The organism is Vibrio cortegadensis (genome assembly GCF_024347395.1).
GTDB lineage: Bacteria > Pseudomonadota > Gammaproteobacteria > Enterobacterales > Vibrionaceae > Vibrio > Vibrio cortegadensis.
Genome location: NZ_AP025472.1, coordinates 2587326 through 2644996, shown reverse-complemented (window position 1 = coordinate 2644996; position 57671 = coordinate 2587326). Strand labels below are relative to the sequence as shown.

Here is a 57671-nt window from a genome sequence, read left to right as displayed (position 1 = left end):
GTGATTTTGATGAATCGACTTTAGTTTGTCTATTCTTGAGCTGAGCCATATTGCTCATCGCCATATCACGTTAAAGTACCCCAAATTATTTGAGTAAATTCCGTATTATGACAGAACAATATAATGCTGGAGCCATTGAGGTTCTTAATGGTTTAGAGCCAGTACGTCGCCGACCAGGGATGTATACGGATACAGCGCGCCCGAACCACTTGGGCCAAGAAGTAATCGATAACAGTGTCGATGAAGCGCTTGCCGGACATGCCTCAAAAGTACAAGTTATCCTACACGCCGATCAATCTCTTGAAGTGATTGATGATGGCCGTGGTATGCCTGTTGATATCCACCCAGAAGAGAAAGTTTCTGGCGTAGAGCTGATCTTCTGCAAACTGCATGCAGGTGGTAAGTTCTCCAACAAAAATTACCAATTCTCAGGTGGTTTGCATGGGGTTGGCATCTCGGTAGTTAATGCACTATCGAAGCGAGTGGAAGTCAACGTTCGCCGTGATGGTCAAGTGTATGAAATGGCATTTGAGCATGGTAATAAGGTTGAAGAGCTGACGGTAACAGGTACTTGTGGTCGTCGTAACAAAGGCACCAGTGTCCATTTCTGGCCTGATACAAGCTACTTTGATTCGCCAAATTTCTCTGTTACTCGTTTGATTAATAATCTGCGAGCAAAAGCGGTACTTTGCCCGGGTTTAGAAATCACCTTCACCGATAAAGTTAACGGTAACGATCACCGTTGGTATTATGAAGATGGTCTAAAAGATTACCTAGCGGAAGGCGTAAAGGGGTACACCGTACTTCCTGAAGAACCGTTTACTGGCGAGTTTTCAGCTGAAACAGAAGCGGCGAATTGGGCGTTAATCTGGCAGCCTGAAGGTGGTGAGATGATCACCGAAAGCTACGTAAACCTGATCCCGACAGCGCAAGGAGGTACTCACGTTAACGGGTTACGCCAAGGTTTGCTTGATGCGATGCGTGAGTTTTGTGAATTCCGTAACCTGCTTCCTCGCGGTGTAAAACTCACTGGCGACGATGTCTTCGACCGTTGTTCTTATGTTCTGTCAATTAAGATGCAAGACCCTCAGTTTGCTGGCCAAACTAAAGAGCGCTTGTCATCACGTCAATGCGCGGCATTTGTCTCTGGCGTAGTAAAAGACTCATTTAGCTTATGGTTAAACGAAAAGCCGCAATTGGCCGAGCTATTAGCTGAAACTTGTATTGCCAATGCTCACCGCCGTATGCGTGCCAGCAAAAAAGTGGTTCGTAAGAAGATTGCTTCAGGCCCCGCATTACCAGGTAAATTAACCGATTGTTCGGTTCAAGATTTAAGTCGCACCGAAATTTTCTTCGTGGAAGGGGATTCGGCGGGCGGTTCTGCTAAACAAGCTCGTGATCGTGAATTCCAAGCGGTGATGCCACTGCGCGGTAAAATTTTGAATACGTGGGAAGTCTCGGCAGACCAAGTATTAGCGTCTCAAGAAGTGCACGATATTTCTGTCGCTCTAGGTATTGACCCTGATAACGACAACTTAGACAGTTTGCGTTACGGTAAAATTTGTATTCTTGCCGATGCGGACTCGGATGGACTGCACATCGCCACACTATTATGTGCGTTGTTTGTTCGTCACTTTAAAGCGTTAGTTCGAGAAGGGCACGTTTATGTTGCGATGCCTCCTTTATTTAGAATCGATTGCGGCAAGGAAGTTTTTTATGCCTTGGACGAATCTGAAAAAGATGGCGTACTTGAGCGTTTGAGTAAGAAAAAAGCCAAAATCAACGTACAACGATTCAAAGGTCTGGGTGAGATGAACCCATTACAACTGCGTGAAACGACAATGGATCCAAACACTCGTCGTCTTGTTCAGTTAACCATTGATGACGATGATGCGACCAATGAAATGATGGATATGCTGCTAGGTAAGAAACGTGCGGATGATCGCCGTACATGGTTGCAAAGTAACGGCGATATGGCTGAGGTATAATTGATGTCTACTGAAATAACGTTTGATGGCGTTGAACAAATGCCAATGCGCAAGTTCACCGAAGATGCCTATCTAAATTACTCGATGTACGTAATTATGGACCGTGCATTGCCTTATATTGGCGATGGTTTAAAACCGGTTCAACGACGTATCATCTATGCAATGTCGGAGCTTGGGCTTTCGGCTGCATCTAAATATAAGAAATCTGCACGTACCGTTGGTGACGTTCTGGGTAAGTACCATCCGCATGGTGACTCTGCTTGTTATGAAGCGATGGTGTTGATGGCTCAACCCTTCTCTTACCGCTACCCTCTGGTGGATGGTCAAGGTAACTGGGGTGCACCGGATGACCCGAAATCATTCGCGGCAATGCGTTATACCGAAGCTAAATTATCTAAATTCGCCGAAGTATTGCTTGGTGAATTAGGCCAAGGCACGGTGGAATGGCAACCTAACTTTGATGGCACAATGAAAGAGCCTCAAATGTTACCTGCTCGTCTGCCGCACATTTTGCTTAATGGCATTACTGGTATTGCAGTTGGTATGGCGACCGATATTCCGCCACACAATGTACGTGAAGTTGCTGATGCTGCGATTCATCTTTTGGATAACCCGAAAGCTGAGTTAAGTGATGTGATGGGCTTTGTTCAAGGGCCTGATTACCCGACAGAAGCGGAAATTATTTCACCAAAAAGCGATATCGAAAAGATATATCGTACAGGTCGTGGCAGCATCAAAATGCGTGCGGTTTGGCATAAAGAAGGCAATGACATTGTCGTGAGTGCTTTGCCACATCAAGTTTCGGGCGCAAAATTACTTGAGCAGATTGCTGCTCAGATGCGTGCGAAAAAGCTACCGATGGTGGATGATCTACGTGATGAGTCGGATCATGAGAATCCAACGCGTATCTTGATTGTTCCGAAATCCAATCGAATTGATTGTGATCTTCTGATGAATCACCTATTCGCATCAACGGATTTAGAGAAGAGCTTCCGTGTTAACTTGAATATGATTGGCCTAGACAGTCGACCTCAAGTGAAAGGGTTAGTCAAAATTCTATCGGAATGGATTGAATTCCGCCGCTCTACCGTTCGACGTCGTTTGCAATACCGTTTAGATAAAGTATTAGCACGGTTACACATATTAGAAGGTTTACTGGCTGCTTATCTCAATATTGATGAAGTGATTGAAATCATCCGTACTGAAGATGAACCAAAACCAGTATTGATGAGCCGCTTTAATATTTCAGATATCCAGGCCGATGCAATTCTGGATATTAAACTGCGTAACTTAGCGAAACTTGAAGAGTTTAAGATTCGAGCAGAGCAAGATGAACTGGCCGCAGAGCGTGATAAGTTAGAGAAGTTACTAGGTTCTGAGCGTCGTTTAAATACGCTGATTAAAAAAGAGATCCAAGCGGACGCCGATAAATATGGCGATGATCGTCGTTCTCCTATTGTCGAGCGTGCGGAAGCGAAAGCGTTAACAGAGCGTGATTTGGTTCCAAGTGAAGCGATTACGGTCGTGCTTTCTGATAAAGGTTGGATTCGTCATGCGAAAGGTCATGACGTCGATGCTGAAGGCTTGAACTATAAATCAGGTGATAAATACCTTGCTTGTGCACGAGGCAAGAGTAACCAACCTGCCGTATTCTTAGGCAGTGATGGTCGTAGCTATTCCCTTGAATCTCACTCATTACCTTCGGCTCGTAGCCAAGGTGAGCCAATTACTGGGCGTTTGAATGTGAGCGCGGGTACATCAATACGCCAAGTTATCATGGGTGAAGATAGCCAGTTGTGGCTTGTTGGCTCTGATGCGGGTTATGGGTTTGTGTGTAAAGGCAGTGATTTACTGTCGAAAAACCGTAGTGGTAAAGCTCTGGTTAATTTGCCTCAAGCTTCTGAAGTGATGTTACCAAGTACAATTGGCGATCTAGAGTCTGATGAGATTCTGGCGATCACCAATCAAGGTCGAATGCTATTGTTTCCAATAAAAGATTTACCTCAATTAGGTAAAGGTAAAGGGAATAAGATCATTAATATTCCAGCGGCAAAAGCGAAAGAGCGTGAAGAGTTTGTTTCACACTTAATGGCTCTGCCTCAAGGTGTGACGATTACCTTGTACGCAGGTAAACGCAAGTTAGGTTTGAAGCCTGCCGATCTAGATAACTTCCGTGGTGAGCGAGGACGTCGTGGGGGGTTATTACCAAGAGGCTTACAGCGTGTTACTCGAATCGAAGTTGAGCGACCAAACGGCACAGAAAAGAAGGATGTTGAAGAGTAAGCGACGCCTGATATAGAGCTTACCTACAACAGATAATAAAAATCCCAGCTAAGGCTGGGATTTTTATATTTACCGAATATTCAGTGGAAAAGGTGGCGGTCGTTTTAACGCCTAGTATCTTCCGATATGGTCACTTTCAGGGTAATTTCCTCACCTTTTCTTAATACCAATACATCTACAGTCGTTCCTGGTCTAAGATCGGTCACGATATCCATGACACTCTGACGGCCGTTAATTTTGTGATTATCGATGCTCAATATGATGTCTTGTTTTTCAAACCCAGCATCTGCCGCTGGGCCATTTGGGTCCATGCCTAGAACCACAATACCACCGACATTATCATTACCAAGAAGGCGAGAGGTCACTGCGGTAATATCTTGTCCATCAATACCAATGTAGCCACGAATCACTCGTCCATCTGCAATGATTTTTTCCATGATTTTATTGGCTAACTTGAAGGGAATGGCAAATGAAATACCATATGTTTCTAACTCTGTTGCCTGCTGGAATGAGGCGGTATTAATCCCGACGAGTTCGCCTTGCGTGTTGACTAATGCGCCACCAGAATTACCTTCATTGATGGCTGCATCCGTTTGAATAAATGCTTGTCGTCCGTCAGCACTGATCGATGAGCGGCCAGTAGCCGAAATAATACCAAAAGTCGTCGTTTGACCTAAGTTATATGGGTTACCAATGGCAAGAACAATATCACCGACTTTGGCATTGTAGTTTGGATTTTGTGGAATGACGGGAAGATTGGTGCCTTCCACTCGTAAAATAGCTATGTCAGTTCGTCTGTCTTTACCGACTAATTGGGCAGCAGCGACTCGTCCGTCTTGCAGTGCGACAATGATTTGATCCGCTTTTGCGACTACATGATAGTTGGTAATAATGTAGCCTTTTTCACTGACTATTACTCCAGAACCTAAGCCCTGAGTTGATAATTTACTGCGGTCATTCTCCACATACTGGCGGCTGTATATATTGACAACGGCAGGGCTTGCCTTGCGAACCGCTTGGTTGAAAGAGACTTGCAAAGTGCTGATGTCCGTTGCTGGTAGCACAATATCTTTAGGCACAATGTTTGAGCGTAATGATGGCACTGCAGCTAAAATAATGGCCGCGGCAATTAGGCCAAGAGCTATTGAACGTAAGAAAAAATTCAGCATAGACTTCTCAAGAGGTTGAATGCTTTACATTAGAAAGCGGCAAAATATCACAATTTAAAACATAAAATGGATATATATGTTTGAGAAGCATAGCACTTTAGCCAATCCCAAGAAACCTCAAGATAGTGAGCAAGTAGGAAAGGTTTTGAGTGAGCAAATAGAAAACGGAAGTGACATTTAAATCACCTCCGTTTGACTACTTATTACAACAGTTGAAAGCTATTTGAGGACTTAAATCATCTAACGACTAAGTAGATAGTTCGGTCCCCTCGCTGAATGTTTAAAGCTAACACACTCGGTTTCTGTTCCAAAATAGCTCTTAGTTGGGCTATGTTTTTGACTCGTTGGCGGTTAACTCCAATAATGATGTCATCTTTTTGCAATTGGTAACCTGCTGCTGGTGACCCCTCTACTACTTGAGAGACAAGCACGCCGGATATTGCGCTGCCTTCATTGGTATTGGTTAGCTCTGCACCTTTGAGGCCTTGATGCAATGTTTCAGCCTGAGTTTTGTTATTCGCGGCTTCACCTAGAGTGACATCAAAGCTACGTTGCTCTCCGTCTCGAATAATACCGAGTGAAATAGTTTTTCCTGCGCCAAGGGTGGCTACTTTTGCTCGCAATTCGCTGAAAGTATCTATTTTTTTGTCGTTTACCGATACGATAATATCACCAGCAACGAGTCCAGCCTTATCTGCAGCACTATCAGGTAGCACTTGGCTGACAAAAGCACCTTTGCTCGATTCATAACCGAGAGCTTGTGCAAGCTCAGATGTGATTTCTCCCCCTTGAACACCCAGCATGCCACGTTTCACCTCGCCAAACTCTAGGATTTGGTCTGTGAGGTTTTTCATCATATTAGAAGGGATGGCAAATCCAATCCCAATATTGCCACCATTCGGGCCTAAGATGGCGGTGTTAATGCCGATGAGTTCACCATTAAGGTTAATTAACGCGCCTCCCGAGTTTCCGCTATTGATCGCCGCATCGGTCTGAATGAAGTTTTCGAAATTTTCTAGATTCAAGCCGCTACGACCCAATGCGGACACAATTCCGGATGTGACCGTTTGACCTAAGCCAAATGGGTTACCAATCGCGACAGTAAAGTCACCGACTCGAAGTTTGTCTGAGTCAGAGATTTTTATCTGAGTAAGGTTTTTTGCGCTCTCTAATTTGAGTAACGCAACGTCGGACATTTCATCGCCACCAATCAGTTCTGCATCGTATTCGCGGCCATCAAACAGCTTAACTCGAATTTTCTCAGCACCGTTGATGACGTGATAGTTGGTGACAATATGGCCTTGTTTCGCGTCAATAATGACACCAGAGCCTAACCCTCGAAAAGGGCGCTCTTTTAACTGCTCTGTTGGGAATTCAGGGCCGAAAAAGAATTGGAATTGTTCAGGAATACGCTGGCGTGAGACTTGTTTACCCTCCACTGCAATACTAACAACCGCAGGGGTAACCGATTCCAGCATAGGAGCAAGGCTAGGGGTTTGCACACCATCTACAACTAGCGGTAGGGCAGCGGTAACGGGCAACGCTGTGATGATTGAACTGAGGCTTAAAGTCAGTGTTGATAATACAAGCAAAGGTTTTTTCATCATATAACTCCTCTTTATTCTCGTGAGAGTTATGACTCAAAAACCTTTGCAAAGTTCACCGTTGCGATGAATTAATCAACGCTCAAATGTTACGAGGCTTTAGCAGTAACCGCTTCGGGTGCTTCAATAATCTCTTTTTCAGCATCTTTAAATAACCCTGTCGCCCCTTGAGCATAATCTTTTGGTTGCTGCTCTTGTGAGTTCTCTTTTTCATCAGAGTGCTGAGCGATGGTTTTTACAAAGGGGTTCTCTTGCTCAGGAGTATTGGGAAGTAACTCAGAAGATGTTTTCGCCATATGTTGATATAGCTTAGTGTAATCTTTTCCGAGTGTATCAAGCATCTCTGCTGATTGCGCAAAGTGATCCGCAAGCTCCTGACGTTGTTGTTCTAAAGCAAATTTTGCAGAATCGAGTTCTTTCTGCATCACTTTCTGCTTCTTATATTGAGGGGTAGTTAGTCGAGAAATCACAATTCCTAAAATTGCACCAACTAGCAAGCCAACAATGGCGTAAATCCAAGGCATAGTCGCTCCTTATTGTTGTTTTTTAACATGTATTTTACCGTTTGGTTACACATGTCCCGTTCACATGGTACTATGAGTGCTCAAGCCAATAAAGAAAAATACATGTACGCTGTGATAGCTGTTTGACCTCGACCTTATTCTGGTAGTGCTCCTATGACCCCAATACAAAAATATGAACAAGACATTCTGCAATTAGGTTTCCTGCGGGATCCTGCTCAAGAGAAAGCCGTTGAAAGCTTAGATGTGTTGTTTCATGACTTTCAGACGTATTTAAATACACCAGTGATCCAACCTAGTCGGTTTAAAAAATTACTGGGGAAATCGGCGACTGAGCCAATGCCTCCGCAAGGATTATATTTTTGGGGTGGCGTTGGGCGTGGTAAAACGTACTTAATGGATACTTTTTTTGATGCTCTGCCTACTGAGCGGAAAATGAGAGTGCACTTTCATCGATTTATGTATCGAGTTCATGATGAGTTAAAAGCATTAAGTGAGGTAGAAAACCCTTTAGATAAGGTGGCTGATGCATTTAAAAAAGAGGCTGAAATCATCTGCTTTGATGAGTTCTTTGTGAAAGATATTACTGATGCAATGATTCTGGGCACTTTGTTAAAAGCACTGTTCGAGCGTAACGTTATATTGGTCGCAACCTCTAACATCCCACCTGAAGATCTTTATCGTAATGGTTTACAGCGTGCTCGTTTCCTCCCTGCGATTGAGTTGATTCAAACGCACTGCCAGACATTAAATGTGGATAGTGGCGTTGATTACCGTTTAAGAACATTAGAACAAGCTGAAATCTATCACTACCCTTTGGATGAAAAGGCGAATAGTAATTTGTTCCATTACTATCAGCAGTTTGTAGGAGAGGGTAAAGCGAAGTTACAGCAAGTAGAAATCAATCATAGAACCATTGATGTTATCGAAGCGAGCGATGGCGTATTGCACGCTACCTTTGAGCAATTATGCCAATCGGCGCGTAGCCAAAATGATTACATTGAGTTATCGAAAATCTATCATACTGTGCTTCTTGCGGATGTTCTTCAGATGAGTACAACGATTGATGATGCAGCAAGGCGATTTATTGCGTTAGTGGATGAATTCTATGAACGTAACGTGAAACTCATTATTTCAGCCGAAGTGTCGATGGAAGCGCTTTATACCCATGGGATTTTGGAGTTTGAATTTAAACGTTGTCAGTCGCGATTAATCGAAATGCAGAGTCATGATTACTTAGCAAAAGAGCATTTAGCGTAAGATAAAGAGAAGAACTCGATCACGCTTACCTTATAAGAAGAAAATAATTCGTGATTATGTTCAAAAAGAGATGATTTTTTCTTCGCTCTTCTCTATAATCCTGCGACCTACCGTTACTGCGGGCCTCTAGTTATGAGTCAAATCTGACTAAGCCAAGAGTCTCCAACACTCGAAGGGGTGATGACTGGGTACTCTTAGACAGTGGGGACAAATTTATTTTGTTCCTTTAAGTGTAAATTTTTTTAATAGGTAATTATTAGCATGAAAACTTTCGTTGCTAAACCAGAAACTGTAAAACGCGACTGGTATGTAGTAGACGCTGAAGGTAAAACTCTTGGCCGTCTAGCAAGTGAAATTGCATCTCGCCTTCGTGGCAAACATAAAGCTGAATACACTCCTCACGTAGACACTGGTGATTACATCATCGTTGTTAACGCTGAGAAAGTTGCTGTAACTGGTAACAAAGCTAAAGGTAAAGTGTATTACCGTCACTCTGAGTTCCCTGGTGGTCTTAAATCTATCACTTTTGAAAAGCTGATCGATAAGAAACCAGAGATGGTTCTTGAACTTGCAGTTAAAGGTATGTTACCACGTGGCCCTCTAGGCCGTGCTATGTACCGTAAGCTTAAAGTTTACGCTGGTACTGAGCATAACCATACTGCTCAACAACCAACAGTATTAGACATCTAATCGGGGATCTTGAAAATGGCAGAGAATCAATACTACGGCACTGGTCGTCGCAAAAGCTCAGCAGCTCGTGTTTTCATCAAACCGGGCAGCGGTGAGATCGTAATCAACAAGCGTAGCCTTGATGTTTACTTCGGTCGTCCAACTTCTCGTATGGTTGTTAAACAACCTCTTGAGCTAGTTGAACTAACTGAAAAACTTGACCTTTACATCACTGTTTCTGGTGGTGGTATTTCTGGTCAAGCTGGCGCAATCCGCCACGGTATCACTCGCGCTCTTATGGAGTACGATGAAACTCTACGTCCTGCTCTACGTGCAGCTGGCTATGTTACGCGTGACGCTCGTTGCGTTGAACGTAAGAAAGTTGGTCTACGTAAAGCACGTCGTAAACCTCAATTCTCTAAGCGTTAATTTTTCTTTTACAGAAAAGTTCACGCTCCAGTTTTATTACTGGAATTGTGGTTCGAAGCTCGGCTATATGCCGAGCTTTTTGTCGTTTAAGCATCTGCTAAATCCTTTTCCCCGTTCAACTTCATTTCTTATTCTTAGAATTTTGCCTCTTTTGTGACCTCATAGGCGATTTACCTTACGATTGTTACAAAAAGGTAGCTTTATCTTGTCAAAAAGTAGGGTTTTATTTATCATTTCGCATTAATAAATAGAACTAAATTTATACTTTTGTTAGCCATGCTCTGTAAGCGGAATAATAATAATCCAAAAGGAGCAAATGGGAGAATGTTTGGATGAGCAACGCGCCTTTAAATAACGGTCGTAGACGTTTCTTAACCGCAACAACAGCAGTTGTTGGTGGTTTGGGAGCAGCAGCGGTAGCCGTTCCTTTTATTAAATCATGGAACCCGAGTGCTAAAGCGAAAGCGGCAGGTGCTCCGGTGGAAGTTGATGTTAGTAAACTTGAAGCTGGTCAGATGGTTCGTGTTGAATGGCAAGGTAAGCCTGTCTGGGTGGTTCGCCGCGCAGAATCAGTGCTAAAAAACCTTGATTCAATTAATGAACAGTTACGAGACCCTTCATCAACGGAAGAACAACAGCCTGAATATGCTCAAAATGCTTACCGCTCAATTAAGCCAGAGTTTTTCATTGCCGTTGGCTTTTGTACACACCTAGGTTGTTCGCCTACTTATTTACCTGATTCTTTTGCGGAACAAGTTCAAGGTGTCAAATCTGGATTCTTCTGTCCATGCCATGGTTCTAAGTTTGATATGGCTGGCCGAGTTTTCCAAGGAGTACCAGCACCGTTGAACCTCGTTGTGCCTAAGCATATGTATTTAAGTGATACGACGATCATGATCGGTATTGATGAGGGAGATGCGTAATGCAAGGACTACTTGATTGGGTCGAAAAACGATTACCAATGATGGATGCTTATAAAAAGCATCTATCAGAATATCCAATGCCAAAAACGTTCAACTTTTGGTACTTTTTTGGTTCATTAGCAATGCTTGTTTTGGTTAACCAAATCTTAACTGGTGTATGGCTAACAATGAACTACGTACCATCTGGTGAAGGCGCGTTTGCATCGGTTGAATATATCATGCGTGATGTTGAGTATGGTTGGTTGTTGCGTTATATGCACTCCACCGGAGCCTCAGCATTCTTTGTTGTGATTTATCTACACATGTTCCGTGGTCTTATCTATGGTTCATACCAGAAGCCTCGTGAACTCTTGTGGCTATTTGGTATGTTGATCTTCTTAGTGCTGATGGCTGAAGCTTTCATGGGTTACCTATTGCCATGGGGACAAATGTCTTACTGGGGAGCTCAAGTTATTATCTCGCTATTTGGTGCAATTCCAGTGATTGGCGACGATTTAACGCTTTGGATCCGTGGTGACTACATTATCTCTGGTGCGACACTAAACCGTTTCTTCGCCTTGCATGTAATTGCGCTGCCAATCGTTCTGTTGCTACTTATTGTATTGCATATCCTTGCGCTGCATGAGGTGGGTTCAAACAACCCAGACGGAATTGAAACCAAACTTCCTAAAGGTAGTATGGGCGACGATTACAAAACGCAATTCAAGTTCCACGAAAACTACACTAAGAAGTACGACATTATCGACTCTATTCCATTCCATCCTTATGGAACGGTTAAAGATATGGTCGGCATTGCTGGGTTCTTGTTCTTCTTCTGTTACGTTCTGTTCTTCAACCCTGAAATGGGCGGTTACTTCCTAGAAGGACCAAACTTTGAAGCTGCAAACCCGCTGAAGACTCCTGAACACATTGCTCCTGTGTGGTACTTCACGCCGTTCTACGCAATTTTGCGTGCGGTTCCAGATAAACTCATTGGTGTTATTGCAATGGGCGCATCGATTGTTGTGCTATTCCTACTACCATGGCTTGATCGTTGTAAAGTACGTTCATACCGTTACCGTAGCAAACTGCATCTAATTAACATTATTCAATTCACCATCAGCTTTATTGCGCTGGGTATTTTAGGTGCACTGCCTGCAACGCCGACATATACACTACTGGCTCAAATATTTAGCTTAGGTTATTTCATGTTCTTCGTTCTGCTTTTCGTTTACAGCAAAAATGAAGCGACGAAACCATTACCAAAGAGGGTGAAATTCAAATGAAAAAATGGATTGTAATACTATTTGCAATGCTGCCATCTTTAGCATTAGCTGCTGGTGCAGGCGTTCACTTAGATAGTGCGAATAATGATATGAGTGATAAAGCATCACTACAAAATGGTGCGAAGCTTTTTGCTAACTACTGTCTTGGTTGTCACTCAACTCAATACCAACGCTATGAACGTGTTGCGACGGACTTGGGCATTCCTGCTGATTTAATGAAAGAGAATCTGATTTTTGACCCTGAGACAAAAATCGGTAGCTTGATGGTTAATTCAATGCCACCAAAACAGGCCGCTAACTGGTTCGGTGCTCCGCCACCAGACTTGACTCTGGTTGCTCGTGTTCGTGGTACGGATTGGCTATACACTTATCTACGCTCTTTTTATGCAGATCCTTCGCGTCCATTTGGCGTGAATAACACTGTATTCCCAAGCGTTGGTATGCCACACGTTCTTGAAGAGCTTCAAGGTATCCCAAGTGCCGTGTTTGAAACGCATATGGTTGATGGTGAAGAAGTTCAGGTTATTGTCGATATCGAGACAGACGGTACTGGTGAGCTAAGTTCAGGCGAGTATGACAATGCGGTTCGTGATTTAGTGAACTTCCTTGAGTACTCAGGTGACCCTGTTCAATTAGAGCGTCATGCGTTAGGTTGGTGGGTAATGGCTTTCTTAGTATTGTTCACTATCGTAGTGGTATTGCTGAAGAAAGAGTATTGGCGTGATGTGCACTAATTGTGCTATCATTTCGTGCTAATTATTAAATGTGCAATGGAGGCTTAGCCTCCATTGTTTTTTTATCTGTAACTGCCGGAGGCTCCATGGCTGTAGCTGCCAATAAACGTTCTGTGATGACTCTATTCTCAAGTGCATCTGATATGTATAGCCATCAGGTTCGTATTGTTCTAGCTGAAAAAGGCGTAAGTGTTGAAGTTGAACTTGTTGATGAAGCAAATTTACCAGCAGAGTTAATTGAACTTAACCCTTACAAATCAGTACCGACTCTGGTTGATCGCGAACTAGCGTTATACGATTCAAAGATCATCATGGAATATCTAGATGAGCGTTTCCCTCATCCACCATTGATGCCTGTATATCCAGTAGCTCGCGGCAATAGCCGTCTAATGATGTACCGAATTGAACGTAACTGGTACTCAGTTGCTGAAAAAATCGTAAAAGGCAATGCTGAAGAGTCTGAAGCGGCACGCGTTAAGCTTCGTAATGACCTTCTAACTCTTGGTCCTGTTTTCGCTGAATATGCGTACTTCATGAGTGAAGAATTTAGCTTGATCGATTGCTACCTAGCTCCTCTATTATGGCGTTTGCCTGAACTAGGTATTGAACTTATTGGTCCTGGTTCTAAAGAACTTAAGATTTACATGAACCGCGTATTTGAACGTGATTCATTCTTAGCATCTTTAACTGAAGCTGAACGTGAGATGCGTTTAACTCACTAACGGTCGAGTTCATGGATATCGCAAAAATGACACCACGTCGTCCTTATATGCTTCGAGCATTTTATGACTGGCTGGTTGATAATGAATTAACACCGCATGTTGTGGTTGAAGCCACTCTTCCTGGGGTTCGTGTTCCAGAAGAGTTTATTCAAGATGGTCAGATCATTTTGAATATTGCGCCTCGCGCGGTGGGGCAGTTAGAGCTAGGTGATGACGCTATCACCTTTAATGCTCGTTTTAGTGGTCGCCCACACGTAGTGATTGTACCTTTGTATGCTGTTCAAGCTATTTATGCTCGTGAAAATGGAGCAGGAACGATGTTTGAACCAGAAGAAGCGTACATGGAGGCATTGGAAGAAGGGATCGAAGAGTCACCTTTTGAAAATGATGAGGCTCCAACACTAAGTGTCGCAAGTTCTGAAATCGAAGAAGGTGAAGCACCTGAACCTGATTCAGAGCCACCAAGACCGAAAGGCAAGCCAAGCTTAAGAGTCATTAAGTAAATTCAGGTGAGAGTATTTACCTGGATATAAAAAAGCAGCGATAAGCTGCTTTTTTTGTGTCTGAAAAACACTGATGAATCATTATTCTGTCAGTATTATTCTATCAGCATTAGTCTGCGGTGGATGCCGTGTCTTCTGCGTACTGAAAAGCTCTAATAACTTGTTTGACGCCAGAAATGTTACGTGCGATTTTTGTCGCAATATCAGCTTGTTGGTGAGAGACGTAACCTAACAAGAATACCTCTTTATCTTCAGTAATGACTTTTATTTTGACCCCATTGAGTTCTGAATCGGTTAACAGAGCAGATTTAACTTTAGTGGTGATCCAGCTGTCCGTACTCATTTCGGTGACGCTTAATGGCGTTTTCACTCTGACTTGGTTATGGATAACGTTCACGCCATCGATAGCTCGAGCCTTATTTTCAAAGTTATTTAGGTACTCTGCAGTGCTTGCTTGTCCCATTAAAACAACAGTACCGTGATATGAACTTGCGGTGATACGAACTTGCCCTTTAAATGGCGCTTTATTGCCAATTGCTGCGATTTCAAATTCAAGATTATTATCTTGCCAAATCTCTTGGGTGCTTCGTGTATCGGTCACTAAATTTGCAGTTGTGGCGGCTCCTGCAATGAATAATCCCGCACAGCCTGTTAAGTTGAAGGCAATCAGGATGAGGCTAAATGTTTTTAGTAAGCGCATGATTTTTCTCTCTACTCTTCATGAGCGGGAAAAAGAACTTGATCGACAAGATCGCATAAGCAATGCAATGTGACCATATGAACTTCGTGAATTCGAGCGGTACGATGAGATGGTATTCTGATTTCAACATCGTGTTCGCCAAGTAGGCCAGCCATTTCTCCCCCATCTTTGCCTGTAAAAGCAATGATAGTCATATCTCTAGTTACAGCCGCTTCCATTGCTTTGATGATATTTTTGCTGTTACCGCTAGTTGAAATAGCGAGTAGCAAATCACCCGGTTGTCCAAAAGCTCTTACTTGCTTCGAGAAAATTTCTTCATAGTGGTAATCATTAGCGACAGCGGTAAGCGTGGTTGTGTCAGCTGTAAGCGCCATTGCAGGTAAGCTTGGACGCTCTGTTTCAAAGCGATTCAGTAGGCATGAAACGAACTGTTGTGCGTTTGAGGCTGAACCACCGTTACCACAGCAAAGCACTTTGTTACCATTGAGCAAACTTGCGACCATCGCTTGTGCTGCGTGAGTAATGGCATCGGGTAGCGCTTCTGCTGCTGCAATTTGAATTTGAATACTTTCTGTAAAGCTTTCTTTAATGCTGTCTAGCATCGATTATCCTTGGGTAATAGCGTTTTTTATCCAATCAATATTGTGGCTATTATTTTCAATAGCAACAACATCAAAACGAAAGTTAGTTGAATGAACTGAAAGGTTCTGTTGTAGCAACCATAAATGTGCTGTTTTTATCAGCTTGTGCATTTTTTTTGGTGTCACCATTTCAGCCGCATGACCATAGTGAGTGTTTTTGCGAAACTTTACTTCGACAAATATGATCGTTTGCTGATCTCGCATTATAAGATCGATTTCGCCACATTTCGCTGTGAAATTTTGTTCGACAAAAGTTAAGCCCTGGCTGCATAAATGCTTTTTTGCCAGAGCTTCATATTGGTTTCCTATCTGACGGCGGCTAAAGAGCCCCATGTTCTGCCCAGCTAATTTCGCTTTGCACAACACATTGCTCGTTAATACTCAGAACGCCTGTCTTACCTTGAATGCTGTAGTTATCGACCACTTTCATTTGTGGGAGTTCCCCCATCAATTGATACGCGTCCATTCCAAGGGCTTGAAGACGTTTTTCAGGGTTCAAGTGTTTAGGCCATAATGTGTCTAATTGAGCTTCAAGTTTACTGTCATCACTGATTAGCATTGGAATATCACTATAAATCACGCCTGTAAGATCTTCATACTGCTTTTTGCCACTGTGACTGCTTGAGTTAGAAAATAGCTTAGGTTGTTTTGTGTCAGGGTTAACCGCAACTTCAATGAAAGGCTTAATCAAGGTTAGCTCAGAACCCTTTGCCACAATATAGACAGAGTCGATATCACGACGACTGCGGGCTTGAGTCTCCATATCTAAATTCAACAAAGCGTCCATTTGAGCGATGCGCTGCTGGCTCTCTTGTAGACCGAAAACCGAATTGATATTTCGTTGCAGTTGGCGCTTATCACCGAAAAAGCTCACTGCGACCTTGTTTTTGCTGTATTTTTTCCACTCAGTCTCGAATGCGTTGAGCACTCGACTTCCTAGCTTACCTTTAGGCGCTAAGATTAATGGATACTGATAGCCTTGAGTAAACAGGTGTTTTGCCGCTTGGGCAACCTCTTGTTCCGGTGACAAGGTTAGGTAGCAAATGTCAGTTCCATTCTCAATTTGTGAAGGAATATTTAACGCTAAAGCAGGGATCGGTTTGTCGACGTGTGATTGCGCTTCCTGCAATCGTTCGATATTACTTTTAATCAGCGGACCAACGATAAAGTCGACGTTGTTATTGACGAGAGTCGCTTTGATCTCTTGAGCTGTTTGAGTATTGGTATCAAGAACGGTCAGTGTCGCATTAGGATCTCGATTCGAATCTTCCATCATCGCCATGATAAATCCATCACGAACCAGTTGAGCTTGTTTCGCGTATTTACCTGACAATGGCAATAGCAGTGCGGTGCTAACGGGTTGTACGATCTCTAACTCTAAAATTTCTTGAATGGCTTGCGGAGTGTAGATCGCTGAAGGGTGATCGCTATTTTCGGCTAACCAGTGTTCCAGAGTGTTTTTAAGCTGAGGAACATTTTCATTGAGTGTTTTCATATAGATAGCAAGTTGTAGCCAGCCATCTAACACGAACTCATTTGGCTCAGCAATTAGCGAAGTGATCTCATACTGTGAGTACTGGTTGAGATTACGCCAAACTTGATCTGCAATCACCGCTTGCTGCTCTTGTGGCATAAGTTCAGAAGCCAACACTAATTCACGGCTTGCTTCAAAGTATTGAGCCATCTCTTCTAATAGCTCTGCTCTTAATTGGTGATAGTCTTTCCACTGCTCATCAGGCAGTTGCCACCACTCTTGAAAATTCAGTAGCGCATAAGCTTGAGTTGGCTGAGCATTGTTCCGCAGAAGAGTTGAACGAGAAAGTTGCCATTCCGCTTGCTGTACTTGAGAAAGATTCTGTTTGGCAAGGCGTTTTACTAAGTGCGATGCCTGTTCACTGTTTTGAGCTCGAATAGCGGCCTTTAAACCCATGATGAGCCAATCATTTTGCAAGCTGCCTTGAGTGCTATCTGCTTGCATAATGTAAGATTGTGCCGATTGCGTCGGATCTAAGGTAATATCCACGTAAGTCGGAGCAGCAGGCTTAGAAGAACAAGCTGCTAATGTAATTGCTAATGCAATTGGCGTCAGTAAGCGTGGTACACTAATTCTCTTATGGTTCATCATTGCCATGAGTTCTTTATAATTCCGTGTAAAATTGTCTCTATATTAATCGTTGAAGTGATGGTAAACAAATGACAGATAACAAAACCTTGCCAGCTGAGATCCCAACTCTCTATATTGTACCCACCCCAATTGGTAACTTGGGTGATATAACCCAACGCGCCATCGAGGTGCTATCGAGTGTTGATATCATTGCTGCGGAAGATACTCGCCACACAGGTAAGCTACTTGCACACTTCAATATTCCAACTCGAACGTTTGCTTTACATGATCACAATGAGCAGCAAAAAGCTCAATTACTCGTCAATAAGTTGCTTGAAGGACAGTCTATCGCATTAGTTTCCGATGCGGGAACCCCTTTAATCAGTGATCCAGGTTATCACTTGGTAACAAAATGTCGTCAAGCGGGTGTTAAAGTTGTGCCCTTACCCGGCGCTTGTGCAGTGATCACCGCGTTGAGTGCTTCTGGTCTACCTTCTGATCGCTTCAGCTTCGAAGGTTTTTTACCTGCGAAGAGTAAAGGGCGTCGCGATAAATTTTTAGAAATTGCAGAAGCTGAGCGCACTTGTATTTTCTACGAATCCCCACATCGTATCACGGATTCACTGCAGGATATGCTTGCGGTTTTAGGCCCAGAGCGTGAAGTCGTTCTCGCAAGAGAAATTACTAAGACCTTTGAAACCATTCATGGCGCACCATTGGGTGAATTAATTGATTGGATTGCAGAGGATGATAATCGAAAACGTGGAGAAATGGTGCTACTTATCCATGGTTTCCGCAGTACATCAGATGACACCATTCCGACAGAAGTCACTCGCACATTAACAATTTTGACCAAAGAGCTACCATTGAAAAAGGCCGCAGCGATGACAGCTGAGATATATAGCCTGAAAAAAAATGCGCTGTATAAATGGGGATTGGAGAATATAACCGATTGATCTGAGTGCCACGCTAAGTAAGGGTGGTTATGAATTGAGCGTTTGAGTTCTCCTGAGCGTCTTAGATCACATTTGTACTGGTAACTGTTACCTGAACCCGTTACAATCCGCCGCGGAGTTGACTGGATAGTCGCTGCTTCATTGATGTCCTTCGGGAGACTGATGGAGGGGAGGAAAGTCCGGGCTCCATAGAGCAGGGTGCCAGGTAACGCCTGGGGGGCGCGAGCCCACGACAAGTGCAGCAGAGAGAAAACCGCCGATGGCTTAATCTTCTTTTATTCTTCGGAGTAGGGAAGTAAGCACAGGTAAGGGTGAAAGGGTGCGGTAAGAGCGCACCGGACGTCTGGTAACAGTGCGTTGCAAGGTAAACTCCACCCGGAGCAAGACCAAATAGGCTTCCACATTGCGCTGCTCGCGTAAGGAAGCGGGTAGGTTGCTTGAGCCAGTGAGCGATTGCTGGCCTAGACGAATGGCTATCACCGTGCAAGCGGTACAGAACCCGGCTTATGATGTCAACTCCACCTATTCCGAGACCCATCATTACTTCATTAGTAATGATGGGTTTTTTGCGTTTTATTGACGTAAGAAATTTTTATTGCCTTAAACTGGCGTAATGTCACCACATATCAGGCACTAGTAGTAGCGCTTAAGCGTGAAATCAGTACACTAAAGCTTTTTCTGATAAGAAATCTGCGCCTGAAAAGTGGCTTAATCCGTTCAATGAGAAGACTATGACTGAATCATTCCAACATATTTCTGTACTACTAAACGAGTCAATTGATGGTTTGGCGATTAAGCCAGATGGGACTTACATCGATGGAACTTTCGGACGTGGTGGTCACAGTCGTACAATCTTATCTAAGCTGGGTGAGAATGGTCGATTATTCAGTATCGACCGCGATCCACAAGCGATCGCAGAAGCGCAGAAAATTGATGATCCTCGCTTTACCATTATTCACGGCCCATTCTCTGGAATGGCAGAATATGCAGAACGTTACGACTTAGTTGGAAAAGTGGATGGCGTTTTGCTTGACCTTGGTGTCTCTTCTCCACAGTTAGATGATGCCGAGCGCGGATTTAGCTTTATGAAAGATGGTCCACTCGATATGCGTATGGATCCAACGTCTGGAATGCCAGTATCAGAATGGATTGCACAGGCTGATCTTGATGATATTACTTGGGTGATCCGTGAGTTTGGTGAAGACAAACATGCTCGCCGTATTGCTAAGGCGATTGTTGCGCACCGTGATGATGAAGAGAAAGAGCCACTGACTCGCACAGGTCAACTTGCTAAATTGATTTCAGATGCAGCACCGAAAAACTTTAAAGAGAAAAAACACCCGGCAACTCGTAGTTTCCAAGCGTTTCGAATCTATATTAACAGTGAATTAGAAGAGATTGATACTGCACTAAAAGGCGCAGCGAGCATTCTTGCTCCTGAAGGCCGTCTATCAGTAATCAGTTTCCACTCTCTTGAAGATCGTATGGTGAAACGCTTTATTCGTAAAGAGAGTAAAGGGCCACAAGTACCTCATGGCATTCCAATGACAGAAGCACAAATCAAAGCCCTTGGAAGCCCAGATTTAAAACCGGTAGGCAAAGCGATCAAACCATCAGCGGATGAAGTGGATGGGAATACTCGTTCACGTAGTTCAGTACTTCGTCTTGCTGAAAAGCTGTAACCTGATTCCGATATCACAGTGTTATGAAGCAAACATCTCCTAACTTGGCCAAAATTATCGTTCTTGACCTATTTACCGTAGGTCGAGTCCCTTTGCTGTTGTTGATGCTAATTTTTGCCAGTGCGATGGGCGTGGTGTTTGCGACTCATACTTCACGCCAAGCTATTTCAGCCAAAGATCAAGCGCTTGTTGAACGTGAGCATTTAGACAATGAATGGCGAAACCTCATGCTTGAAGAAAATGCCCTTGCTGAGCATAGCCGAGTTCAAAGAATGGCTAAGTCTGAGTTGCTGATGAAGCGGCCAGATGCAGATAAGGAAGTGGTCATTTCTCTCCAATGATATCTCCTAAAAAACCATCAGCACTTACCAAGTCAAAATCAAGCGCAAAAACCAAGCCTGAGGACTCGCCGATCCTTATTCGTTGGCGTTTTAATATTGTTCTCGCGTTTATATTCCTTATCTTTTCTGCATTGATAGGTCGTCTTGCTTTCATCCAAGTGGTTGAACCTGACAATCTTATTCGCCAAGGCGATCTTCGTTCTGTACGAGTGAAAGCCTTGCCTTCCGCTCGTGGGATTATTTCTGATCGCAACGGTGAACCTTTAGCGGTAAGTGTACCTGTTGAAGCGGTATGGGCTGATCCTGTTACTATTTATAAAGAAGACGGGTTAGCGAATAAAGATCGTTGGTTTGCTCTTGCTGATGTGCTCGGCTTAGACCGCCAAGGTTTACTCAATAAAGTTGCCTCTAATAAATCACGCCGTTTCATTTACCTGCAACGCCAAGTTAGTCCTGCGATGGCGAAGTATATTCGTGAGCTAAAGATTCCTGGTATTGGGCTGAAAGCGGAATCCCGCCGTTATTACCCGGCTGGTGAAGTGAGTGCTCACCTAATTGGTGTAACCGGAATTGATGGGCATGGACTCGAAGGTGTCGAGCGCAGTTATGATAAATGGTTAACTGGAGAAGCGGGTAAGAGAACAATCCGGAAAGATCGCTATGGTCGAGTGGTTGAGAATATCGCACTTGAAGAGCGAGAAGAGGGTAAACCACTGCAACTGACCATTGATCAGCGCCTTCAAGCTATTGCTTACCGAGCGGTCAAGCAGGGAGTTGCGGATTACCGTGCCACTTCTGCTTCGGCCATTTTATTAGATGTTAAAACCGGTGCGGTACTGGCGATGGTGAATGCGCCGTCATACAACCCGAATAATCGCTCTAATTTACAAAGCTACAAAATGCGTAACCGAGTGATCACCGATGCTTTTGAGCCCGGCTCCACGGTCAAGCCTTTTGTTGTGCTAGCGGCATTAGAAAATGGCACTGCAGACATGAATACCGTTATTGATACGGGTGAAGGGATCATGCGCATTGGTGGTAGCCGAGTCAGAGATACGTCCAAAGTGGGCAAAGCCGATCTTGCTACGATACTGAAAAAATCCAGTAACATTGGTGTGACGAAGCTGGCTCTGGATATGCCTCTTGAAGCTTTGTTAGGCATGTATGCTTCTGTCGGTTTAGGAGAAGAGTCGGGTTTAAACCTTGTGGGTGAAACGTCGGGTATTTTTCCAAGCCGTCGTCGTTGGTCTAAGTTTGAAATCGCCACCCTTGCGTTCGGTTACGGTTTGTCTATTACTCCGATTCAGTTAGCGCATGCTTACGCTACGCTAGGAAATTACGGTGAGTACCAACCGATCCACATTATTGATAGTAACCAGCAAGATTTAGTACACCAAGTCGCGGATCGTGAAAACGCAAAACGGGTTTTAGAGATGCTCGAAGGGGTGACCCAGCCCGGAGGCACAGCGACCAAAGCAGCAGTACCGGGTTATCGAGTAGCTGCAAAAACAGGGACATCACGTAAAGCAATTTCAGGCGGTTATGGTGATGAATACTTTGCTTACACTGCAGGCGTGGCTCCTGTCAGTAATCCAAGAGTTTCGCTGGTGGTTATGGTGAATGAACCCCAGGGTGATCAATATTATGGTGGTTCCGTCGCTGCTCCGATATTTTCAGAAATAATGAAAAGCGCGCTACAGATTTTAAATGTAGCTCCGGATGAGAATCAATTTCAAAACTAGTCATAGTGTGACTGGTTTTACACAACATCGATATATGGAAATGGTTATGAGCTATAGCATGAGTTTGACTTCACTGATTTCACCTTGGGTTGATGTCAGCAAAACCACCGCTAATGAGGTTATCGTAACGCACTTAGAGTTAGACAGCCGTAAAGTGCAATCGGGAGATACGTTTGTTGCGATCATCGGTCACGCCGTTGATGGGCGTCAATATATAGAAAAAGCGATCGCTCAAGGTGCTAATCTTGTGCTTGCCCAAGCCGATGAACAACATCCTCACGCTAGCATTGAGACTCAATCAGAGGTGATGGTTGTCTATATTGATTCACTTAATGCTCATCTCTCTCAGTTGGCTGGCCGCTTATATAGCGCCTCAACATCATCATTGATTGGTGTGACGGGGACGAATGGTAAAACGACCATTACTCAGTTAATTTCCCAGTGGCTTGAGCTTTTAAGTGTTAAATCTGCGGTGATGGGAACAACGGGGAATGGCTTCCTTGATGATTTGCAACCTGCCGCGAATACCACCGGAAATGCCATTGAGATCCAGCATACCTTAAGTCAACTTGCTGCGCAGGGGGCGAAATATACGTCTCTAGAAATATCCTCTCATGGGTTAGTTCAAGGTCGAGTGAAAGCATTAGGTTTTTCGGCTGGGGTCTTTACTAATCTCAGCCGTGATCATCTGGATTACCATGGCACCATGCAAGAGTACGCGAAGGCTAAGTTAAGCCTCTTTACTCATCATCAGTGTCAGAACGCCATTATCAATGTCGATGACAGTGTAGGTGCTGAATGGATCGAATCGGTGCCAAATGCGATTGCTGTGTCATTAAAATCACCTTGTTCATCGCGCCCTTCTATTTGGGCGACGCACATTGAATACGCGGAGTCAGGCATTACGATCGACTTCAATGGGCATTGGGGGGAAGGGCGTTTGCATGCGCCATTGATTGGAGAATTCAATGCTTGCAACGTGATGCTAGCGCTGGCGACATTACTGTCATTGGGCTTTGATAAGCAGCACCTATTACAAACTGCTGCGGACCTGAAACCTGTACTTGGTCGTATGGAGTTATTTCAAACTCAAAACCGCGCTAAGTTAGTTGTGGATTATGCTCATACTCCTGATGCTTTAGAGAAAGCGTTATCGGCACTACGTGTACATTGTAATGGTCAGTTGTGGGCTATTTTTGGTTGCGGAGGCGATCGTGATACAGGTAAGCGCCCAATGATGGCTGCTATTGCTGAGAAGCTCGCAGATAAAGCGATATTAACCGATGATAATCCACGCAGTGAAGACCCCGGGTTAATAGTACAAGATATGTTGGGCGGATTAGAAAAACCGGATCTGGCGATAGTGGAACATGATCGATTCAAAGCCGCTGAGTATGCCTTTACTCACGCAGGAGAGAACGACATCATTCTGCTCGCGGGTAAAGGCCACGAGGATTACCAAGTGCTAGTCCATGATACGGTTCATTATTCAGATCGTGAGACCGCTCAGTCTCTTTTAGGATTAGCGTTATGATTTCATTCTCTTTAAGCCAGCTTGTTGCCGAGTTCAACGATCAATCGCTAGCCGCAACTCTAGTCGGAAGTGATATCACCATCTCTTCAGTATCGACGGATACACGAAACATTGAACAAAATGCTCTGTTTGTCGCATTAGTTGGTGAACGATTTGATGCGCACGATTTTTGTCAGTCAGCGGTTAAATCAGGGGCTAAGGCCCTTTTAGTAGAGCGTGAAATCATTATTGATGATCCCGCAGTTGCCGCTCCCGCTCAAATTGTAGTGAAAGATACAAAATTGGCGCTGGGTCTGCTTGGGGCTTGGATCCATCAACAAAGCAAAACGCCTACAGTTGCTATTACAGGCAGTTGCGGAAAAACCACCGTGAAAGAGATGGTTGCGAGCATTTTAATGCCTAAGGGCAATGTTCTTTTCACGGCGGGAAACTTCAATAATGATATTGGTGTTCCTCTCACCTTGCTACGCGCACAAAAAACCGATGATTACGCTGTGATTGAACTGGGTGCTAACCACATTGGTGAAATTGAATATACCACCGCTTTAGTTAACCCTGATGTCGCATTGGTGAACAATGTGGCTGAGGCGCATCTCGAAGGATTTGGTTCACTTGATGGTGTTAAGCAGGCCAAAGGTGAAATTTATCAAGGCCTAAATGCTTCGCAAACCGCGATTGTAAATTTAGACAGCAATGGTGGCGAAATCTGGGATGAGGTACTCGCAAATAAACAGGTCGTGACTTTCTCAGTAAACAATGACCAAGCGGATTTTTACGCAACGGATATCAACTTAAATGATAATGGAGAAGCGAGTTTTACTCTTCACTCTCCGTTAGGACATGCTGCCATTCAGCTCGGAATTATTGGATCTCACAATGTTTCTAATGCATTGGCTGCGGCTTGTTTGAGCGTAGAGCTTGGCGCTAACCTTGAAGAGATCCAATCAGGACTCGCCAATTTATTGAAAGTAAAAGGCCGTGTTGAGGCCGAATCACTATCGAAGAGTATTCGTCTGATTGATGATAGCTACAATGCGAGTGTGCCTGCGATGAAAGCCGCGGTTGAATTACTGGCAAGTTTCAGTGGTGAACGCTGGCTCGTTTTGGGCAATATGGCGGAATTAGGCGATGAAAGCCTTGCACTTCACCACCAAGTCGGTGAATATGCTGCCCCATTTGAATTCGAACATGTACTCACTTATGGTGAGGATACAAAGGTTATCAGTCAGGTGTGTCATGGCCTTCATTTTGATAATCATGTCAGCATGATCACATATATTAAGCAGTATCTCAGCGAACATCAGGATTCAACTCATACTCTCTTAGTTAAAGGTGCGAATAGCGCGGGTATGAGCCAAGTTGTTGCTGGACTTAAGGAGAACTTTTCATGATCATTTGGCTTGCTGAGTTACTACAGCCATATTTTTCATTTTTTCGCTTGTTTGAATATCTCTCATTTCGAGCGATTGTCAGTGTTATCACCGCCCTTAGTTTATCTTTGTGGATGGGGCCAAGACTGATCAAACGTCTACAAATGATGCAAATTGGTCAAGTGGTTCGTCACGATGGTCCAGAATCTCATTTTAGTAAACGCGGAACCCCAACAATGGGGGGCGTGATGATCTTAGCTGCGATTGTGATTACGGTTCTTCTTTGGGCTGATCTTTCTAACCCATATGTGTGGGCCGTCTTGGCGGTGTTACTGGGTTATGGCGCCGTTGGGTTTGTCGATGATTACCGTAAAGTCGTACGCAAAAATACCGATGGCTTAGTGGCTCGTTGGAAGTATTTTTGGCAGTCAGCGATAGCACTCGTCGTGGCGTTTGCGCTTTATGCTCACGGTCACGATACGGCAGCGACACAATTGGTTGTCCCATTCTTTAAAGATGTGATGCCGCAACTTGGCCTGCTGTATATCGTACTGACTTACTTTGTGATTGTCGGAACCAGTAATGCGGTGAACCTGACTGATGGGCTAGATGGCCTAGCGATCATGCCTACGGTTTTAGTTGCAGCGGGTTTTGCCTTTATTGCGTGGGCGACAGGCAATGTTAACTTCGCCGAGTATCTGCATATCCCATATATTCCATATACATCAGAGCTTGTTATCGTATGTACGGCAATGGTTGGCGCTGGTTTAGGCTTCTTATGGTTTAACACTTATCCAGCTCAAGTATTCATGGGTGATGTGGGCTCGCTTGCTTTGGGTGGTGCGTTAGGCACAATTGCGGTATTGGTTCGCCAAGAGTTAGTTCTCGTGATCATGGGCGGCGTCTTTGTAATGGAAACGCTGTCGGTGATCCTTCAAGTCGGTTCTTATAAATTGCGTGGTCAGCGTATTTTCCGCATGGCTCCAATTCACCATCATTACGAGCTTAAAGGTTGGCCAGAGCCACGCGTTATTGTGCGTTTCTGGATCATTTCAATGGTGCTGGTGCTTATTGGTTTAGCGACATTAAAAGTACGTTAATTATATGAGAAGCAATCACGTCGATTGCTTCTCGTTTTCTTATTGGTAGAAGTGGTATCGACATGGCTCATTGGCAAGGTATTCATAATGTGGTGGTTGTAGGGCTCGGGATTACAGGGCTTTCAGTGGTTCAACATCTGAAGAAAACGCAGCCGCAATTGTCACTTCGAGTGATTGACACTCGTATGAGTCCGCCAAGTAAAGAGCAACTCCCTCAAGACGTTGAACTTCACTCTGGCAGTTGGAATACCGCTTGGTTAGCAGAAGCCGACCTCGTTGTTGCAAACCCAGGTATTGCACTCGCAACACCAGAAATTCAATCTGTATTACAGCAAGGTATACCTGTTATTGGTGATATTGAGCTGTTTGCATGGGCGGTGAAAAAGCCGGTTATTGCGATCACAGGCTCAAATGGTAAAAGCACAGTAACGGATTTGACGGGTGTTATGGCAAGTGCTTCAGGCCTAAACGTGGGTGTTGGCGGGAATATTGGTGTGCCTGCTCTAGACTTGTTAAATCAAGATGCCGACTTGTATGTCTTAGAGTTATCGAGCTTTCAATTAGAGACAACCAGTAGTCTAAAACTTACCGCGGCAGCCTTCCTCAATTTATCTGAAGATCATATGGATCGCTATGATGGCATGGGGTCGTATCGTCAAGCCAAATTGCGCATTTTCAATAACGCTGAAACCGCGATTATTAATCGTGAAGACGTTCAAACCACCGCCGATCATTTTACTGGGAACATCAAATCATTTGGTTTTGATGATCAAGATTTCGGCTTGATGGTTAAAGATGGAAAAGAGTATTTGGCAGACAACGGACAAGCACTGCTTGCGGTTGATGAGCTTACTCTTGTTGGGCGACATAATGTTGCCAATGCTTTGGTGGCTTTAGCCTTATTGAAACAGGTTGGCATCGACTTATTCAGCACGTTACCAGCATTGAAGGAATACAACGGTCTCACTCATCGTTGCCAAGTGGTGGCCAATCATCGTGGAATTAAGTGGGTCAACGACTCTAAAGCGACCAATGTTGCGAGTACATTAGCTGCGCTTTCTGGTTTGGATTGCCAAGGGACGCTGTATTTGTTGGTGGGCGGTGTGGGTAAAGGCGCTGATTTCTCTGAGTTGTCTCCAGTGTTGAAAACATTACCGATTCAATTATGTTGTTTTGGTGAAGATGCCGATGAGTTTATGCCCCTTCACACATCCGCAAAAAAATATGATTCAATGCACGATATCATTAGATCGATTGAAGATCTGTTGGTTGAAGGCGACATGGTGATGTTATCGCCTGCTTGTGCTAGCTTCGATCAGTTTAAAAACTTCATGGCGAGAGGTGATGCCTTCACTGCTCTTGCTCAACAATACGCTTAATCAGTAGTAAGGCGATGAACTTGATCAGTGTGAAGCAGTGTAAAGATAAGTGGCAAGATTGGTTCATGACGCCAACCCCCGATGCGCTGTTTGATCGTCAATTGGTTTGGATTGCTCTTGGTCTAATGCTTACGGGGTTAGTGATGGTGACATCGGCTTCATTCCCTATTAGCTCACGACTGACGGATCAACCCTTTCACTTCATGTTTCGTCATGCTGTTTTCCTCGGTTTAGCGCTCATAACATCAAGTGTGATACTGCAGATTCCATTGAAACGTTGGATGCAGTACAGCTCCTATTTGTTAGCACTCTCGTTCTTTTTACTGGTCGTGGTATTAGTGGCGGGAAAATCCGTGAACGGAGCCTCACGCTGGATCCCTCTCGGTCTGTTCAATTTACAGCCTGCAGAGGTCGCGAAACTCTCGCTGTTTATTTTTATGGCGGGATATTTGGTTCGTAAACAGGCAGAAGTAAGGGAAACCTTTTTTGGCGGATTTATGAAGCCGATTCTTGTTTTCGGATTATTAGCCGCGCTTCTACTTGGGCAGCCAGACTTGGGTACCGTAGTCGTTATGCTGGTCACCCTATTTGGAATGCTGTTCATTGCCGGCGCTAAGCTCACTCAATTTATTGGACTCGTGGTGGTAGGGATCATCGCGGTCATTGGACTGATAGCCTTAGAGCCTTATCGAATTCGACGAGTGACATCATTTTTGGACCCGTGGGAAGACCCATTTGGTAGCGGTTATCAGTTGACTCAGTCATTGATGGCTTTTGGTCGAGGAGAGTGGTTTGGTCAAGGGTTAGGTAATTCCATCCAAAAATTGGAGTACTTACCAGAGGCTCATACCGACTTTGTATTTGCCGTGTTGGCGGAAGAGTTAGGCTTTATTGGCGTAACTTTAGTGTTGATCCTTATCTTTAGCCTGGTGTTAAAAGCGGTCTTTATTGGTAAGCGAGCGTTCGAAAGCAAACAACAATTTGGTGGCTATCTCGCATTTGGTATTGGGATCTGGTTTGCCTTCCAAACATTAGTTAATGTAGGGGCCGCAGCGGGTATTGTTCCGACCAAAGGCTTAACCTTGCCACTGATCAGTTATGGTGGGTCGAGCTTGATTGTTATGTCGACGGCGGTATCCATACTCTTGAGAATAGATCACGAATGTAGGGTGCAGAAAAAAAGCACGCCTTTAGCAGATTCAGCAGAACAAGACTTTAGCAGAACAGAAAACGATGAAAAAAAATAAACGTTTATTAGTTATGGCTGGTGGCACAGGTGGTCATGTTTTCCCTGGCCTTGCTGTTGCCAAAAAGCTTCAGCAACAAGGCTGGGAAATCCGCTGGTTAGGCACGGCGGATCGTATGGAAGCTGAGTTAGTTCCTAAACATGGCATAGACATTGATTTTATTAAGGTAAAAGGTCTACGTGGACAGGGCTTGGCTAAATTAGTTAAAGCACCATTCCAGATCATTAATGCCGTTATCCAAGCGCGACGTCATATGAAGAACTGGCAACCTGATGTCGTACTTGGGATGGGTGGATACGTAAGCGGACCGGGTGGCATTGCGGCATGGTTGCTGGGTATTCCCGTTGTCTTGCATGAGCAGAATGCTGTCGCAGGGTTAACCAACCAATGGCTCTCTAAAATTGCCAAAAAAGTATTCCAAGCATTTCCTGGCGCATTTCCACACGCAGAAGTGGTCGGCAACCCAGTTCGTCAAGATGTCGCTGAGTTACCTGACCCTGAAATTCGAATGACGTCACGCGAAGGTGACATTCGTATTTTAGTGATGGGAGGCAGCCAAGGCGCTCAAATTTTAAATAGAACAATGCCTGATGCACTGAAAGCGTTAGGTAATGGCTACACGGTTATCCACCAAGCTGGAAGAAATAACCGCGAGGAAGTCCTTAAGGCATACCCTCAAGAGATGACCGACAATGTTGAGGTGGTAGAATTTATCGATGATGTTGCTCAAGCTTATGCGTGGGCCGATTTATTGGTTTGTCGCTCGGGTGCATTGACGGTTTCTGAGGTCTCTGCGGCAGGTATTGGGGCGGTATTTATCCCATTTATGCATAAAGACCGCCAACAGGCACTTAATGCAGACCATTTAGTTGAGTGTGGTGCGGCTGAAATGATAGAGCAACCTGATCTGAGCGTTGCTAAGTTAACCAGCAATATCCAAGCTTTAACTCGAACAGAATTACTTGCAATGGCAAAACAAGCGCGTAAAGCTGCCAAGCTTGATGCTGACATGACTGTTGCCAAGGCTATTATTGCCTTAACTGAATAATGAGAATTGAAAATGACGATTGAACATACTCAAAACCTTGCTCAAATTCGTGCCATGGTGCCAGAAATGCGTCGTGTTAAGTCTATCCACTTTGTAGGGATTGGCGGGGCTGGAATGAGTGGTATTGCGGAAGTACTGTTAAATGAAGGTTATCAAATTACAGGTTCTGATCTTTCAGAAAACCCAGTCACAGAGCGATTGACTAGCAAAGGTGCAACCGTATTTTTTGGTCATCAAGCCAGTAACGTAGAAAGTGCGAGCGTGGTTGTTGTTTCAACTGCGATTAATGAAGAAAACCCTGAACTCGTTGCCGCACGTGAGTTGAGAATTCCAGTTGTTCGCCGTGCAGAAATGTTGGCTGAATTGATGCGTTTTCGACATGGTATCGCAGTTGCCGGAACTCATGGTAAAACGACAACAACAGCCTTAGTGACTCAGATCTATTCTGAAGCAGGCTTAGATCCAACATTTGTAAATGGCGGTTTAGTAAAAAGTGCAGGCACTAATGCTCGGCTAGGTTCAAGCCGCATTTTAATTGCTGAAGCGGATGAGAGCGACGCTTCGTTCTTACATTTACAGCCTATGGTCAGTATTGTCACCAACATCGAAGCGGATCATATGGAAACGTATGGCGGCGATTTTGAAGTATTGAAACAGACATTTGTCGATTTCTTGCATAACTTACCCTTTTATGGACAAGCGATTGTTTGCGTTGACGATGATGTTGTGCGTGAGTTAATTCCTCGTATTAGCCGTCAAGTGATCACTTATGGTTTCTCTAACGATGCTGATGTTCGAATTGAAAATTATCATCAAGATGGACAACAAGGTAAGTTCACTGTTGTACGCGAAGGCAAAGCTAACTTAGATATCACCTTGAATATCCCAGGCCGTCATAACGCACTCAACGCATCTGCGGCAATTGCGGTAGCAACGGAAGATGACATCTCTGATGAGGCTATTTTAGCGGCAATGGCAGGAACCCAAGGAACAGGACGTCGCTTTGACCACTTAGGTGAATTCGATACTGGTAATGGTGTTGCTATGCTTGTCGATGATTACGGACATCACCCAACAGAAGTTGATGTTACGATTCAAGCTGCGCGTTCTGGCTGGAAAGAGAATCGATTGGTGATGATTTTCCAACCTCATCGTTACAGTCGTACACGTGATTTATACGATGATTTTGCTAATGTACTTGAGCAAGTGGACGTATTAATCATGCTAGATGTTTATGCTGCGGGTGAAAAACCGATTGCAGGCGCAGATGGTCGAGCTTTGTGTCGGACCATTCGTAGCCGCGGAAAGATCGATCCTATTTTCGTTCCAGACGCTCAAACTCTGCCTTCCGTGCTGGCTAATGTGCTCCAAGATGGTGATCTAGTGTTGACTCAAGGTGCGGGTGATGTTGGTAAAGTAGCAAAACAGCTGGCGGCTATTGAGTTAAATATTAATAGAATGCAGCAAGTGTCGTGAGATCCTGCACAATGCGTGTTTGAGTCCCCAGATTGAGAAATTGATTAGATTGAGCTTGAAATTCTTACTATCAATGTTTGATAGTTTGAATAAGCTCAGTATAATCCCAAGGTTAAAGTAAGTGCTTTTACCTCTATTACGAAACGATAGGGAATAGAATTGCAAGCTAAGAAAAGGGATCGCGGACTTTGGTAGAAAGTGCTTTAAGTGAAGGCCGTTCAGTATCCAATTACCCACTAGTAAAAGAGCACGCTTTTGGCGCGACCTTTTTGCTGGCGGTTTTACTATTAATTGGCTCTCTTCTTTATTCAACATTAAGTTGGATGTGGGATGATCAACGACTCCCACTCTCAAAAATAGTATTGCAAGGTGATTTGAGTTACGTAACGGCACACGATGTACAGCGTGCTTTTGCTCAGTTGGAGCATATTGGCACCTTTATGTCCCAAGATATTGATGCATTGCAATCGAGTGTTCAGGCTATTCCATGGGTGTCACAGGTATCCATTCGTAAGCAATGGCCTGACACAGTGAAAGTATTTTTAACGGAATATCACGCTTCTGCTATCTGGAATGGCAATGAGCTGTTAAATGAATCTGGTGATGTATTTAATGGTGATGTGGGCCAGCTGAAAGGTGAGCGAGTTAAGCTTTATGGACCTGACGGTACAAGCCAGCAAGTATTGAATATTTGGCAAGAGAATAACCCTCGCTTTCAAAATTTAGGGTTAGCAATTACCTCTCTTGTGTTGAATGAGCGTAGAGCGTGGCAAATTATTTTAGATAATGGCATTCGTCTTGAATTAGGCAAAGAGTCGTTATCAGAACGTATTGAGCGATTTATCTCACTTTATAATGAATTAGGCGCAAAAGCTGAACAAGTGAGCTATATCGATCTTAGGTATGATACGGGAGCTGCCGTTGGTTGGTTTCCTAAGCAAGACTTAGAACAAGAGAGTACAGATGACTAAGACCACAGATGACAACATTATTGTTGGTCTTGATATAGGCACTGCAAGTGTTTCGGCTCTAGTTGGTGAAGTCCTACCTGATGGTCAAATAAACATCATTGGTGCAGGAAGTAGTCCTTCTCGAGGGATGGATAAAGGCGGCGTTAACGATCTTGAATCCGTTGTTAAATCGGTACAAAGAGCGGTCGACCAAGCAGAGTTAATGGCAGAATGCCAAATTAGTAATGTATTTATCTCCTTGTCGGGTAAGCATATTGCAAGCCGTATCGAGAAAGGGATGGGGACCATATCTGATGAGGAAGTTTCTCAGGATGATATGGATCGCGCCATACATACTGCCAAGTCAATCAAAATTGGGGAAGAACTGCGTATCCTGCACGTTATTCCCCAAGAATTTACGATTGACTACCAAGAGGGAATTAAAAACCCGCTTGGTTTGTCTGGTGTCCGTATGGAAGTGAGTGTTCATCTTATTTCCTGCCATAATGATATGGCGCGGAACATTATTAAAGCAGTGGAACGTTGTGGACTAAAAGTTGAACAGCTAGTGTTCTCCGGTTTGGCCTCAAGTAATGCCGTTATTACCGAAGATGAGCGAGAGCTGGGTGTCTGTGTTGTCGATATTGGCGCTGGTACAATGGATGTGTCTATTTGGACTGGTGGTGCATTAAGGCATACTGAAGTTTTTTCTTACGCTGGTAATGCGGTCACAAGTGACATTGCATTTGCGTTTGGCACCCCTGTCAGTGATGCTGAAGAGATTAAAGTTAAATACGGCTGCGCATTAAGCGAATTAGTGAGTAAAGATGACACCGTTAACGTCCCAAGCGTTGGTGGACGTCCTTCTCGTAGCTTGCAAAGACAGACATTATCAGAAGTTATTGAGCCTCGTTACACTGAGTTAATGGGCTTGGTTAATCAGACGATTGATACTGTTCAAGTTAAATTGCGCGAAGATGGTATTAAGCACCATTTAGCTGCTGGTGTCGTCTTAACGGGTGGCGCAGCACAAATTGAAGGATTGGTGGAGTGTGCAGAACGCGTATTCCGCAATCAAGTTAGAGTAGGTAAACCTCTAGAAGTTAGTGGTTTAACCGATTACGTTAAAGAGCCGTATCATTCTACGGCTGTTGGCTTACTTCATTATGCAAAAGATAGTCAGATCAATGATGATGGTGAATATAGTGAGCCTAAGCGCTCTTCTGTATCGTCAGTGTCAGGAATATTCGGCAAGTTGCGTAACTGGATACAAAATGAGTTTTAACCTGAGTTGCAGGGAAAACGGAGACAACACATGTTTGAACCGATGATGGAAATGTCAGACGATGCAGTAATCAAAGTCGTTGGAGTTGGTGGTGGCGGCGGTAATGCTGTAGAACACATGGTGCGAGAGTCTATTGAAGGCGTTGAGTTCATCAGTGTAAACACAGATGCGCAAGCACTGCGTAAAACAAGCGTAAATAGCGTTATCCAAATTGGTGGCGACATCACTAAAGGCTTAGGTGCTGGTGCAAACCCGCAAGTTGGACGTGATGCAGCTCTTGAAGACCGAGATAGAATTAAAGAAATTCTGACTGGGGCCGATATGGTATTTATAGCCGCTGGTATGGGTGGTGGTACTGGTACTGGTGCTGCTCCTGTTATTGCTGAAGTGGCAAAAGAGCTAAATATCTTAACGGTTGCCGTTGTGACTAAACCTTTCAGCTTTGAAGGCAAGAAACGTTTAGCCTTTGCAGAGCAAGGTATTGAAGAACTGTCTAAGCATGTTGACTCTTTGATTACTATTCCAAATGAGAAGTTGCTTAAAGTTCTTGGTCGTGGCGTGACGCTACTTGAAGCATTTGCAAGTGCCAATGATGTACTTAAAAATGCGGTTCAAGGTATTGCGGAGCTTATTACGCGTCCTGGTATGATCAACGTCGATTTCGCGGATGTTCGTACAGTGATGTCGGAAATGGGCCACGCAATGATGGGTAGTGGTATTTCTCGTGGTGAAGATCGCGCAGAAGAAGCCGCAGAAACTGCAATCTCAAGCCCATTACTAGAAGATATTGATTTAGCTGGTGCTCGTGGCGTACTAGTTAACATTACCGCTGGTTTAGACATGCGTTTAGATGAATTTGAAACTGTGGGTAACACAGTGAAAGCATTTGCATCGGATAACGCAACGGTGGTTATCGGTACTTCTCTAGACCCAGATATGACAGATGAAATTCGCGTTACTGTTGTTGCAACGGGTATCGGTACAGAAAAAAAACCTGATATCACATTAGTTGCGGGTGGAAAAGCGAAAGTGGCAGCAGTGTCACAACCGCAAGCGCCAGTACAACAAGCTGCGAAAGTAGAAGAAAAACCGGCACAACCTTTGCAAGAAAAAGTAGAGGTAAAACCACAGCCGACATCGCCAAATATGAGTCAACCTTCAGTGAGTGCGGGTCAAAGCGCAGCACCAAAGGCTGAAAAAGAGAGTGGATACTTAGATATCCCAGCATTTTTACGTCGTCAGGCTGACTAATTAGTAACCATTAATTTGACACTGTTCAAAATTATGGTAGCATTCGCGGTCGGTTAGCTAACCGATCGTGATTGTAGCACTGACAAAGAGGCAAGCAGATGATCAGACAACGTACTCTGAAAGAAATAGTGACAACAATCGGTGTGGGTCTCCATTCCGGTCGTAAAGTGACACTTACTCTTCGCCCTGCTGCTGCAAATACGGGTATCATTTATCGTCGTACTGACCTAAATCCGCCTGTTGATTTTCCAGCAGATCCGGCGTCAGTTCGTGACACTATGCTATGTACAGCATTAGTTAATGATGAAGGCGTACGCATTTCCACGGTAGAGCACCTTAGTGCTGCACTTGCTGGTATGGGTATCGATAACATCATTATTGAGGTTGATGCACCTGAAATTCCAATCATGGATGGCAGTGCAAGTCCGTTTGTTTACTTGTTACAACAAGCTGGAGTTCAAACGCTCAATACTCCAAAGCGATTCATTCGAATTAAAAAGCCGGTACGTTTTGAAGACGGTGACAAATGGGCTGAATTTGTTCCATTTAATGGCTTCCGAATGGATTTTGAAATCGACTTTAATCACCCTGCGATTGAATCAGACGAACAACGCATGTTGTTTGACTTCTCTTCTCAAGGTTTTGTTAAAGAGATTTCTCGTGCTCGTACATTTGGTTTTATGCGTGATATTGAGTACTTACAATCACAGAACCTATGTTTAGGTGGCAGCTTTGATTGTGCGATTGTTCTAGATGAATATCGAATTTTGAATGAAGAAGGTCTTCGTTACGAAAATGAATTCGTTACTCATAAAGTTCTAGATGCTATCGGTGATTTATACATGTGTGGACACGCTATTATTGGTGAGTTCCGAGCTTATAAATCAGGGCATGGTTTGAATAACCAATTATTAAGAGCTGTGCTTGCTGACCAAGAAGCTTGGGAATGGGCTACTTTTGAAGAAGAAGCTGGTTCTCCAGTTGCATTTGCAGACCCTAATATGGTTTTAGCGTAAGTAGCACAAATTGAATTTAAAAAAGCCAGGTGTTGAAGCCTGGCTTTTTTGTATCTGAATCTTTATAGCGAAAATCGTTCCATGGCTATTTGTTTTTTTCTGCCATTTGAGCAATTTTCTCAAGGCGAGCTTTTATTTTCGGTGGTGCCATTTCTGCGATCATTAACAGAGAACCTGCTGCCGCATCAGAAATAGGTGGGCGAGACGGTTCCTTGTTTTCATGCTTCTCCTGCATCGTTCTATAAAGTGCTGGGTTTATTTTCACTTCAAGTCCAATTAGTCTGGCAAACCCCATATTTCTCAGTTGACTTAAAATCATCAGCCGATCGTAGTTTATCTTCATCTTTATCGATGCACTCGCAACTTCGATAACAAGATTACCGCCACGTAAGTTTGCGGCCCTACATTGGTTTGCAGTTCCTTTAGGTAAAATATCACGCAAGGCATTATTGATGGTCATTATCTCGGCGGCATGCTCTTGTAATTGGCTGAATCGAGATTCTGAAATGAGCGTTTGAGTAAGGGTTGGCCGATGATCACGCATGAAATTACTCATAAATAGAAGAGATATACGTGCAGTTTAGACGAGGAAGGCTTGTTGGTACACTGTTGTTGCAATCAAAGTTTGTCTATTCATTCGTCAATCGAGCATAAAAGTACAAAGTGCTTCAAACTATTGGGTTTAGCGATGGTTGTTCAACTCAAAATTACTTACACTACTGAGTACAAAATTCAGAATGAGCCTTGAAAATCAAAGTCTGTATCACAATATCAGTGAGAGATGATTTATCTCAGTATCCTTAGTTTAAAACTGGTAGAGACTGAAGGCATTAATACTAGATCGAAGACGATCTAAGAACGAGAGATCCACAGCAAATGATTACTAAGTTACTGACAAAGGTAATTGGCAGTCGCAATGACAGAACACTGCGCCGCCTTAGAAAAATCGTAAAAGAAATTAATAACTATGAGCCAACGTTTGAAGCATTATCTGACGAAGAGCTTAAAGCGAAAACGATAGAATTCCGTGCTCGCCTAGAAAAAGGTGAGAGCTTAGATAACCTGCTTCCTGAAGCTTTCGCAACGGTGCGTGAAGCATCAAAACGTGTTTATGGCATGCGCCATTTCGACGTTCAGCTTATTGGTGGCATGGTACTAAACAATGGCCAGATTGCAGAAATGCGTACTGGTGAAGGTAAAACACTTACCGCAACATTACCTGCATATCTAAATGCATTGCCTGGGAAAGGTGTGCATATCGTTACAGTGAATGATTACCTAGCGAAGCGTGATGCGGAAACGAACCGCCCACTATTTGAATTCTTAGGCATGACCGTTGGTGTTAACGTTCCAAATATGGCACCACCAGAAAAGAAAGAAGCGTACCTTGCTGATATTCTTTATGGAACAAACAACGAATTCGGTTTTGATTATTTGCGTGACAATATGGCTTTCCGCAATGAAGATCGAGTTCAACGTGCGCGTTTCTTCGCGGTTGTCGATGAAGTTGACTCGATTTTAATCGATGAAGCTCGTACACCATTGATCATCTCTGGTCCTGCTGAAGATAGCTCTGAGCTATACACTAAGATTAATACCCTGATCCCTCATCTTGAATTACAAGAAAAAGAGGATTCAGAAGAGTACCGTGGTGATGGTCACTACACCATGGATGAGAAATCTAAACAGGTGTACTTAACTGAAACAGGCCAAGAGTTTGTTGAAGAGTTGATGGTTAAAAATGGTTTGATGGAAGAGGGTGATACTCTATATTCACCAACCAATATCAGCCTATTGCATCATGTTAATGCTGCGCTACGTGCTCACGTACTGTTTGAGAAAGATGTTGATTACATCATCTCTGAAGAGGGCGAAATTGTAATTGTTGATGAGCACACAGGTCGTACTATGCCTGGTCGTCGCTGGTCTGAAGGTTTACACCAAGCTGTTGAAGCAAAAGAAGGTGTGAAGATTCAGAATGAAAACCAAACATTAGCATCAATTACGTTCCAAAACTTCTTCCGTCTGTATGAAAAACTGTCGGGCATGACGGGTACTGCGGATACAGAAGCCTTTGAATTCCAATCTATCTATGGGTTAGAAACCGTTGTTATTCCAACGAACAAACCTATGGTTCGCGATGATATGCCGGATGTGGTGTATCGTACTGAAGAGGATAAATTCAACGCAATCATTGAAGATATTAAAGATCGCGTTGAAAAAGGCCAACCAAGCTTAGTGGGTACGGTTTCGATTGAAAAATCAGAACTGCTTTCTAATGCACTGAAAAAAGCGAAAGTGAAACATAACGTACTTAACGCTAAATTCCACGAAATGGAAGCTGAGATCGTTGCACAAGCGGGTACGCCAAGCGCGGTTACTATCGCAACTAACATGGCTGGTCGTGGTACGGATATTGTACTAGGTGGTAGCTGGCAAGCTCAGGTTGAGAAGTTAGACAACCCAAGCAAAGAGCAAATCGCTGAAATTAAAACCGCATGGAAAATTGTTCACGATAAAGTTTTAGAATCTGGTGGTTTACACATCATTGGTACTGAACGTCATGAATCTCGTCGTATTGATAACCAGCTTCGTGGTCGTTCTGGTCGTCAAGGTGATGCTGGTTCTTCACGTTTCTATCTATCAATGGAAGATTCTCTGCTGCGTATTTTCACATCAGAGCGCATGGCTGGTTTGATTCAAAGTGGTATGGATGAAGGTGAAGCGATTGAAAGCCGCATGTTGTCTCGCTCTATTGAAAAAGCGCAACGTAAAGTTGAAGGCCGTAACTTTGATATTCGTAAACAGTTACTTGAGTACGATGATGTTGCCAATGACCAACGTAAAGTGGTTTATGAGCTACGTGATGAACTAATGAGTGCTGATGACATCAGCGAAATGATTGAACACAATCGCGAAGATGTCTTCACTACCGTAATCAACGAGTACATTGCCCCTCAATCTCTAGATGATATGTGGGATATTGCAGGTCTTGAAGAGCGCATGAAGAATGACTTCGATCTTGAGATGCCAATTCAGGCATGGCTAGATGAAGATGATAAACTTTATGAAGAAGCATTACGTGAGAAGATCTTAAACACGGCAGTTGAGACTTACCATGCTAAAGAAGAGACTGTTGGCGCAACTGTTTTACGTAACTTTGAAAAATCAGTGATGCTACAAACCCTTGATACGTTGTGGAAAGAACACCTAGCGGCAATGGATCATTTACGTCAAGGTATTCACCTACGTGGTTATGCTCAGAAGAACCCAAAACAAGAGTACAAGCGTGAATCGTTTGAGTTGTTTGAGGATCTTCTTGAAGCACTAAAACTTGATGTGATCACTATCTTGAGCAAAGTTCGAGTTCAACAACAAGAAGAAGTTGAACGTATGGAAGAGCAACGTCGAGCGCAAGCAGAAGAAGCGGCACGTCGTCAGCAATTCCAACATAAAAATGCGGATAACCAGTTATCTGATGAAGAGCATACGGAAGAAGGTCACCAACCTATGGTACGTGAAGAGCGTAAAGTAGGTCGTAATGAACCATGTCCATGTGGCTCTGGTAAGAAATACAAACAGTGTCATGGTCAAATTGCATAATCCATGATCTGTTTTTAATAAATAAAAGAGTCGCTTAGGCGGCTCTTTTTGTAGGTAAAACATAGGAATGTACATGAAACGCGTCCATATCGTTGCAGCGATCATCTTTAACTCAGATAAAAGCCAAGTATTTATCACAAAGCGCCCGGATCACGTTCATAAAGGAGGCTTTTGGGAGTTCCCTGGTGGCAAAGTAGAAGAGGGGGAATCCATCGAGGATGCGATGAACCGTGAATTAAACGAAGAAATTGGTATTGAGATTGTTGAACAATCCTTATTCGAACATTTGGAGTTTGATTACCCGGATAAATCTCTAAAATTTGACTTCATCGTAGTGAGCCAATTTAAACATGAACCGTATGGCAAAGAGGGGCAACAAGGGGAGTGGGTGGCCGTCGAAAACCTAGCTAAGTATGCATTTCCTGAAGCGAATGTTCCAATTTTAGAGCGAGTTATAAAAGAATTTAGGCGGTAGTCATAGGGTTTAAAACTCTAGCACGGAGTAACGCTTTACGTTACATTGTGTTCATCATCACAAAAGGAGAACAACGCAATGGTTCGAATTGCGATTGCAGGAGCAGCAGGCCGAATGGGCCGAAACCTCGTAAAAGCAACACATCATCACTCAGGCGCTGCTGTTGGAGCTGGCTCTGAGCGTCCTGAATCTTCCCTCATTGGCGTCGATATTGGTGAACTCTGCGGTGAGGGGCATTTTAATGTTTCTCTGGTTGATAACTTAGAAAAATCAATTGAGCAGTTTGACGTCATTGTCGATTTCACCGCACCAGTAAGTACTCTAGTTAACATCGAATTATGCCGTCAGCATGGTAAAAAACTGGTGATTGGCACAACGGGTTTTTCTGAAGAAGAGAAACAAGTGATCGCTCATGCTGCGAAAGAAATTCCGATCATTATGGCACCTAACTATAGCGTGGGTGTTAACTTAGTCTTTAAGTTGCTGGAAAAAGCCGCGAAAGTGATGGGTGATTATTGTGACGTGGAAATTGTAGAGGCACACCATCGTCATAAAGTTGATGCGCCATCAGGTACTGCGATTGGCATGGGAGAAGCTATTGCAGATGCAATGGGAAATGATCTCAATGATGTGGCAGTTTGGTCTCGCGAAGGGATAACTGGCGAACGTACAAAAGATGAAATTGGTTTTGCAACGATTCGCGCAGGTGACATTATTGGAGAGCACACGGCAATGTTTGCCGATATTGGTGAACGTGTTGAGATCACTCATAAAGCGACCGATCGTATGACCTTTGCTAATGGTGCCATTAAAGCTGCGGTTTGGCTAAATGAAAAGCCTGCTGGCTTCTATACAATGACTGATGTTTTAGGCTTAAATGACCTTTAAGTAGATAATTATGCGCTGAGATCTCTCGGCGCATAGAAATTCCCTACCTTTTTCTCACCACTCTTCTTCATATTTATTCACTAAAATCTCATTATATCCAAGGTGTTTACTTGTTGTTTTGGGTGTTTGGTGTCTATTTTTCGTTATTGTTCTTATAATTTGTATCAAATTATTTAAAGTAACGATTGCGTATTGTCTATTTGTTCTTATGATCGATTGTTAGTGTGTATTTTTATCCCAAATAATAGTTTTACTGGTTTTGAGCTGTTTATTACATCTAAATGTTCTGTTTTGGGGCTTTTAGGGTGAAAGTTCGAATTTCGCGTTAAAAAACCATATTTATTTTCGAGTGAATGTTGACACAAATCACGCTAATCAATAGAATACCGCCAATTTGTCTAATTTCCATAAAAACGCTGGTTAATCGCGTAAAGGAAGGTAGAATTGCAAATTAAATCAACTTTAATGCATTTTTATTCTGGAGGTTGCCTTGAGTAAGTCAGCACTGCTAGTCCTAGAAGATGGGACGGTATTCCACGGTGAGTCCATAGGCGCAGATGGTTCCGCTGTTGGAGAAGTCGTTTTTAACACCTCGATGACGGGGTACCAAGAAATCCTCACTGATCCTTCCTATTCCCAACAAATTGTTACCCTCACTTATCCCCATATAGGCAATACCGGAACCAATTCCGAAGATGAAGAATCCTCTTCTATCCATGCCCAAGGCCTTGTAATTCGCGATCTCCCCCTCATCGCTTCTAATTTCCGTAATGAACAATCCCTTTCTGATTATCTTAAATCACAAAATATCGTTGGTATTGCTGATATCGATACGCGCAAGTTAACTCGAATCTTGCGTGAGAAAGGCGCTCAAAACGGTTGCATCGTTGCTTGTGCATCTTTGAAAGGTAGCCATATCGATGAAGCTTTGGCTCTTGCTAAGGCAAAAGAATTTCCTGGCTTGAAAGGTATGGATCTTGCGAAAGAAGTTACAACAAAAGAAGCGTATCAATGGAAGCAGGGTTCGTGGACGCTTACGGGTGGCCTTCCTGAAGCGAAAGATGATAGCGAATTGCCATACCACGTTGTCGCTTATGACTTCGGAGCAAAGCGTAACATCTTGCGTATGCTTGTTGACCGCGGCTGCCGCCTAACGGTTGTTCCAGCGGAAACATCAGCAGAAGAAGTATTAGCACTGAATCCAGACGGCGTTTTCCTATCAAACGGCCCAGGCGACCCAGAGCCATGTACTTACGCGATTGAAGCAACCAAAGTGTTCCTAGAAAAAGGTATACCGATTTTCGGTATCTGTTTAGGTCACCAAATTCTAGCTCTAGCGTCTGGCGCTAAAACAGTGAAGATGAAGTTTGGTCACCACGGTGCAAACCATCCGGTGAAAGATTTGGAGCGTGATGTTGTGATGATTACTTCACAAAACCACGGCTTTGCGGCTGATGAAGCGACACTTCCTGAAAACTTGCGAGCAACGCATAAGTCTTTATTTGATGGCTCTTTGCAGGGAATTCATCGTACAGACAAACCAGCCTTTAGCTTCCAAGGTCACCCAGAAGCTAGCCCTGGACCAGAAGATGCAGCACCGCTGTTCGACCACTTTATTGAATTAATTAAATTGCATACAGCGTAAATCGGAGTAGTAGACAATGCCAAAACGTACTGACATTAAAAGCGTTCTTATTCTAGGTGCTGGCCCGATTGTTATCGGTCAGGCTTGTGAATTCGATTACTCTGGTGCTCAAGCCTGTAAAGCCCTGCGCGAAGAAGGCTACCGAGTTATTCTTGTAAACTCGAACCCAGCAACCATCATGACTGATCCAGATATGGCGGATGCGACTTACATTGAACCTATTCATTGGGAAGTGGTTCGCAATATCATCGCGAAAGAGAAGCCAGATGCAGTGCTTCCTACAATGGGTGGGCAAACTGCGCTTAACTGTGCGCTAGATTTAGAAAAGTACGGAGTGCTTGAAGAGTTTGGTGTTGAGATGATTGGTGCAACGGCTGACGCGATTGATAAAGCGGAAGACCGTTCTCGTTTTGATAAAGCAATGAAGTCGATTGGTCTTGAGTGTCCAACGGCTGATACCGCTAAAACAATGGAAGAAGCTTACAAAGTTTTAGATATGGTTGGCTTCCCTTGTATTATTCGCCCTTCATTCACTATGGGTGGTACAGGCGGTGGTATCGCATACAACAAAGAAGAGTTTGAAGAGATTTGTCGCCGAGGTTTAGACCTTTCGCCAACGAATGAGCTGCTTATTGATGAATCTCTTATCGGTTGGAAAGAGTACGAGATGGAAGTGGTTCGTGATAAAAACGACAACTGCATCATCGTTTGTGCGATTGAAAACTTCGACCCGATGGGTATTCATACCGGTGACTCAATCACGGTTGCTCCGGCTCAAACACTTACGGACAAAGAATACCAACTAATGCGTAATGCTTCTCTTGCAGTATTGCGCGAGATTGGTGTTGAAACGGGTGGTTCAAACGTACAGTTTGGTATCAACCCGAAAGATGGCCGTATGGTTATCATTGAGATGAACCCACGTGTATCACGTTCATCTGCTCTTGCCTCTAAAGCGACTGGCTTCCCTATCGCGAAAATTGCCGCAAAACTGGCTATTGGCTTCACGCTAGATGAGTTAATGAATGACATCACTGGTGGGGCAACTCCAGCATCTTTCGAACCAACAATCGACTATGTTGTGACTAAGATTCCACGCTTTAACTTCGAGAAATTTGCAGGTGCAAATGACCGCTTAACGACACAAATGAAGTCAGTTGGCGAAGTGATGGCCATTGGTCGTAACCAACAAGAATCTCTGCAAAAAGCATTGCGTGGTCTAGAAGTTGGTGCGACGGGCTTCGATGAGATGGTTGATCTAGATGCACCAGACGCACTAACCACGATTCGCCATGAGCTAAAAGAAGCAGGTTCGGATCGCATTTGGTATATCGCAGATGCCTTCCGTGCCGGTATGTCGGTGGACGGCGTATTTAACCTTACCAATATTGACCGCTGGTTCTTGGTTCAAATCGAAGACATTGTCAAGCTTGAGCAAGACGTGAAAGCGAGTGGCTTTGCTGGCTTAAATAAAGAGATGTTGAATAAGCTGAAGCGCAAAGGTTTTGCCGATGCTCGCCTGTCTAAGATTCTAGGTGTTGCTGAAAGTGAAATTCGTCGTCTACGTGACCAATATGACATTCACCCAGTATATAAGCGCGTAGATACGTGTGCGGCTGAATTCTCTTCAGATACCGCGTACATGTACTCATCTTACGATGAAGAGTGTGAAGCGAATCCGACAGATAAAGAGAAAATCATGATCTTGGGTGGCGGTCCAAACCGTATCGGCCAAGGTATTGAATTTGATTACTGTTGTGTACACGCTTCTTTAGCACTACGTGAAGATGGCTACGAAACCATCATGGTCAACTGTAACCCTGAAACTGTTTCTACCGATTATGATACCTCTGACCGTTTATACTTCGAGCCTGTTACCTTGGAAGATGTATTAGCGATTGTTCGTGTTGAAAAACCAAAAGGTGTGATTGTTCAGTACGGTGGTCAAACACCACTTAAACTGGCGCGTGAACTTGAAGCGGCTGGTGTGCCAATTATTGGTACAAGCCCTGATGCCATCGACCGAGCTGAAGACCGTGAGCGTTTCCAAGTGGCTGTAGATCGTTTAGGTCTTTTACAACCAGAAAACGCTACCGTAACGACGATGGAGCAGGCTGTTGAAAAGTCACGTGAAATCGGTTTCCCGCTTGTCGTTCGCCCTTCGTATGTATTGGGTGGCCGAGCAATGGAAATTGTCTACGATGAGCAAGATTTACGTCGCTACTTTAATGAAGCAGTGAGTGTTTCAAATGAATCACCAGTACTACTTGATAGCTTCTTAGATGACGCGGTTGAAGTGGATGTGGATGCCATTTGTGATGGCGAACGTGTTGTTATTGCGGGTATTATGGAACACATCGAGCAAGCGGGGGTTCACTCTGGTGACTCTGCATGTTCTCTTCCTGCTTATACTCTCAGCCAAGAAATTCAAGACGTGATGCGCGAACAAGTTGAAAAGCTTGCTTTCGAATTGGGCGTTCGTGGTCTTATGAATACTCAGTTTGCGGTTAAGAATAATCAAGTCTACCTTATTGAAGTTAACCCTCGAGCTGCGCGTACGGTTCCGTTTGTTTCTAAGGCAACCAGTGCACCTGTTGCGAAGATTGCTGCTCGTGTAATGGCAGGTCAGTCTCTAGAGTCTCAAGGCTTTACTAAAGAGATTATTCCGCCTTACTACTCTGTAAAAGAGGTGGTATTACCGTTCAACAAGTTCCCTGGTGTTGACCCACTATTAGGGCCAGAAATGCGCTCTACGGGTGAAGTGATGGGGGTTGGTGCAACATTCGCTGAAGCTTATGCGAAAGCGGAACTTGGATGTGGCAATGTTTACCCAGAAGGCGGGCGTGCGCTTCTATCTGTTCGTGAAGAAGACAAAGAGCGCGTAGTCGATTTAGCTTCTAAGCTAATTAAACTGGGTTATCAGTTGGATGCGACTCACGGCACTGCGGTTATTCTCGGCGAAGCGGGCATCAACCCTCGCTTAGTGAATAAAGTCCATGAAGGTCGTCCTCATATTCTTGACCGTATTAAGAATAATGAGTACACCTACATTGTGAATACCGCCGCTGGTCGTCAAGCGATTGAAGATTCGAAAGTACTTCGTCGCGGAGCGTTAGCTGAGAAAGTGAACTACACGACAACGCTAAATGCAGCATTTGCGGTGTGTATGGCGCACCAAGAAGATGACCGAAATACAGTCACTTCCGTTCAGGAGTTACACGCAAAAATTTAAGCAAACGGATAGAGTTTCACTTTTGCTTATTCACTAATAGACAAAGCCCGCTGACATAGCGGGCTTTTTGTTTCTTTGGTCTTACTATCGCTATTTGTTCAACGCAAACGTCGGAAGAGATAAGTGCCAGCGAATTGCGCCAAGTCGAATGAATAAGGTAACAAACACGCCTGCTAAAAATGCACTAGAGTTATCGAGGTTCATGGCAAGAGCGATAGTATGTACTGCGCCACCAGCAATACAAGCGGTCGCGTACACTTCACTACGTAAAACCATAGGGACTTCACGTGCTAAGATATCTCGGATAATACCGCCACCACAGCCAGTGATTACGCCCATGATGACGGCAACAAGTGATGAATCTTGATATATTAAAGACTTCTCTACACCAATACCAACGAACGCAGCGAGACCAATCGCATCACAAACGGGCAGTACCCACCAAGGTAGACGTTTAGGACGACGAACTAAAATCATCGTGAGTAAACAGGTGATTAAAATTACCCACAAATACGTATTATCGGTGATCCAAAATACAGGGGTAGCACCAAGGGCCATGTCGCGGATAGTACCTCCGCCAATCGCAGTTACACTTCCAAGTACAATTACGCCAAAAGGGTCCATTTTTAGGCGTCCGGCGAGAATAACACCAGATATGGCAAAGATAGCAGTGCCAAATAAATCAATGAAGTAAAGCAGCATGGAGTCCATGTTACTGATCGCTCTTGTTAAGTTTACGGGACAGGATAGGACGCGAATTGTACGAGATATTTTCTTAAAAAGTTAGCGGTTTTGACGAGTGTATTCGAAGCGAGCGCACACTTCTTTAATTGCGTTTAATGTTCTTGGGGTTGGTCTGTTGATCCAGTCTGAATTTAATGACCACATATGCTGGTTTTTCACTGCAGGGATTTCAGCTTTCCAATTTGCCCATTGGCTTTGATCTTGTATTGCATGTTCAGAAGTGAAGATAACATCGGGTTGCTTTATCACCACTTGCTCAATACTGACTTGGGGGTAAGGCGCAGAACTATTAGCAAAGATATTCTCTCCACCGCAGAAACGAAAAATTTCACTCGGCCAATTACCTTGTGCAACCGTGATGATTGGCTTTTCACTGAGTTGATAGAAGTAGCGAACTGGCTGTGATACTTCATACTGTTGCTTGAGTTTCGCTAACCCTTTTCGGTATAGCTTCGCCGCTTGTAATCCAATATTGGGGTCATCTGAAAATTGACTCATCTGCTCGATGTTTTTTGCGATATCTTCCAATGTTTTCGTTTCAGAATCGTAAATAGTAAATCCAAATTGACGAAGTTTATCTAGCTCTCTCGGCGGGTTTCCAGCAGGCCAAGCAAGGATCAAATCAGGTTGCAGAGCAATAATTCGCTCGAGTTTTATGCCTTGATAATTCGCTACTTTTTCTAACGATTTTGCCGCGTCTGGGTAATCACTATGCGCACTCACCGCGATCAGCTTATCGCCTAAACCTGCTGCATAGGCAATTTCAGTGGCATGAGGTGCTAGGCTAATGACTCGCTTGATTTTATTACCGTCAGTGGTTGAAGTCGCGGACATTGCAAAACTAGACCACAGTGCATTCGTACCTATGACAAAACAAGTTAATAGAGATGGTCGAGATAAAAGAGAAAACACGCTAGATACCTTGATAGAAAAGCAGCAATAGAGCACTTTGCACGAGGATCCAAATAAGAATTCTCCCCGCGAGTAATTTTTGCAATTGAGATAAATGCAGAGCGGATGGGGCGATACGTCCACCAAGCTTCGCTCTAATGGTTTTCTTATCGTTATAAATAGCAGGGCCGCCTAGAGATAATTCAAGCTTATGCCCTATTGCTGCCATTAACCAACCGGGGCCGGGTAATGGCCAAGTTTTTCCTTGCTCAAGCATGCCTTTAAAAGCGATGGTGGCTTTGTCACCGATGACAATCATTAAGCTGAAAAGGCGTAAGGGGATGAAATCTAGAATGGCCACACAACGAACGACAGGAATACCGAATGGCGAAAATTGATGTCGACTTGGAGACCATGCACGAGCAAGTTCTGCGGTTAGGCGATACATCAGTGCGCCAATTCCACCACCAATGGCATACCAAAATAGAACGCACACTACATTGCGACCATAGCCCATTATGATGGTTTCTGCGCCTGCTTTTCCAAGCCCTAATGTCGATAGGCTTTCTGTTTGACGGTTGACGATAGGGGCCAATAAGCGTCTTGCTAGTTTTTTATCTTCTTTAGCTAATGCTGAGACCAGTTGGTTTGCAAGCTTCTCATTATTACGCCAGTCAATGGCAATCAGTAAAAGAGCTAATTCAAAAAGTTGTGTTTGCCAAACTAACGGTTTAAGTGCCAGCATCACAGCAAGAGCGGGTAGGCACATGAGTAACCAAGCGAGGCTCCCAGATACAAGACTTTGTGAGTAGTTGTTATTGGTGTTGACTTTACTCGCTAGCAGTTCAGCGAATTTATGCCACAGCGTTGTGGGATGAGCGGAGTGCGGGATGGGTAAAATCAGGTGAAATAGCAGTGCTCCCCACATTACGAGGAGCACGCCATTTGCAAACAGTTGGTCAAATAACTCTTGCATCAATTAAGACTTACTTTAGGAGCTCAACCATTTTGAATACCATCTCTGATGAGCTTTGAGCCGCCAAAGGTAGGAATTCTTCAAAGCTCATTGGTGATTCTTTATCTGCTACATCAGAGATTGCACGTACCACAACAAATGGAACTTTGAATTGGTGACACGCTTGAGCAATAGCCGACGCTTCCATTTCAACCGCTACAACCGAAGGGAAGTGCTTACGAATGAATGCTTGGCGCTCAGGAGTGCATACAAAAGCATCGCCAGTACAGATGAGGCCGCGTACCGCGTGCTTATCATCCATTTGAGCCAGCGCTTGTTCAGCAACGGCCATTAGTTTCTCGTCAGCTTTGAACGCTGCAGGTTGACCTGCCATTTGACCGATTTCGTAGCCAAATGCCGTCACGTCAGCATCATGGTGGCGAACTTCAGTTGAAACAACCACATCACCTAAGTTTAGAGATGAGTCAAAACCACCGGCAGAACCTGTGTTTAGAACAACATCTGGTTGGTATTCGCTTAGTAGGATAGAAGTACCTACCGCTGCTGCAACTTTACCAATACCTGACTGAAGCAAAACAACGTCAACACCATTTAGTTGACCAGAGAAAAAGGTACAACCGCCTTTATTGATCTCTTGTGCATTTGAAATTGCGTCTTTAAGGATGGTAACTTCTTGTTCCATCGCACCGATAATACCGACTTTCATAGTGTATCTCTTTGAAAAATGACTGATTGAATTGGGCCGAAGTGTAGCATAAATCATGTGATAAATGACTAGGGAGAGTGATAATTAGTCATGCTCTCCCTTGCTATCATTGATGAATTACTGTGCGAGATTGTCGATGGTTATTTAATAAGGTTTTTACTGAGTAGTTCCGCTCTTAATTGCTCGACTCGTTTTCGATTCACACCAAAATCAGAGTAACCTACACGGGATTCCGATCGCACGATCAGAGTGTCGCCCGTAATTCTGAGTTCTAAATCGTCTACAAATCGCATTATTTTACTGGTCGATTCAATGCGTAGGTAATCAGTTTCTTTCGTTGCTGTTTTAGCGCCTGGAAGCGTAAGTGCCACTGCTTCGATAGCATCCATCGTCGTATTAGGAGTAAGATGGAAAGGAGCAACTGAAAATTCATCACGACTATCTTGAGTGGATACACAGTTGGGTTTATCACCACATGGGGATGAAGTTCTATCTGTCATGCTGGCTATTCCTTGGCTGCAAGCGGTAAGTGTGGCTAAGCTCAAAACAATAAAGGCTACTTTTTTCATATGATTCCCTGTTTATCACTCCAATATGATGGATAACGAAAAGGATCCAATGCGGATCCGTTTCGTACAGCTTATTCTTAAGTGGTTCAGATATCTAGATAATCTAGAATTCCTTCCGCCGCTTTGCGCCCTTCATCAATCGCAGTCACAACTAAATCGGATCCTCTTACGGCATCACCGCCAGCGAAGATTTTTTGATGACTGGTTTGATATTGAAACTCTTGTTCAGCAGGGGCCTGAATTCGTCCCCATTGATCAAGATTAACACCAAAAGGCTGTAGCCAATCCATCTTGTGTGGCTGGAAACCAAATGCCATGATCACCACATCAGCATCAATAATATGTTCGCTATCTGCAACGGGCTCAGGTCTACGTCGTCCTGCTGAATCGGCCTCACCTAGCGCGGTTTTTACCACTTTGACACCACAAACTTTCCCAGACGCATCGATCTCTATATTTAAGGGTTGAAGGTTGAATTTGAATTGAACCCCTTCCTCTTTTGCATTTTTTACTTCGCGTCTAGATCCGGGCATATTGGCCTCATCTCTACGGTAGGCACAAATGACGTTCTTCGCGTTTTGACGAATGGATGTACGAACGCAATCCATCGCGGTATCCCCTCCACCGAGGACAACGACATTTTTACCCGCCATATCGATAAAAGGATCGTCGGTGTGGAGATCCATCACTTTATAAGTATTCGAAATTAGAAATGGAAGCGCATCATAGACTCCGGGAGCGTCTTCATTTTCAAGTCCCGCACGCATGTTTTTGTATGTACCTACTCCGAGAAAAACCGCGTCGTAGTCATCGATTAAGGTTTGGAGTTGTACATCTTTTCCGACTTCCACGTTCATTTGGAACTCGACACCCATTTCGCTGAAAATTCGACGACGATTTTGCATCACCCCTTTCTCTAATTTGAATGATGGGATCCCAAAAGTCAGTAAGCCTCCAATTTCAGGGTAACGATCAAAGACAACGGGTTTTACTCCATTTCGAATAAGAATATCAGCCGCAGCGAGCCCTGCTGGTCCAGCACCAATAATGGCGACTTTCTTATCTGTCATCTCAACATGAGACATGTCAGGTTTCCAACCCATCTCAAAGGCTTTGTCGTTAATATACTTTTCAATATTACCAATAGTGACAGCACCAAAATCATCATTTAGGGTACAAGATCCTTCGCACAGGCGATCTTGCGGGCACACTCGACCACACACTTCGGGCAAGCTATTGGTTTGATGAGAAAGTTCTGCTGCTTCAATGATTCGTCCTTCATTAGCGAGTTTCAGCCATTGAGGGATGTAGTTATGTACTGGGCATTTCCATTCGCAATAGGGGTTTCCACAGTCCAAACAGCGATCAGCCTGAGCCGTCGCTTGTTGCTTGGTGAAAGGTTCGTAAATTTCTACAAACTCGATCTTACGAATTTTTACCGGTTTCTTCGCTGGGTCGACGCGTTTGACATCAATAAATTGGTATACGTTCTGGCTCATGATAAGACTCCTTCTATTACTGGGCTTGAACGCGTAGTTCTGCAGAGCTTCGGCTTTGATGTCCGAGTAGCGTGCGCAGATCAGCGGCTTGAGGTTTAACAAGGTAGAACTTTGGAATCCATTCATCAAAGTTGGCTAATATGTTTTCGGCGTGTGTTGATCCTGTCTCTTCTAAGTGTTCGGCAATTAAGCCACGTAAATGTTCTTGGTGAATATAGAGATCCGCTAGAGAGACCGCTTCCACAGATTCGTTGTTTACTCGCCCTTGGAAATCTTGGTTTTGATCCATCACATAGGCAAAACCACCGGTCATACCCGCGCCGAAGTTCACACCTGTCGCCCCTAGGATTGCGACAATCCCTCCGGTCATATATTCACATGCGTTGTCTCCTGCACCTTCTATAACAGCGATAGTGCCTGAATTACGAACACCGAATCGTTCGCCTGCGGTGCCGGCCGCAAATAGCTTTCCTCCGGTAGCACCATATAAGCAGGTGTTGCCAATAATGGTGGCGTCGTTGCAGTTGAATGCCGTGCCTAAATGGGGTTTGATAACGATTTTTCCGCCAGCCATGCCTTTACCGACGTAATCATTGGCATCGCCAGTAAGATACAGCTCTACGCCACCCGCATTCCATACACCAAATGATTGCCCTGCGGTTCCGTTAAGGTGCAGTTTAATCGGTGTTCCAGCCATGCCTTGATTACCATAACGCTGTGCGATCTCTCCTGAGATCCGAGCTCCGATGGATCGATCGGTATTGATGACATCGTAGTAAAAATTGTTACTCTGTTTTGCTTCTATACTGATTAACGCATCATCTAAAATGGTTTGGTTGAGCTGCGCTTTATCAAAAGGAGCGTTAGGCTCTGTCCAAAATAGTGGATGCCCTTCAGGAGATACAGGAGCTTCGAGTACTGCTGATAGATCGAGTTTACTCTGTTTTGCGGTCATGCCTTGTACGGTTTCAAGTAAGTCGGTACGCCCAATCAAGTCTGTTAGCTTTTCGACTCCAAGCTCAGATAGGTGTTCGCGTACCTCTTCGGCCAATCCAATGAAATAATTCATCACCATTTCAGGAAGACCTTTGAAATACTCTCTACGCAGAGTTTCATCTTGGGTTGCCACACCAGTCGCGCAGTTGTTGAGATGGCAGATCCGCAAGAACTTGCATCCCATTGCGACCATTGGCGCGGTGCCAAAACCGAAACTTTCAGCACCAAGGATTGCCGCTTTGATGACGTCTAGACCTGTTTTCAATCCACCATCGACTTGTAAGCGGATTTTGTGTCGCAGACCATTAGCGACGAGCGCTTGCTGGGTTTCAGCTAAACCTAACTCCCATGGACTCCCCGCATATTTCACTGAGGTGAGTGGGCTTGCGGCAGTTCCGCCATCGTAGCCTGAAATCGTGATGAGGTCGGCATAGGCTTTGGCAACACCAGTGGCGATGGTGCCAACTCCGGGTTCAGAAACGAGTTTGACGGAGATTAAGGCTTTTGGATTCACTTGTTTGAGATCGAAAATCAGCTGCGCAAGATCTTCAATGGAATAAATGTCGTGATGTGGAGGAGGGGAGATTAACGTCACCCCTTGAACGGAATGACGTAATTTAGCGATTTCAGCCGTCACTTTATGCCCTGGGAGTTGACCGCCCTCTCCGGGTTTTGCGCCTTGTGCGACTTTAATTTGTAGTACATCCGCATTGACGAGGTAGTGTGGGGTTACGCCAAATCGACCGGAGGCAATCTGCTTAATGCGTGAATTTTTCTCAGTGCCAAAACGGCGAGGATCTTCACCACCTTCTCCAGAGTTAGAATAGCCACCTAAACGGTTCATGGCGGTGGCTAACGCTTCATGAGCTTCAGGACTCAAGGCTCCAATCGACATGGCAGCAGAATCAAATCGTTTGAATAGTTCAGTGCTCGCCTCAACTTGTTCGAGTGGCAGTGTCTGTCCTGTTTTCTTTAATTGCATTAAATCTCGCAGCATCGCGACTGGGCGAGCATTCACTTGTTTGGCAAAAGCTTTGTAATCGGAAGTCTCTCCAGATTTCACAGCTTGCTGTAGTGTACCGACCACATCTGGGTTGTAAGCATGGTACTCACCGCCATGAACATACTTCAGTAAACCGCCATGTTCGATACTCTTTCTTTTTGCCCACGCTTTGCGAGATAGGTTGTGTAGGTCTTGTTGGAAATCATCAAAGGTTGCGCCTTGAATACGAGTCGTCACGCCTTTAAAGCAGAGGTCTACCAGTTCTTGGTGTAAGCCCACCGCTTCAAATAGTTGAGAGCAACGGTAAGAGGCGATGGTTGAAATGCCCATTTTGGACATGATTTTGTATAGTCCTTTGTTGATGCCGTTTCGATAGTTCAACATGACTTGGCTATAACTTTTCGCGATCCCACCTTCGTCAATTACCTTGCCTAAGGTTTCGTAAGCTAGATATGGATAGACAGCGGTTGCACCAAATCCAAGCATAACAGCAAATTGATGTGGGTCTCGCGCAGTTGCAGTTTCGACAATGATATTGGCATCACAACGAAGGTCGGTTTCAGCTAAACGAACTTGCACAGCCCCTACCGCCATCGCTGCTGGGATCGGTAATGTTGCTTTCTCAATATTACGATCTGATAGAACGATAAGAACGGTGCCTTCGCGGACAACTCGTTCAGCTTGATCACATACATGAATGAGGGCTTGCTGAAGATCTTTTTCGTCTGGGTTGTAATTTAGATCAACAATGGTATGTCGGTAGTGTTTATCACTAAGTGCCAATAGTTGCTGCATATCGGAGTGCAGTAACACGGGGGATTCAAAGCTTACTCGGTAAGCGTGTCCATCGGTTTCGCAAAAGACATTCATTTCCTGCCCGACGCTGGTGGCAAGTGACATCACATGCTTTTCACGCAAAGGGTCTATGGGAGGGTTAGTCACTTGGGCGAACTTCTGGCGAAAATAGTCTGTAACCAGTCGCTCTTTAGATGACAATACCGCCATTGGCGTATCGTCTCCCATTGAGCCTGTCGCTTCTTGTCCCATGTCTCCCAATACACGAATGACTTGATCAACCTCTTCATTGCTCATCGCAAATTGTTTTTGGTACGTTTTCAGTTGATCGTTATCGAGAGATCGCTCACCGACTTGGTCATCTTCAAGATCTGAAAATGGCGTCAGTTTATGGACATTATTTTCCATCCACTCTCGGTAAGGGTGACGATTTTTTAGATCGTTATCGATCTCACTGGATTGCCATAGCTTGCCACGACGAGTATCGACAACGAGTAATTCACCAGGCCCCACACGACCTTTTTCTGATACCTCATCAGGCGTGTAATCCCAGATCCCAACTTCAGATGCGAGAGTGATCAGGTTATCTTTTGTGATCACATAGCGAGCCGGTCGTAGCCCATTGCGGTCTAAATTACAGGCGGCATATCGCCCATCGGAAAGGACTATCCCTGCTGGGCCATCCCAAGGTTCCATATGTTTGGAGTTGAAATCATAGAAGGCACGTAGATCGGGATCCATGTCTGGGTGGTTCTGCCAAGCGGGCGGAACCAGCATCCTCATCGCGCGGAATACGTCCATGCCTCCAGATAAAAACAGATCGAGCATGTTATCTAAGCTTGAAGAGTCTGAGCCTGTTTCATTCACAAATGGGGCGGCGGTTTGTAAGTCGGGCAGAAGTGGCGATGAGAATTTATAAGCACGAGCGCGAGCCCATTGACGGTTACCTTCAATGGTATTGATTTCACCATTATGAGCGAGATAACGAAACGGTTGAGCCAGCGGCCAGCGAGGTTGGGTATTGGTTGAAAAGCGCTGGTGGAACAAACAAATTGCGGATTCCATTCGCAGATCGGCTAAGTCTAAATAGAATCTTGGCAAATCCGCAGGCATGCAGAGCCCTTTATAAACAATGACTTGAGTTGATAGGCTGCAAATATAGAATTCATCATCATTTTGGATGCTTTTTTCGATGCGGCGACGAGCAATATACAGTCGGCGTTCTATGTCTCTTTCTCGCCATCCTGCGGGGGCTGAAATAAACACTTGTTGAATGTTGGGCAGAGATTCGGTTGCGATTGGCCCTAGAACGTCGGCGTTAATCGGAACTTCTCTCCAGCCTGAAACGGTTAAAGTTTCTTGAGCGAGCTCTTTATTGATGATGTCGCGAGCAAGCTCTGCTTTCACTGGATCTTGATTGAAGAAGATCATCCCGATGGCGTATTGCTTGCCAAGTTTCCAATGGTTCTCTTCTGCAATGAGTCTTAGGTAGGTATCTGGCTTTTGTAGTAACAGACCGCAACCATCACCCGTTTTTCCATCGGCGGCAATGCCCCCTCGGTGAGTCATTCGATCCAATGCTGAAATAGCGGTGCGGACTAGTTTATGGCTTGCTTGGCCTTCCATGTGCGCGATGAGGCCAAATCCACAGTTATCTTTTTCAAGATTTGGATTATATAGAGCCATTGCAATTCTCCTTTTGCTTCCTGCTTCTTTAGCAGAGAAATGACTAACTATTCTTTATTGTTGTTATTTTCTCTATAGTTATGCACTTTTATTGACTTGTTGTTTTTAACAAAAATCATCATTTTTGTTTTCGATAGTTTCACAACGTATAGCTTATTATGCAAAAGGTCAAGTTATTGGTTGTTTGTTGCGCATTTTGAGTATTAACCAAATATTACCCTATCTATGTTTAATTGAATCAAAGAGATAGATGTTGTTTTATTTACAATTAATTAACCTAAAAGCATAGAAAGGCAGGGAGTTATGAGTATAAAAAAGGCCAGCACGAATGCACTGGCCAAAAGTCTGGAAGGACTTGTCGAACGTATTGTGACGCTAGCGTAAGTGAACGGCTTATCGGCTAGCGTTATTTACTTATTCTGTTCTCTTAAGCTGAAAGCATAAGTGAGTCAGATTTTGCTTCTAGGTTTGTGCCACCCATGAGGTAATTATCAACTTCGCGAGCGGATTCACGTCCCTCATTGATACAGCGTACCACTAACGATTGACCTGTTCGCATATCACCAGCTGCAAAAACACCTTTCTGGTTGGTCGCAAAACCATTCGTCGCAACGTTACCGCGTTCGTCAAGCTTGATATCAAGTTGAGCGAGAACACCCGTTGGTTCTGGATGTAGGAAGCCCATTGCTAGGAATGCCATATCACATGGAATGACACGCTCAGAATTTGCCACTTCATCAAACCCAGGGCGTTCGCCTGGTTTTGCGTCTTGCCACACGATATCAGCGATACGAAGCCCAGTAACATTTCCGTTATCGTCAGAGATAAACTCTTTGGTCAAAATATTCCAGTGACGCTCACAGCCCTCTTCATGTGAAGTGGTTGTTTTCATAATCATTGGGTATTGAGGCCAAGGCATATTTGCAGGGCGTTTTTCAGGTGGAATTGGCATTATCTCAACTTGAGTAATACTTGCTGCGCCATGACGGTTAGATGTACCTACGCAGTCAGAGCCCGTATCACCGCCACCGATAACCACAACATGCTTGCCTTTGGCGTGGATCTCTTTGGTTTTCAAATCCATGTCATTGGCACGACGGTTATTTTGGCCTAAGAACTCCATCGCAAAGTGTACACCATTGAGTTCACGACCCGGGATAGGTAAGTCTCTTGGAACGGTTGAGCCGCCAGTTAATAGTACGGCATCAAACTCTTGACGAAGTTGCTGAGCATTGACATCAACACCAATATGTTGGTTCACTTTGAATTCAACGCCGGCCTCCGCCATCAGGTTGATCTTACGATCAATCACGTCCATACCCAGTTTGAAATCTGGGATACCAAAGCGCAGTAAACCGCCCACTTTTTCATCTCGTTCAAACACCGTGACTGAATGACCAGCACTGTTTAGTTGCTCTGCCGCAGCTAAGCCGGCAGGGCCAGAGCCGATGATAGCAATCGTCTTTCCTGTGCGAGATCGTGGTGTTTTCGGTTTTGCGTACCCTTCACGGTACGCCGTTTCCACAATCGTTTTCTCGATATTACAGATAGTGATTGGATCTTGGTTGATACCAAGAACACATGCACTTTCACAAGGGGAAGGGCATACACGACCTGTAAACTCAGGGAAGTTGTTGGTTGAGCTTAGAATGTTCCAAGCTTCTTCCCAGCTGTCACGATAAACCGCATCGTTAAATTCAGGGATAATGTTACCAATCGGACAACCGCTGTGACAGAAAGGAACACCACAGTCCATACAACGAGAGGCTTGAGTATTGATCTTGTCACCAAACTCTTCGTTGAGTACAAACTCTTTGTTATCTTCAATTCGAACTGATGGGTCGAGTTTCTTTGGAAGCTCGCGACCATGTTCTAAAAATCCAGTAGGCTTACCCATTATACTGCCTCCACTTCTTCCGTTTGTGCTTGCTCGGCTTCAGCCTTACGCTTTTGAAGCACCGCTTTGTAGTCACGTGGCATTACTTTCACCATCGTGGCTAGGCTTGCTTCAAAATTGTCTAGGAAAGACTGAGCGACTTCACTTCCTGTGAATTGAACTTGCTTGGTTAGC

Annotated in this window: 47 protein-coding genes and 1 other RNA gene (1 of these 48 only partly in view); 31 read left to right on the top strand and 17 right to left on the bottom strand. The window is 44.2% G+C overall.

Annotation, left to right across the window (positions count from 1 at the left end):
* The first annotated feature begins 107 nt into the window (after positions 1–107).
* Together parE and parC are read left to right on the top strand one after the other, a co-directional pair.
* Positions 108–1988, top strand: a complete 1881-nt coding sequence (gene parE / locus OCV39_RS12350; RefSeq protein ID WP_017051098.1) for a DNA topoisomerase IV subunit B — start codon at positions 108–110, stop codon at positions 1986–1988.
* A gap of 3 nt (positions 1989–1991) precedes the next feature.
* On the top strand, positions 1992–4271 hold the full coding sequence (parC, locus tag OCV39_RS12345; RefSeq protein ID WP_261888548.1) for a DNA topoisomerase IV subunit A: 2280 nt from the start codon (positions 1992–1994) through the stop codon (positions 4269–4271).
* Between the two features lie 104 nt (positions 4272–4375).
* On the opposite strand, the gene degS is transcribed toward parC, so the two are convergent.
* The 3 genes from degS to zapG all read right to left on the bottom strand — a co-directional run bounded on the left by degS (position 4376) and on the right by zapG (position 7568).
* Positions 4376–5440, bottom strand: a complete 1065-nt coding sequence (degS, locus tag OCV39_RS12340; protein ID WP_017051096.1) for an outer membrane-stress sensor serine endopeptidase DegS — start codon at positions 5438–5440, stop codon at positions 4376–4378.
* Between the two features lie 236 nt (positions 5441–5676).
* Positions 5677–7044 (bottom strand): DegQ family serine endoprotease, encoded by a 1368-nt coding sequence (locus tag OCV39_RS12335; RefSeq protein ID WP_261889519.1) that lies wholly within the window; start codon positions 7042–7044, stop codon positions 5677–5679.
* Between the two features lie 89 nt (positions 7045–7133).
* Positions 7134–7568 (bottom strand): Z-ring associated protein ZapG, encoded by a 435-nt coding sequence (gene zapG, locus OCV39_RS12330; RefSeq protein ID WP_113799470.1) that lies wholly within the window; start codon positions 7566–7568, stop codon positions 7134–7136.
* Between the two features lie 153 nt (positions 7569–7721).
* On the opposite strand from zapG, the gene zapE reads away from it, so the two are divergent.
* From zapE to sspB, 8 genes are all read left to right on the top strand, one after another.
* On the top strand, positions 7722–8825 hold the full coding sequence (gene zapE, locus OCV39_RS12325) for a cell division protein ZapE (protein WP_261888547.1): 1104 nt from the start codon (positions 7722–7724) through the stop codon (positions 8823–8825).
* 261 nt (positions 8826–9086) lie between these two features.
* Complete coding sequence (gene rplM / locus OCV39_RS12320; protein ID WP_017051092.1) at positions 9087–9515, top strand: 50S ribosomal protein L13; 429 nt, start codon at positions 9087–9089, stop codon at positions 9513–9515.
* Positions 9516–9530: 15 nt separating this feature from the next.
* The gene (gene rpsI / locus OCV39_RS12315; RefSeq protein ID WP_004740758.1) at positions 9531–9923 is read left to right on the top strand and encodes a 30S ribosomal protein S9; all 393 of its coding nucleotides are present in this window, start codon (positions 9531–9533) and stop codon (positions 9921–9923) included.
* 332 nt (positions 9924–10255) lie between these two features.
* Positions 10256–10846: a ubiquinol-cytochrome c reductase iron-sulfur subunit gene (gene petA / locus OCV39_RS12310; RefSeq protein WP_113799466.1), complete on the top strand. Its 591-nt coding sequence runs from the start codon at positions 10256–10258 to the stop codon at positions 10844–10846.
* A complete protein-coding gene (locus tag OCV39_RS12305) occupies positions 10846–12111 on the top strand; it encodes a cytochrome b (protein ID WP_017051090.1) in 1266 nt (421 codons plus the stop codon). The genes petA and OCV39_RS12305 overlap by 1 nt, the downstream gene beginning before the upstream one ends.
* Positions 12108–12845: a cytochrome c1 gene (locus OCV39_RS12300; protein ID WP_017051089.1), complete on the top strand. Its 738-nt coding sequence runs from the start codon at positions 12108–12110 to the stop codon at positions 12843–12845. Before OCV39_RS12305 ends, OCV39_RS12300 begins: the two co-directional genes overlap by 4 nt.
* An 86-nt stretch (positions 12846–12931) precedes the next feature.
* The gene (sspA, locus tag OCV39_RS12295) at positions 12932–13567 is read left to right on the top strand and encodes a stringent starvation protein SspA (protein ID WP_017051088.1); all 636 of its coding nucleotides are present in this window, start codon (positions 12932–12934) and stop codon (positions 13565–13567) included.
* 26 nt (positions 13568–13593) lie between these two features.
* On the top strand, positions 13594–14070 hold the full coding sequence (gene sspB, locus OCV39_RS12290) for a ClpXP protease specificity-enhancing factor (protein WP_170961606.1): 477 nt from the start codon (positions 13594–13596) through the stop codon (positions 14068–14070).
* A gap of 109 nt (positions 14071–14179) precedes the next feature.
* On the opposite strand, the gene OCV39_RS12285 is transcribed toward sspB, so the two are convergent.
* From OCV39_RS12285 to OCV39_RS12270, 4 genes are read right to left on the bottom strand one after another with little or no spacing between them, the layout of a single operon-like run.
* Positions 14180–14770: a BON domain-containing protein gene (locus OCV39_RS12285; RefSeq protein WP_017051086.1), complete on the bottom strand. Its 591-nt coding sequence runs from the start codon at positions 14768–14770 to the stop codon at positions 14180–14182.
* Between the two features lie 11 nt (positions 14771–14781).
* The gene (locus tag OCV39_RS12280; RefSeq protein ID WP_017051085.1) at positions 14782–15372 is read right to left on the bottom strand and encodes a phosphoheptose isomerase; all 591 of its coding nucleotides are present in this window, start codon (positions 15370–15372) and stop codon (positions 14782–14784) included.
* Positions 15373–15375: 3 nt separating this feature from the next.
* Positions 15376–15744 carry a YraN family protein gene (locus OCV39_RS12275; RefSeq protein ID WP_261889518.1) on the bottom strand — a complete coding sequence of 123 codons (369 nt, stop codon included), beginning with the start codon at positions 15742–15744 and terminating at the stop codon, positions 15376–15378.
* Positions 15731–17542: a penicillin-binding protein activator gene (locus OCV39_RS12270; RefSeq protein WP_261888546.1), complete on the bottom strand. Its 1812-nt coding sequence runs from the start codon at positions 17540–17542 to the stop codon at positions 15731–15733. The genes OCV39_RS12275 and OCV39_RS12270 overlap by 14 nt, the downstream gene beginning before the upstream one ends.
* A 62-nt stretch (positions 17543–17604) precedes the next feature.
* Here OCV39_RS12270 and rsmI point away from each other — a divergent pair, with 62 nt between their 5' ends.
* The 16 genes from rsmI (at position 17605) to lpxC (ending at position 35892) form a co-directional block, all read left to right on the top strand.
* Positions 17605–18471, top strand: a complete 867-nt coding sequence (rsmI, locus tag OCV39_RS12265; protein WP_113799457.1) for a 16S rRNA (cytidine(1402)-2'-O)-methyltransferase — start codon at positions 17605–17607, stop codon at positions 18469–18471.
* A gap of 114 nt (positions 18472–18585) precedes the next feature.
* Positions 18586–18995, top strand: an RNA gene (gene rnpB, locus OCV39_RS12260) — RNase P RNA component class A.
* A gap of 207 nt (positions 18996–19202) precedes the next feature.
* Complete coding sequence (rsmH, locus tag OCV39_RS12255; RefSeq protein ID WP_136994167.1) at positions 19203–20153, top strand: 16S rRNA (cytosine(1402)-N(4))-methyltransferase RsmH; 951 nt, start codon at positions 19203–19205, stop codon at positions 20151–20153.
* Positions 20154–20176: 23 nt separating this feature from the next.
* A complete protein-coding gene (gene ftsL, locus OCV39_RS12250) occupies positions 20177–20494 on the top strand; it encodes a cell division protein FtsL (RefSeq protein ID WP_113799454.1) in 318 nt (105 codons plus the stop codon).
* The gene (locus tag OCV39_RS12245; protein WP_113799452.1) at positions 20491–22236 is read left to right on the top strand and encodes a penicillin-binding transpeptidase domain-containing protein; all 1746 of its coding nucleotides are present in this window, start codon (positions 20491–20493) and stop codon (positions 22234–22236) included. Before ftsL ends, OCV39_RS12245 begins: the two co-directional genes overlap by 4 nt.
* A 46-nt stretch (positions 22237–22282) precedes the next feature.
* Positions 22283–23770, top strand: a complete 1488-nt coding sequence (gene murE / locus OCV39_RS12240) for a UDP-N-acetylmuramoyl-L-alanyl-D-glutamate--2,6-diaminopimelate ligase (protein ID WP_261888545.1) — start codon at positions 22283–22285, stop codon at positions 23768–23770.
* The gene (murF, locus tag OCV39_RS12235) at positions 23767–25161 is read left to right on the top strand and encodes a UDP-N-acetylmuramoyl-tripeptide--D-alanyl-D-alanine ligase (RefSeq protein WP_261888544.1); all 1395 of its coding nucleotides are present in this window, start codon (positions 23767–23769) and stop codon (positions 25159–25161) included. Before murE ends, murF begins: the two co-directional genes overlap by 4 nt.
* Entirely contained in the window at positions 25158–26240 is a 1083-nt protein-coding gene (gene mraY, locus OCV39_RS12230) for a phospho-N-acetylmuramoyl-pentapeptide-transferase (RefSeq protein WP_017051076.1), read from the top strand. The genes murF and mraY overlap by 4 nt, the downstream gene beginning before the upstream one ends.
* A 62-nt stretch (positions 26241–26302) precedes the next feature.
* Complete coding sequence (murD, locus tag OCV39_RS12225) at positions 26303–27619, top strand: UDP-N-acetylmuramoyl-L-alanine--D-glutamate ligase (protein ID WP_113799445.1); 1317 nt, start codon at positions 26303–26305, stop codon at positions 27617–27619.
* Positions 27620–27684: 65 nt separating this feature from the next.
* Positions 27685–28866, top strand: a complete 1182-nt coding sequence (ftsW, locus tag OCV39_RS12220) for a cell division protein FtsW (RefSeq protein ID WP_240697129.1) — start codon at positions 27685–27687, stop codon at positions 28864–28866.
* Entirely contained in the window at positions 28853–29914 is a 1062-nt protein-coding gene (murG, locus tag OCV39_RS12215; RefSeq protein ID WP_261888543.1) for an undecaprenyldiphospho-muramoylpentapeptide beta-N-acetylglucosaminyltransferase, read from the top strand. Before ftsW ends, murG begins: the two co-directional genes overlap by 14 nt.
* A 12-nt stretch (positions 29915–29926) precedes the next feature.
* Positions 29927–31390: a UDP-N-acetylmuramate--L-alanine ligase gene (gene murC / locus OCV39_RS12210; RefSeq protein ID WP_261888542.1), complete on the top strand. Its 1464-nt coding sequence runs from the start codon at positions 29927–29929 to the stop codon at positions 31388–31390.
* Positions 31391–31578: 188 nt separating this feature from the next.
* Positions 31579–32361, top strand: a complete 783-nt coding sequence (locus tag OCV39_RS12205) for a cell division protein FtsQ/DivIB (protein ID WP_261888541.1) — start codon at positions 31579–31581, stop codon at positions 32359–32361.
* Positions 32354–33625: a cell division protein FtsA gene (gene ftsA, locus OCV39_RS12200; RefSeq protein WP_017051070.1), complete on the top strand. Its 1272-nt coding sequence runs from the start codon at positions 32354–32356 to the stop codon at positions 33623–33625. The genes OCV39_RS12205 and ftsA overlap by 8 nt, the downstream gene beginning before the upstream one ends.
* Before the next feature lie 30 nt (positions 33626–33655).
* Positions 33656–34876, top strand: coding sequence for a cell division protein FtsZ (gene ftsZ, locus OCV39_RS12195; protein WP_017051069.1), 1221 nt, complete (start codon positions 33656–33658; stop codon positions 34874–34876).
* 98 nt (positions 34877–34974) lie between these two features.
* Complete coding sequence (gene lpxC, locus OCV39_RS12190; RefSeq protein WP_017051068.1) at positions 34975–35892, top strand: UDP-3-O-acyl-N-acetylglucosamine deacetylase; 918 nt, start codon at positions 34975–34977, stop codon at positions 35890–35892.
* 85 nt (positions 35893–35977) lie between these two features.
* Here the strand turns inward: lpxC and OCV39_RS12185 are convergent, their stop codons facing one another.
* Entirely contained in the window at positions 35978–36436 is a 459-nt protein-coding gene (locus OCV39_RS12185; RefSeq protein WP_017051067.1) for a DUF721 domain-containing protein, read from the bottom strand.
* Positions 36437–36768: 332 nt separating this feature from the next.
* On the opposite strand from OCV39_RS12185, the gene secA reads away from it, so the two are divergent.
* The 5 genes from secA (at position 36769) to carB (ending at position 45735) form a co-directional block, all read left to right on the top strand.
* The gene (gene secA, locus OCV39_RS12180) at positions 36769–39495 is read left to right on the top strand and encodes a preprotein translocase subunit SecA (RefSeq protein ID WP_261888540.1); all 2727 of its coding nucleotides are present in this window, start codon (positions 36769–36771) and stop codon (positions 39493–39495) included.
* 73 nt (positions 39496–39568) lie between these two features.
* Complete coding sequence (mutT, locus tag OCV39_RS12175; protein ID WP_017051065.1) at positions 39569–39970, top strand: 8-oxo-dGTP diphosphatase MutT; 402 nt, start codon at positions 39569–39571, stop codon at positions 39968–39970.
* A gap of 78 nt (positions 39971–40048) precedes the next feature.
* Complete coding sequence (gene dapB / locus OCV39_RS12170; protein WP_017051064.1) at positions 40049–40858, top strand: 4-hydroxy-tetrahydrodipicolinate reductase; 810 nt, start codon at positions 40049–40051, stop codon at positions 40856–40858.
* 490 nt (positions 40859–41348) lie between these two features.
* Positions 41349–42503, top strand: a complete 1155-nt coding sequence (carA, locus tag OCV39_RS12165) for a glutamine-hydrolyzing carbamoyl-phosphate synthase small subunit (protein WP_261888539.1) — start codon at positions 41349–41351, stop codon at positions 42501–42503.
* A gap of 16 nt (positions 42504–42519) precedes the next feature.
* Positions 42520–45735 (top strand): carbamoyl-phosphate synthase large subunit, encoded by a 3216-nt coding sequence (gene carB / locus OCV39_RS12160; protein WP_261888538.1) that lies wholly within the window; start codon positions 42520–42522, stop codon positions 45733–45735.
* Positions 45736–45825: 90 nt separating this feature from the next.
* Here carB and OCV39_RS12155 read toward each other — a convergent pair whose 3' ends face one another.
* The 9 genes from OCV39_RS12155 to gltB (OCV39_RS12115) form a co-directional block, all read right to left on the bottom strand.
* The gene (locus tag OCV39_RS12155) at positions 45826–46446 is read right to left on the bottom strand and encodes a TRIC cation channel family protein (RefSeq protein ID WP_113799429.1); all 621 of its coding nucleotides are present in this window, start codon (positions 46444–46446) and stop codon (positions 45826–45828) included.
* A gap of 72 nt (positions 46447–46518) precedes the next feature.
* Positions 46519–47313 (bottom strand): vitamin B12 ABC transporter substrate-binding protein BtuF, encoded by a 795-nt coding sequence (btuF, locus tag OCV39_RS12150; RefSeq protein WP_261889517.1) that lies wholly within the window; start codon positions 47311–47313, stop codon positions 46519–46521.
* Between the two features lie 79 nt (positions 47314–47392).
* Positions 47393–48346 carry a cobalamin biosynthesis family protein gene (locus OCV39_RS12145; RefSeq protein WP_113799425.1) on the bottom strand — a complete coding sequence of 318 codons (954 nt, stop codon included), beginning with the start codon at positions 48344–48346 and terminating at the stop codon, positions 47393–47395.
* A gap of 10 nt (positions 48347–48356) precedes the next feature.
* On the bottom strand, positions 48357–49052 hold the full coding sequence (gene mtnN, locus OCV39_RS12140) for a 5'-methylthioadenosine/S-adenosylhomocysteine nucleosidase (RefSeq protein ID WP_017051058.1): 696 nt from the start codon (positions 49050–49052) through the stop codon (positions 48357–48359).
* 140 nt (positions 49053–49192) lie between these two features.
* On the bottom strand, positions 49193–49621 hold the full coding sequence (locus OCV39_RS12135) for a DUF1499 domain-containing protein (RefSeq protein ID WP_261888537.1): 429 nt from the start codon (positions 49619–49621) through the stop codon (positions 49193–49195).
* Positions 49622–49707: 86 nt separating this feature from the next.
* Positions 49708–51120 (bottom strand): FAD-dependent oxidoreductase, encoded by a 1413-nt coding sequence (locus OCV39_RS12130; protein WP_113799421.1) that lies wholly within the window; start codon positions 51118–51120, stop codon positions 49708–49710.
* A 16-nt stretch (positions 51121–51136) separates the two neighbouring features.
* On the bottom strand, positions 51137–55600 hold the full coding sequence (gene gltB / locus OCV39_RS12125; RefSeq protein WP_261888536.1) for a glutamate synthase large subunit: 4464 nt from the start codon (positions 55598–55600) through the stop codon (positions 51137–51139).
* Between the two features lie 427 nt (positions 55601–56027).
* Positions 56028–57497, bottom strand: a complete 1470-nt coding sequence (locus OCV39_RS12120) for a glutamate synthase subunit beta (RefSeq protein WP_261888535.1) — start codon at positions 57495–57497, stop codon at positions 56028–56030.
* Positions 57497–57671, bottom strand: partial view of a glutamate synthase large subunit gene (gene gltB, locus OCV39_RS12115; RefSeq protein ID WP_261888534.1) — the 3' portion only. The gene runs 4373 nt beyond the window's last position; 175 of the gene's 4548 nt are visible here — the last part of the coding sequence; its start codon lies off the right edge, out of view; its stop codon occupies positions 57497–57499. The genes OCV39_RS12120 and gltB (OCV39_RS12115) overlap by 1 nt, the downstream gene beginning before the upstream one ends.

Excerpts from the sequence above, each read along its gene's own strand:
- petA (WP_113799466.1), top strand. The coding sequence starts at position 10,256 with ATGAGCAACGCGCCTTTAAATAACGGTCGTAGACGTTTCTTAACCGCA.
- btuF (WP_261889517.1), bottom strand. The coding sequence starts at position 47,313 with ATGTCCGCGACTTCAACCACTGACGGTAATAAAATCAAGCGAGTCATT.
- OCV39_RS12135 (WP_261888537.1), bottom strand. The coding sequence starts at position 49,621 with ATGAAAAAAGTAGCCTTTATTGTTTTGAGCTTAGCCACACTTACCGCT.
- parC (WP_261888548.1), top strand. The coding sequence starts at position 1,992 with ATGTCTACTGAAATAACGTTTGATGGCGTTGAACAAATGCCAATGCGC.
- murG (WP_261888543.1), top strand. The coding sequence starts at position 28,853 with ATGAAAAAAAATAAACGTTTATTAGTTATGGCTGGTGGCACAGGTGGT.
- murD (WP_113799445.1), top strand. The coding sequence starts at position 26,303 with ATGGCTCATTGGCAAGGTATTCATAATGTGGTGGTTGTAGGGCTCGGG.
- ftsW (WP_240697129.1), top strand. The coding sequence starts at position 27,685 with ATGACGCCAACCCCCGATGCGCTGTTTGATCGTCAATTGGTTTGGATT.
- murC (WP_261888542.1), top strand. The coding sequence starts at position 29,927 with ATGACGATTGAACATACTCAAAACCTTGCTCAAATTCGTGCCATGGTG.
- sspB (WP_170961606.1), top strand. The coding sequence starts at position 13,594 with ATGACACCACGTCGTCCTTATATGCTTCGAGCATTTTATGACTGGCTG.
- zapG (WP_113799470.1), bottom strand. The coding sequence starts at position 7,568 with ATGCCTTGGATTTACGCCATTGTTGGCTTGCTAGTTGGTGCAATTTTA.
- ftsA (WP_017051070.1), top strand. The coding sequence starts at position 32,354 with ATGACTAAGACCACAGATGACAACATTATTGTTGGTCTTGATATAGGC.
- OCV39_RS12275 (WP_261889518.1), bottom strand. The coding sequence starts at position 15,744 with ATGGGGCTCTTTAGCCGCCGTCAGATAGGAAACCAATATGAAGCTCTG.
- gltB (WP_261888536.1), bottom strand. The coding sequence starts at position 55,600 with ATGGCTCTATATAATCCAAATCTTGAAAAAGATAACTGTGGATTTGGC.
- secA (WP_261888540.1), top strand. The coding sequence starts at position 36,769 with ATGATTACTAAGTTACTGACAAAGGTAATTGGCAGTCGCAATGACAGA.
- murE (WP_261888545.1), top strand. The coding sequence starts at position 22,283 with ATGAGCTATAGCATGAGTTTGACTTCACTGATTTCACCTTGGGTTGAT.
- dapB (WP_017051064.1), top strand. The coding sequence starts at position 40,049 with ATGGTTCGAATTGCGATTGCAGGAGCAGCAGGCCGAATGGGCCGAAAC.
- OCV39_RS12245 (WP_113799452.1), top strand. The coding sequence starts at position 20,491 with ATGATATCTCCTAAAAAACCATCAGCACTTACCAAGTCAAAATCAAGC.
- rsmI (WP_113799457.1), top strand. The coding sequence starts at position 17,605 with ATGACAGATAACAAAACCTTGCCAGCTGAGATCCCAACTCTCTATATT.
- rplM (WP_017051092.1), top strand. The coding sequence starts at position 9,087 with ATGAAAACTTTCGTTGCTAAACCAGAAACTGTAAAACGCGACTGGTAT.
- OCV39_RS12185 (WP_017051067.1), bottom strand. The coding sequence starts at position 36,436 with ATGCGTGATCATCGGCCAACCCTTACTCAAACGCTCATTTCAGAATCT.
- degS (WP_017051096.1), bottom strand. The coding sequence starts at position 5,440 with ATGCTGAATTTTTTCTTACGTTCAATAGCTCTTGGCCTAATTGCCGCG.
- OCV39_RS12305 (WP_017051090.1), top strand. The coding sequence starts at position 10,846 with ATGCAAGGACTACTTGATTGGGTCGAAAAACGATTACCAATGATGGAT.
- OCV39_RS12145 (WP_113799425.1), bottom strand. The coding sequence starts at position 48,346 with ATGCAAGAGTTATTTGACCAACTGTTTGCAAATGGCGTGCTCCTCGTA.
- OCV39_RS12270 (WP_261888546.1), bottom strand. The coding sequence starts at position 17,542 with ATGGCAATGATGAACCATAAGAGAATTAGTGTACCACGCTTACTGACG.
- rsmH (WP_136994167.1), top strand. The coding sequence starts at position 19,203 with ATGACTGAATCATTCCAACATATTTCTGTACTACTAAACGAGTCAATT.
- OCV39_RS12300 (WP_017051089.1), top strand. The coding sequence starts at position 12,108 with ATGAAAAAATGGATTGTAATACTATTTGCAATGCTGCCATCTTTAGCA.
- OCV39_RS12130 (WP_113799421.1), bottom strand. The coding sequence starts at position 51,120 with ATGAGCCAGAACGTATACCAATTTATTGATGTCAAACGCGTCGACCCA.
- sspA (WP_017051088.1), top strand. The coding sequence starts at position 12,932 with ATGGCTGTAGCTGCCAATAAACGTTCTGTGATGACTCTATTCTCAAGT.
- lpxC (WP_017051068.1), top strand. The coding sequence starts at position 34,975 with ATGATCAGACAACGTACTCTGAAAGAAATAGTGACAACAATCGGTGTG.
- OCV39_RS12285 (WP_017051086.1), bottom strand. The coding sequence starts at position 14,770 with ATGCGCTTACTAAAAACATTTAGCCTCATCCTGATTGCCTTCAACTTA.
- mraY (WP_017051076.1), top strand. The coding sequence starts at position 25,158 with ATGATCATTTGGCTTGCTGAGTTACTACAGCCATATTTTTCATTTTTT.
- mtnN (WP_017051058.1), bottom strand. The coding sequence starts at position 49,052 with ATGAAAGTCGGTATTATCGGTGCGATGGAACAAGAAGTTACCATCCTT.
- rpsI (WP_004740758.1), top strand. The coding sequence starts at position 9,531 with ATGGCAGAGAATCAATACTACGGCACTGGTCGTCGCAAAAGCTCAGCA.
- zapE (WP_261888547.1), top strand. The coding sequence starts at position 7,722 with ATGACCCCAATACAAAAATATGAACAAGACATTCTGCAATTAGGTTTC.
- ftsL (WP_113799454.1), top strand. The coding sequence starts at position 20,177 with ATGAAGCAAACATCTCCTAACTTGGCCAAAATTATCGTTCTTGACCTA.
- mutT (WP_017051065.1), top strand. The coding sequence starts at position 39,569 with ATGAAACGCGTCCATATCGTTGCAGCGATCATCTTTAACTCAGATAAA.
- murF (WP_261888544.1), top strand. The coding sequence starts at position 23,767 with ATGATTTCATTCTCTTTAAGCCAGCTTGTTGCCGAGTTCAACGATCAA.
- carB (WP_261888538.1), top strand. The coding sequence starts at position 42,520 with ATGCCAAAACGTACTGACATTAAAAGCGTTCTTATTCTAGGTGCTGGC.
- ftsZ (WP_017051069.1), top strand. The coding sequence starts at position 33,656 with ATGTTTGAACCGATGATGGAAATGTCAGACGATGCAGTAATCAAAGTC.
- parE (WP_017051098.1), top strand. The coding sequence starts at position 108 with ATGACAGAACAATATAATGCTGGAGCCATTGAGGTTCTTAATGGTTTA.
- OCV39_RS12120 (WP_261888535.1), bottom strand. The coding sequence starts at position 57,497 with ATGGGTAAGCCTACTGGATTTTTAGAACATGGTCGCGAGCTTCCAAAG.
- OCV39_RS12280 (WP_017051085.1), bottom strand. The coding sequence starts at position 15,372 with ATGCTAGACAGCATTAAAGAAAGCTTTACAGAAAGTATTCAAATTCAA.
- OCV39_RS12335 (WP_261889519.1), bottom strand. The coding sequence starts at position 7,044 with ATGAAAAAACCTTTGCTTGTATTATCAACACTGACTTTAAGCCTCAGT.
- OCV39_RS12155 (WP_113799429.1), bottom strand. The coding sequence starts at position 46,446 with ATGGACTCCATGCTGCTTTACTTCATTGATTTATTTGGCACTGCTATC.